Genomic DNA, 41,081 nt, shown 5'->3' on the forward strand with positions numbered 1-41,081 from the left:
CCTCCAAATGGGCCATGTGCGTTCGATATCCGCACAGGAGTAGGTTGGGACATCTGCTTGCTGCCCCCCAGCAGTAGTCACCCCGGTGGGGTCAATGTGCTCTTCGGTGACGGGTCGGTTCGGTTTATTTCGCAAACGATCGACACCGGCAACCTGGGCGTCGTCCAAGTTAATACGTATTACGGCCCAAGCAATTACGGCGTGTGGGGTGCACTGGGCTCCAAGGCCGGTAATGAATCGGTGACCGCGCCGTGATTCCCAACTGGCCGATCCCCGTGAGCGTTTCCGATGGTCCCCCGTCACAGGCGCGCTTCCGCTCACCATTGATGGCCGCACGGGGTGGGCTTGGAGATCCAAAAAAGGAGGGTCTCATGTCACGTTTCATATCTGCCCTTCGATCGATCACAGTGACCGGCTTCTTGGTGGTATCTATCGTGTTATTGGGTTGCGGGAAGAAAGGTGGTCCCAAGCTATACCCGGTGGAAGGGAAGATCACGTACAAGGGAAACCCCTTGGCGGGAGCCAACGTTCTATTTGTTGCTACTGACGGAAAAGCCAGCGGCGCCGGTCGGACAGATGCGACTGGCTCCTATCGGATCCAATCGCAATGGGGAGCAGGCCTTCCGGTCGGGGAGTATTTCGTGGCGGTGACCAAGTTTGAGGACACCGGCCCAATAGAAGAAGAGGGGCCTTACAACCCCGAGGCAGCCAACGTGGAAGCTCCTCCCCCGAAGCCTCTGGTGCCGCAGAAGTACGCGGTTCCGGAAAAATCCGGACTTAAGGCATCAGTGCGGCCAGACACCAACCGTTTTGATTTCGACCTGACGGATTGAGTCTGTTCGCCCCGCTCTAAACTGGGGGTCTTAACCAGTCATGGTCTTAAGGAAACGGCGTGAAACTGAGAACCCAATGGACCGCCACGGCTCGGTGATTTTGGGGAGGGTTTCGACGACTGGGGCCGATAATCAGCGCACGGAGACTCTGGCAGTGCTCGTGTGAAAGGTTACTTCACTGCCCACACATCCCAACCGCCATTGTCCACAAAGACACGATTCGCACTGAGCCCCGCCGGTAGGTGATGCGGTGGGGGAGGAAATGTGGGTGGACGGAGGAGAAAACGCACACCGCTTTCCTTGAGAAGTCGGCAGGCTTCTTCTTCGTACGGTTCTTTTCGCCACACTTCGGCCAGTCGAAACCAACGGTGCGGAAACGCGCCGGAATAACCGTTGACGAGGGAACATCGGTGGATGGGCTGCCAGAGCATCACCCGCACGATGCTTTCATATTCCACGAGTTGACCCGGTCCGGGAAAATCGAGGACGAGGATGACCGACCCCGGCGGGCTATTGTGCGCGAGATAAACGGCCCACTGCGGCGGACGCGAATAGTCCGGCGGAATGACAAGGAATGGAGCACACGGCAGTACCTCAAGCAGGGATATCAGGCCAAGTCCCCCACATAAACCGGCCGAAATCGCTCCTCTCCGTATTCCCACGATTCTCCACCGCCAGAAGTGGCGTACACTTATGAGACCGAGGGCACTTAACAAGAGAATTGCAAGCTGACCGAGATATGCAAATCGGTAAGGACTCCGGACACTAGCAAAAGGTGGAATGACGTTGGCAACCACATCCCACGGGGAGACTTGCCCAAGGCGAGGGCGCGGTCCGACCGAGCCCAACACGGCTACCACGGCAATACCTCCCAAGAATAAAACCATCCGGCGAAGTGATGGCGGCTGACTTCCTCTCAACGCTGCGGTGGCCGTCGCACCCACGGCAAGAAGGCAGATCAGCCATCCCGGGTTAAGACGCCGACCGCCCAGCTCCCGGAACGTTCCCAGGCAAGAATCCAGTCCATGCGGTGGTGGTGCCAGCCACTGGCGAACTGTGGCTGAGAGCGCGGCGACCACCTCGGCCGGACGAACGACCCGATGCTGGGAGAGTATCCTGCTCATTGGCAGTCCGAGGGGCAAGATCAGCAGCATCCCCAGCCCCACTCCGCTGAGCCAAACGCATAGCCCCTTGCTCCCTTTGCCGATAAAAAACCAGGGTACGACAAGCCCGAGCACGACGGCACTGAACAGCCCTAATTGGACGCTCGACGCAAAAGTCAGTGCCCAGGCCAGGGCAAATTCGAGACTGTGTCTCCACATTGGGCGATCGAGGGTGCGCAGGATCACATCCCACTGCCACAATATTGGCCAGAGAGAAGCGTACTGAATCAGCTCGGGCTGCTGGAGAACCAAAGGCAACCACACCACGAGGGCCCCCGCGTATCCCGATCCCCAGGGATCTCCTGACCATCTGCGAACCAGCACTCGGGCAAAAACCCCGTTGAGGACGAGGGCTCCCACCAAATAAACGTGGAAAGCGGCCACCGGACCGCACGTCCAAACCACAGGCGCTACGATGGCCGTCAGAGGCTGAGGTTCAGAGAAGGCGAACGTGCCCTTTTCGGGCCAAAAGATCGGCGCGTCCCAGTAGTTTTTAAGACCGTGGGAGAGACGATCGGCATTCCACCATATGGTCCAGACATTGAAAAGCGTCACCACGCCGTTAGCCGGTCGGCTGGCCGGGAGAGCGCCGGTGATGAGGGAATGCCGATATCCCCAGAGGGCGAGACAGAGATATACCAAAGCCCAAACTAACGAAGACCACCGGGACCATCCCGGAGTCGACAAGGGGCCTTCTCTTCGCTGAACCCGCGGGGAGACAGTGTCACCGTCGCAGAATTTCATAAAGTACGTCTTCCCAGCAGTTGGCCCGCCCGCTTGCGAGACCTATTTTACCAGGACAGGTTTCCCGGACAAAGCGCTCATCACTGGGAAGCCAGTTTTATCTCCAGATTTTGCAGCCCCTCGGATGGCACCGTGACTTCGATCCCCGAAGTCTTGGGATTAGCATACTTTTCGGGGAGCACGTTCCGTGTGGCGGTGACTTCCGTTGAGGGCCCGGAACCCCCGGAGGCCAGAGCCGCGTGTTCCACATCCTCGGCCACGACGAACTGCTTTTTTGTCGAATCTGTTACAAGTTTTGTGACCTGGACGAGGTATTTCCCGGGCACAGCCCCACTGACCGTTTCCGATGATTTAAGTGTGAAATGTCCTTTGGCGTCCGTCACCGCATACGCCCCGTAAGCGGGTGTTCCTGTGGGTACGAAGACCACTGTAGCTCCGTCGACCGGTTGCCCGTCGAGAGTCACCGTTCCGGAGACGGGGGCCGTCTGTGGGATGTTACCCCGGTTGCGGGAACCGCAGCCCTCTGAAACCGTCAAGCCAAACAGGGAACACAGGAAGGCTACCAAGATGAAACGCCGATCCATAGATCACCTCACACAGGGGACTGTCCGTGTCGTCGAAGCAATCAGATATGCCCCGCAGCACCCGATTGGAAAGTGCAGGGTACCGAGAAAGCTCTTCAGAATCCAGTGACTGTTTCGCCGCCAGCTTTGGTTCCCAACGCTCCCCACACGCCAAACGGACTGGGACCAGAGGTAGTGGGCAAAGGCGCAACCGCCCCCAGATTACCGGTGTCGATCGTGTCGCTAATAAACCGCACGCTCCCATCGGCAAAAGCCACATTGACACCACCGGGGTGTTCACTCGTGGCAGTGTAAATCCCCGGTGCGAAATGCCCTGATATGCCACTCCAGCCACCGCCGGCGATCGCACAGACGGCCGTATTGGGTGGCAAAATCGTGGTTACACCGGCGAAGAACGCCGCACCGTCTCCCCAGCGATACCCTGGAGAGGTGTCGCTCGTGAAGATCGGAGCGCCCGCGATATAGGCATTCCCCGCCCAATAAGCTCGACAGGTGAGCGGGATGTAGGCCGCTGGGTCTCCACTGGTATCATAAATGACGGACCCGCGATCGTTGTCCCGGCGTGGGCGTGATCGCTCGGCCAGTGCAATCGTGTTGCTCGTTCCGTCAGTAATGGCGGCAAGCGAATTATAGTCCTGTCGGCCGAAGCAGCCCCGATTACGGATCGGCGTGTTCATAAGGGCAGCCGCTTGATTGGCGTCCGATCGTTCCGTGGGATTATGCACCGAGGCTTCGTAATTGTCGCCCGCGCAAAAGGCATAACTCGTCGAACCGCGCTTGGCACCCCTCGGGGGAATATCTCCTGCGTCGCTCGGACAATTAAGTGTGGGGATAACCGTAAGCTGCCAGTGTGAAACGGCGTTATCAGACCAGGGGTTGTCATTGGCCTGCATGGCTGCATCGTACACCGATTTCTGCTCGTAAAACGGTGCCAACTGGACCCACCCGCTGATCCGCAACCGTTGATAACCGGTGGCGATATTGCCGGTGCCAGACTGCCGGGCCGGCAGTCGCTGATACGTATCCACGTACGTATGGACCGCCAACATGAGCTGCTTAAGATTATTGCTGCACTGACTCCGCCGAGCCGCCTCCCGAGCCGCCTGAACAGCAGGCAACAAAAGCGCGATGAGGATTCCAATAATGGCGATGACGACCAGCAGTTCAACCAGAGTGAAGGCTCTTCTGAGGCCACGCATAACAATGCCTCCTCTCATAGAGAACATCGAACAACTACAACTACCCACGGGCTTCATTTGCGGTTTTTTTCGCCCGGCATCCGATCGGTGCCCTTCATCGTGATGTCAATGGGAAATCGATGACTTGATGGCCTCGTTTGACTTCCACTTCTAAAGTGGTGTTCGTATTGTATTTGGCGGGAACCCTCTCTGGGACAAATCCCACGAGCTGTCCGGAGTCATCCTTTTCTCCTGCTTCAAAGGTGGAAATTGTCACTTTATGTTTGCCCACCACGGCCCCTTTACTGCCGGCGGCGAATTCCAGCTCATAATGGCCACTTCCATCCGTGACGGCCATCGACGAGCGGCCACCATCGACCGGGCTGAAGATCACACGGGCTCCCGGGAGGGGAACGCCATCCAACGTGACCGTGCCTTCCACCTGCCCGAGTGCAGGACCGCCCCGCCCACACCCGCTGAAACTCGCAAGTGCAGCGAATAAAAGAAACACAAACCCGCTCTGCTTCACTCTTGACCTCCCCTCATGAACAGTGAACGTTACTACGGCACCTGCACAGGTTGGCCATCGTCGATGGCGATGAGGCGTTCGTATGTGCTATCCACAGCGGATGTGGCATTGTTGTGGTCAATTGTGTTTGAAATGAAGCGGACCGAGCCGTCCACCATCGCAAAGTTGGCCCCGCCGGGATGCATTGAGCTGAACCCCCTGTCGCATTCGGGGACAGATGTACAATTGAGAGGCCACCGTCCGCAAGCCATGGCATAGACCTGTCCTTGTCGGGAATGGTTTCCCGTATCTCCGTTAGCCATGATCGGCACCGCGGCCCGCAGGAAAACTCCCTGCATTTGCCACGCCCGTTCTCCCAGTGCAAAGGTGTTGCTCGTGCCGTCGGTCACGTCGCCAATGGGAGTACAGCGTGGGGGGCCACCTGCCGCCGTCTGACCGTAGCCCAGGAAGCCGTTAAACTGATTCGTGCCTGTGTACTCCCGATTGAGATCGTAACTATTGTTAGACCCTACGTAATTCGACGTAAAAACATCCACGCAGCCAGTTGTACAATCCACGTTTCCATAGAAGCCGATTCGCGGCACCTTTCGTTCCGTATTTGTTTCCGGTCCAGTGTCAGAGGGGCATCGGAAAAGCGGCAAGCGCTGGCGTACAAGGGCGTAGACCTGATCTGGCTGAATCGCCGCATCGGAGGGAATTCTTGTGGGTTGGAGCGTATCAAACAGAGCCGACTGTTCGCAATACGGGAGAATAAACGCTCCCCAAGACCAGGTTCCGCACTGGCCCTCAGGGCAGTTGTTGATGACGAACCAGTTGCCCATCTTCACCAAGCCCGGGGGGAAACCGATTCCACTTGTCGTGATAGTTGTGGAAAGCAAGCATGAGCTGTTTGAGATTGTTGTTGCACTGGCTCCGTCGAGCAGCCTCACGTGCTGCCTGGACCGCTGGGAGCAAGAGCGCGATAAGGATTCCGATAATGGCGATGACCACCAGTAGCTCCACAAGCGTGAACCCACACCGTCGAGTGGGAGTGTGGCAGCGCATGCGTTTCACCCTTTTTTAACAGAGTGGACGATAACAACCAGGTGACACATTTACAGTTTTTAATTCTTTCCGCGCCCCTATTAGCCTTGGCAAGTATTTCTGTCAAGAATTGTGCGCGAACGGTTCGTCGAACGCCCAAAGGCTTTATGTCTCGACGATCGCAGTGCGGTCGGTTAAGATAAGAAATTCGCCACGGTAGTCCAGCAGACTGAGGAAAGCTTGAGGGCGAACCCATGGATCGCTCGGAGCGACGAGTTGTCATTACGGGAATCGGCGTTATCTCCCCTATAGGTAGGAGCCCCCAAGAAATCTGGGAGGCCGTTCAGGTCGGGCGATCGGGCCTTGCGCGCCCCAGCGCGATTCCACGAGAGGTGATTCCCCTGCGGGCAGCCGGGGAAGTCAAGGAATTCACAGGTAACGTCAAAGATTTTGGCGAAATGGATAGGGAGGCGCAAAAAAATCTCCGCAAAGCGCTCAAAGTTATGTGCCGTGAGTGTCAGATGGGTGTGGCCGCTGGCCAACTTGCCCTCAACGATGCGGGGATTCGAATGGGGACATTTGCGCCTGAACGAATCGGCACTAGCTTCGGCAGCGACTACATGGTGAGCGAGCCCCATGAATTTTTTGAAGGCATTAAGGCGTGTTTGAATGGGGACGGCGTGTTCCATTTTGACCGATGGGCCGGAGAAGGAATGCCACGACTTTTCCCTTTATGGCTCCTTAAATACCTTCCCAATATGCCGGCGAGCCACCTGGCCATTTATAATGACCTGCGAGGCCCGAGTAATTCGCTCACGGTGCGGGAGGCAAGTCCCGGCGTGTGCCTGGCGGACGGACTAAACATCATCCGTGCGGGACGTGCGGATTGCATGGTGGTGGGGGTGACCGGAACGCGGCTCAGTTTAATGAAGGCCCTCCATACCGTCCAACAGGAAGAGGTTGCCTTGGGGGATGACGAGCCCACAACGGCCTGCCGACCTTTCGATCGAAATCGCCCCGGCATGGTGCCGGGTGAGGGTGCGGCGGCCGTCATTTTGGAAGAAAGCCAGTCAGCGATCAGACGTGGTGTCAAAATTTACGGCGAGCTCCTAGCAGCAGCCTCTGCCGCTGTGGCGGGACGTTATTGTGTGGCTGACCGAAAAGCAGCGCTCATTTTGGCTCTACGGGCGGTCTTAGATCAGGCCGAACTGCGGCCCGCCGATATTGGTTTTGTCATGGCTCACGGACTAGGAACTCAAAGTTGCGATCAGGAGGAGGCGGAAGCCCTTGCCGAAGTCTTTGGCCCAAAAAAGGTACCAGTCATCGCTGCGAAGAGTTATTTCGGAAATCTGGGCGCCGGCGCAGGCTTGGTGGAACTGGCCCTGGGTATACTGGCTCTCAATCACAAACAATTATTCGCCACGCTTAACTGTGATGATCCGGATCCCGCGTGTCCCGTAGACGTGGTCCGCGAGGCCCGGGAGATCCCACGCCCGGTCTTTGTGAACGTCAATGTGACGCCGCAGGGACAAGCCTCGGCGGCCATCGTGGTTGCATGGAGCGAATAGCACCTCCGTTAGCAGGACCGGTCGCGAAGAGGCCCGGCGCGGCGGCGGGACGCGGAGTTATCAGCTACCCTCTAGACAGTCATGTCTTCCCAAGGACGCAGCATCATCATTCGCGGTGCCCGCACCCACAATCTCAAGTCCATTGATGTTGAAATACCAAAAGGAAAACTAACTATCCTCTGCGGTCCCAGTGGAAGTGGCAAAACCAGCCTCGCCTTCGATACGCTCTACGTTGAAGGGCAGCGGCGCTACATCGAAAGTCTTTCCACGCGGATTCGCCAGCATTTTGGGGATCTGCCACGCCCGGATGTCGACTATATCGGCAATCTTTCGCCCACGGTAGCCGTGGGTGACCAGGTGCGGACTCGGGGAATAAGGGGAGACGTCTCCCAACTGACGGAAGTTTTCGATTTTCTCCGTTTGCTTTACACGCACCTGGGAGAGATTTTTTGCACGGATTGCGGCTGGCCTGTACGGGCTTGGGATTCACAGACGATTACAGAAATTTTGCAAGCGGACTGGTTGACAGGCCGTCGCGCGATGGTGGCCTTTTGCGTTCCGGAAGCCTTTTTGACGGCCCGAGAACCTCTCCATTACCTGCAGGAACTTTCCATTAGACTGGCGGCAGATGGGTGGACCCGCGTCCTCGTGGGTAACCGAATCCTCTCCATCCACGATTTTCAAAGGATAGTTCCCGAGGTTGAAGGTCAGGCTCGCAAGAGCTTGGTGGAGCGGGAAAGCGGCGATCAAAACCGGTGGGACGAGCCGTTAGCTGTTGTGGTGGACCGGGTCCAACTGGGAAGTTGTCCCGAGCCTCGACTTCGTGAGTCGGTTGAGGTGGCCCTTGCGCAGGGGAGCGGAAAGTGCCTCATTTTTGTGGAAAAGAGAGACGTTGCATCGGAGACGGCGAAATCGCAGAAATCGTTTTCCGAGCGGGGGACTTTGGTTGGCGATGTGGTCTGGAGGTTGTGCAGTATCGACGAACGTGAATGGCTCCGCGCCGATTTCACCTGCCAACCTGTTTGTCCTACATGCGGACGGGTATTTACCCCACCGGAGCCAAATCTTTTCAACATTCACACAGCTATCGGTGCGTGTCCTCGCTGCCACGGTACAGGAAAAGCCACTACACTGAATCCTGCTCTGGTGTTTCCTGATTTCCACCTCAGCTTGGATAAAGGGGCAATCGCTCCGCTGCGCAGGCCTGGGCTGAAGCGACTCCAGGAAGAATTTCTCCGTCAGGCGAATGTGGTAGGTATTCCGGTTGATCAACCGGTCTGCGATTTGACTCCGGAGCAACTTGGACTGCTCCTTTATGGAAGCGAGGAAAAAGGTTTTGCCGGGCTTGAAGGGGTTTTTCGAAAATTGGAAAGGCAGCGGCAGAGATTTGCCTGGCGGGCTTGGACGCAACAATGGCAGGTGGAGGTCGCGTGTCCCGAGTGCCGGGGGGCGCGCCTTTCACGTCAGGCCTTGAGCATTTTCTTGAAAAGTCGTTGGCGAAAGGCCGTGTCGCGCGAAGCTAGGGAATTGGAAGCACTCGAGGCACGTTATCAGGACGGGGAATCGCGTGTACATCGGCTGAACATCCGCGAGTTCTGCGCCCTCACCGTAGATGAGGCGATTGAGTTTCTCGACCAACTTGTTCTGGACCGTCCGGAAACCCGCCAGGCGGCCTACTGTCGCGAAGAAATTCTCCAACGGCTTCGCTCGCTCCGGGAGCTTGGCCTCGGTCACATTCATCTCCACCGACCAGGCAACTCCCTCAGTACCGGAGAGTTACGGAGAACGCTTCTTGCCGCAGCGCTGGGGTCCGGCCTCAAGCATGTAGTCTATATCCTCGACGAGCCGTCGACAGGACTTCATCCGCGAGATCGATCAGCACTTCACCGAATGATCCTTCACCTCCGTGATCGTGGCAACACGGTTGTCACAATTGAACACGACGAAACCCTGATCCGGGAGGCAGATCTCCTCATCGAACTGGGACCCGGGGCCGGAGAACGCGGCGGCGAGATTGTCTTTATGGGATCACCGCAAGATTTGGCCAACGCCACTACTTTGACCGCCGAATATGTCAACCATCGGCGCCAGATCGTGTTGACGCGTCCTCGCCGTCAGGCGCAGGGCTGGATTCGGCTGGCGAAAGCCTCAGGGCACAATCTCAAGGATCTCACGGTGGAATTCCCGCTTGGAGTTCTCTGTGCGGTCACAGGGGTCAGCGGGGCGGGCAAAAGCACGCTCGTGGAAAAAACACTCTATCCCGCGCTTGTTCAGAGACTGCATGGCACTGGTCCGGAGCCGCTCCCATTTTCTGATCTGCTGGGAGAAAAACAGATTGCTGACATTGTCCTTGTGGATCAGACTATCCCCGGCAAAACGTGGCGTTCAAACCCAACCACTTTCATAAAGGCGTTCGACGAAGTCAGAAAAGTTTTCGCCCAGACCAGCGACGCGAAGGTCCGCGGTTACGGCGTGAGCCACTTTAGCTTCAATTCTCCGGAAGGCCAGTGTCCGCGATGCCACGGGGAAGGCTTTCTCGAAATTGACATGGTCTTTCTTCCCAATATGGAAATTCCCTGTCCGGATTGTGAAGGCAAACGCTATCGCCAGGAGATCCTGTCTGTATCTTACCGTGGCAAGAACATCGCGGAAGTGCTTCACATGACTGTGCGAGAGGCGTACTTCTTTTTCCGCGGGGAGCCGCAACTACAGGCTAAGTTACGGCGATTGATGGATGTTGGGCTGGATTATCTTCGCCTGGGCCAACCGATGGCAAGCCTTTCCAGTGGGGAGGCACAACGACTCAAACTGGCCTCGTATTTCTCCCGGTCCCGAAAAAAACCGACTCTCTTTATTCTCAGTGAACCCACAAGAGGACTCCATCCCCACGATATTCACCAGCTCCTGGAATGCTTTGACACGCTATTATCGCTGGGGCACTCGCTGCTGGTGATCGAGCATAATCTTGCTCTCGTTGCCTCTGCAGATTACGTCATCGACCTGGGGCCTGGCGCGGGGAGCGAAGGCGGCCGAGTTGTTGCCCAGGGAACGCCCGAGGAAATCGCGGCCTCCTCGGAGTCGGTGACAGGCCGGTTTCTTCTTAAAATACTGGAGGAGCGGGGCAATGCCAAACATTCATCGCGGACACAAAATGTGGAATGACACCCGCAGAAGTCTGTTTGTACGCTGAGTATGCTGTCCTCTCGATCTGATTTGGAAACGTCTCTCCGATACCTCCGCCAGATTCAATTTGCTGATTTGGGAGCGGAAGGTCAAAAACGGCTTGCAGAGGCCCGAGCACTGGTCTGCGGCTGCGGCGCTTTGGGAACGATGGTGGCCAATCACCTGGTACGGGCAGGGGTGGGCTTTGTGCGCATAGTGGATCGCGACCTGGTCGATCTGAGCAACCTGCACCGGCAGTGCCTGTTTGACGAAGAAGATGCGCGTCGGCAGCTCCCCAAAGCCGTGGCGGCTGCAGATAAACTTCAGCGTATCAACTCCGAAGTCCGAGTGGAGCCGATTGTGGCCGACATCCGTTCCGACAACATCGGCGAGTTAGCGCAGGACGTCGATCTTCTCGTCGATGGAACAGATAACTTTGAAACCCGATTTCTCCTGAACGATTACGCAATTCGCCAGAACGTGCCCTGGATCTTTGCTGCATGTCTTGGAGCCCAGGGACAGGTGATGGTCGTCCTGCCGGGAGAAACGCCGTGTCTGCGCTGTTTGATTCCGACCCTCCCGCCAGCAGGGACCCTGCCCACCTGCGAGACGGCTGGAATTCTGGGGCCCGTCGTGGGTGTCGTGGCCTCACTGGAGGCGATGGAAGCCCTCAAAATCCTGGCCGGTCGACGGGACGCTGTCACACATGATCTTATTGTTGTCAACCTGTGGCCGGTGAGACTTCGCCAGATCTCGCTGACCAGTATGCGTGATCCTTCGTGTCCCACCTGCGTAGAGCAGCGGTTCGAGTTCCTCGAACATCGACGGGAATCAACCAGCGTCGCGCTCTGCGGGCGTAAAACCGTGCAAGTGACTCCTCCAGAAGGTCGATGCGATCTGGACGAGATTCACAAGCGATGGAATGCCCTGGGGGAAGTGGAGAGGTGCCCCTATTTCTTGCGTCTGCGAACGCCAGACTGGACACTGACGCTTTTTCCCGATGGACGAGCCCTCATCACCGGGATCGATGACCCTGTCCTGGGACGAACCATTTATGCCCGGTTTGTTGGGATGTAGGCGACACACCGTTGTCGGCGGAATCCGCCGAAGCACATCCTTCGGATGCAACCAAATCCGCGTTGGAGGTAGAACGGTTGAAGGAATTGGCTATCGCCCTGTGGCCACCTGTCCTTCCCAGTCCTGTAGCGGGCGGAGTGAAATTGGCGGCCGTTTTGCCAAAGGATTACACCAGAAGACAACAGCCAGTGTAAATGGTTCATCGGAAAGCTTCGTACGGATTGCCAGCTTGGTCACGCCCGGATTCTGACGTTGGGGTGGCGGCGGATTGGCAGATTGACTTTCGAAAATGAGGTCACGCGGCGCAAGAATCTCCGCTATGACCTGCCGGTCGTTCTGGGTGAGCGTGGCTCTGTTGCCTTGAATGCTCACCCTCGCCTCGGTATGAATTTGCCACTGAAGTTCTTTGCCTGAGTGGCCGACGATTTCATCCTGGACAAGCACCGCATTGCGACCGAACACGGCAATCCCGCGGAGAACTCTCGAGGAAGCGATGCCTGTCTGACGTTCGTTTTCCATATAGGCCGCCGAGAGATCGATCACAGCATGGGATATCGTCGGGCTACTCCAAAAGGCAATGACAGGCGCTTTTGCCTGGGGGTTTTGGTTTTGCCCGTCTAGAACAAGGGTGTTCTGTCCCTGCGTACCCAGGCGGTAGTACGTCCAACGCTGCTTTCCGAAATAGCCGGGCAGATTGTAATTGTCGGAACCCAGGTCCAGGACCCATCGCAAGCCCTGGGCATCGAGGACGAAACTGCCCAGCTCGAGGTGGCTGTGGTTGACGGCATTATCTCCGCCCTTGAAGCCCACGAAGACGGCTTGATCTTCCCAGTCACTCCGCAACGTCACAATGTCGGCACCGCGGAACCACTTGGCTGGGGGTTCTCGAGTAATGTCAGCGGACTGGTCGTTGTACCACCAAAGATGGAGCGGTGTGCGACCCTTGACCACCTCTCGCTCATGCCAGGCATACAGTGGTTTACCGAAGCGGGTCGCCAACCAGAACATTGGCGCGGCCGCTCCCACCCGGGCAGAACCGTCCGCGAAATTGAAAGCCAACCCGCTGGGGCCGACGACGTGAATCCTAAAATCTCCTGCCTTGTCGAACCCCGGCGAATCGGACAGCCCGAAGTCCGTGCCAAGAGCACTTTGCAGTCCGGCCAACATGTAAACGGTGTAATGGGTGGCGTAGCTCCAATAACCCGGGCCTTCTGCCCAGGCTCCATCTGGTGCATAATTGGCCAGCGCTATTGGAATCGATTTGATCGCCTGGGCCAGAATGTATTCGGCGAGTTGGGGTTCCTCGTCGGCAACCGCCAGAGCTCCCAGGGTCATTCCTCCGTTACATACCTGATTCCAGTTCCAGGAAGTCTTTGTCCACCACGTTCCTTTGCGGTAGATCTTTTCTCCTTCACGGAGGCCCTTTTCCACAATTGCCTGCCGAATGGTCTGACGCTGTTGCGAATCGAGCACCTCGTAAAGCCAGTCGTACCCGATCGCAAGAGCATGCGTCATTTCCGCCGTGTCCAAGAAATGGGACGGATTCCAATCCTGAAAACCGGCCGCCGTGATCATTTCTTTGATAGCCCGATCGGCATAGCGACGCTCGCCCGTCACCCGGTAAACCGTGGCCAAAAGGTAGACTCTCGAGAGGCACAGCCGGCTTTGGTCAAGCAACCGGGGGCCTATGAGACGGTGCTGAACCGGGGATTGACGGAACACCTCATCGGCTTCTTTCCGCAGAAATTCAAAAATCGCTCGGAGTTGGGCATTCTGCCCCAGGAGCTGCTTGACCCGCCTCTCGTCTTCCCGCGTGACAATAAGTCGAGGGTGTTCCTTTCGCAGTGTCGCCAGTGGCGAAGCTTCATCCGACGCCATGAGGGGGCGGCCAATCGTCAGGATTGTGGTCAAACCAGAAAAAACAGTAAAAATTACCACTTGTTTCGCGATCTGGGAATAATGGGCAAAAATCATCGACTGACGACCTCCTGGTTTTGCAAGTTTCTGTTCATGCCGTCAACACTCAACATACTGTCATCGCGGTCGACCCGGAACCGCGCGCAAGAGCACGAGCGAGGCTTTTTCCTCCTCCCACCACCAACGTCGTACTCATCCGGAATCTTGGGGATTTACCCAGCCCGAGTTTATGATTGTTGGCCGGAACCACAGCGCATCTGTGAGGCCCGGTCCAGGATTCTACAAAGCATCCCAGCCATCGAGCCCCAAGCTCGAATGTTTGGGGCTGCCACGAGTCACGTCCGGGTGGTAAGCCGGGCAAGCAATGTCTGAACACATACACTTTGCCCAAACTGATTATCGCCATACAAACGACAAATTTGATGCTAAAGACAAACTTTGCCCCGCCTACGCCCTTGACAACTCTTCTCCAGTTGGTATCTTTAACAACCTAGGGATGGGGATGCCCCACGGGAGGTGTGGTCGCAGGTAATAAACAGGGTGGCGACCACAGGTCGCGAGTGAGCGGTGGTCGTGGGGCGGCATCCGTCGAAGAGGAGCTTGTTGCTCCTGGTGTGTTGTCGGTGTGTCCGTTGCGGTCTGGGTTTTTCAGCCTTGAAAGGAGGACCCAAACATGAATCGCTTGAGCATCCTGTGTGTCGCTGCTGTGTGTGTTGGATTGTTGACAGCGTGGGCGGCAAATGCCCACGAGACCAAGGCATGCTGCCAACCCGCCCCGGCCTGCCAGCCGGCGTGCGAGCAACCTGCGCCTCCGGCCTGTGAGCCGGCCTGTCAGCCTGTCCAGCGCGTCGGTTTGCTGGCTCGGCTGCGGGCCCGCTGCGAGGCTCGCAAGGCGGCTGAGGCGTGCTGCGAACCGGCTCCCTGCGAAGAGCCCAAGCCCTGCGAACCTGTGAAGGTGGAACCGGCCTGCCAGCCCGAGTGCCCGCCTCCAGCCCACCATCACTGCCGGTTGTTCGGCAGGCACCGCCGGGTGGTGGTCGTGGATGAGGCTTGCTGCCAGCCGGCCGCTGAGGCACAGCCGGCCCAACCCGCGGAAGCCCCCAAGCCGGCTCCCCAGCCTGAAGAGAAGAAGTGACTGAGTGCTGATGTGGTTCGGATGCCCGCCCCGACCTAGCTCAGGTTGGATTTTCCCCTCCCGTCAACTCCTTTGTGCATTTGGCCAGTGGATGCCAACCCTGTAATGTGTCATCTTCGGGCTACGTAACCCTGTGCGTAGTTCCGTCTCGCGAAGGTAACTTGGCACCGACCCTCTTTGCGGAGGGTCGGTGTTTTTTTGCCACACACACCTCTTCTGTGCATCTCACGACCAATCCGAAAAACGGTATACTGACGGAGATAGGGAGTTCTTTCACCTACAAACGCCTGAGAGGTCTTTGCCCATGAAGTGCCCGTATTGTCATCAAGACGACGATCGAGTCACGGACAGTCGGGTAGCGGAAAACGGGGCTGCCATTCGCCGGCGACGCCAATGCAATCGGTGCGGCCGACGCTTCACTACATACGAGCGCGTCGAAAAGCGACGTCTCAAGGTCATCAAAAAAGATGGATCGCGGGTCCCCTACGACCGGAACAAGCTTAAAGCGGGCCTCGAGAAGGCCTGCTGGAAACGTCCGATCAGCGACGAGCAGCTCGAGGCTGTCGTATCAGCCATTGAAGAGGATATTGAACGCAATTTCGACACCGAAGTGGAAAGCCGGTACATCGGCGAACTTGCGATGCAGTATCTTCGTCAGCTCGACCAAGTCGCTTATGTCCGCTTTGCCAGCGTTTACCGGCAATTTGAAGATGCGAAGGACTTCGTGGAAGAAGTCCGGCCGATGCTTACCGAGTCCGGCTCATCTTCCTTTCTGACAACCCAGCCCAAGTCAGATATTCCCCGTCTTTCCCCAAACCAGTAGTGTTGGCCAATTGTAGGAAAAGTCGGTGACGCCACGCCGCTTCTTTCCTCAGCGGCGAGACTCTACGGGAATCTCCGCCTGAAGATGCGGTGCAAGATGGACTTCTCGCGTCCCGGGGCTTGCTTTGGGGGTTTTCATCCCGGGCCACCTGGGCAAATAGCGATCCAAAAGCACAATGATGCACGGGACCAGAATGGTGCGGATAACGAATGTATCAAGCAGTACTCCCAACGCTAATGCGAACCCCAGCTGATGCATCGTCCGCAACGAACCACTGATCATGGCGATGAATGTTCCTGCCATGATGATGCCGCAACTGGTGATGATCCCCCCAGTTTTTCGCAGAGCTGATTTCAGACCTTCAGCAAACCCATACTTGGCCTGCTCTTCTAGCACACGGGTGACAAGGTAGATGTTGTAATCCTCGCCCACAGCCACAAGGATGACAAACAGAAACGTGGGCAATTTCCAGTCCAGACCGTGGTAGGTAGCCCCGCGAACCCACGAAAACACCAGTTCAGTGATACCCAGAGTTACATAATAGCCCCATATCACCGACAGCACGAGTAAAACCGAAAGCACTGGCCGCCGCAAAATCAAAATCAGGACAAACAGCACAGCGAGCGGAACTAACCGCTGAATAAGCTGCTGATCGCTAAGGGTCACCGCTCGAAGGTCTCGAATACCCGGTGTTGTTCCGATGAAATAGAAATGTGCGCCATTCCACTGGGGATGAGAACTCGCCCATTCATTGAGATACTTTTCCAGTGTATCCAGCAAATAGATGCTCTCCACCGAGAATGGATCATAGGGAAAAATCACATCCAGGCGAGTAACCCTACCTCGGTATGGTTCCTGCTGGGCGACATACATGGCCTTGGCCCGAGCCCGCACCACGCCGCTCACGAACGTACTGCCGGTGGTACCTTCTCCCAGTGGATCAACCAGACTCCGCACACTCTGAATGGGCTTGAATCGCGTGCCATCAGAAGCCGTATATTCCATCGAATAAATCGCTTGGGTGAGTTCTCGCAGCAAGCGGAAGCGGTCCGACCCCTCCAAGAAATCAGCCGTCGGGTGAAAAGCCAGGATCGTGACGGGTCCTGTCTCACCTGCTGGAAAGTACTCGCGGAGGAGCGCTGTCCCCTGAACACACCGCCGATCGGGCCCTAACTCACTGAGCAAATCGTAAGTTAGGTCAATAGAGCGGGCATTCCAAACGAAAGGCGCCATCACGAGTAAAGATGCCGCCAGAATTAAGACCGGACGGTGCAACACGCGCTCCCCGAGAAAATTCCACAAACCTTGAAATCGGGCCCCCACGATAGAGCGCCGCCCTAGCCGAATGTCGTCCGATTCCTCTCCCGAATCCAGATCGACTCGGAAAGGCCAAAACACTTTTTTGCCCAGCACACAGAGAATGGCCGGCGCCAAACTCAGGCACGCCACCAGAGCCACCACAAGGGCCACAGCAATCGCTGGCCCGCCATTTCGGAATTTTCCAAAGTCGGAAAAAATCATCATCCCGAGCCCCAAGATCGTCGTCCAAGCACTTGCGAGAAGAGCCGCACTCACAGCGTCGAGGGCCCTGGCTGCTGCATCGATAATACCCGCCCCTTTGGAAAGCTCCTCCTTGTACCGGGCAATCAGGAATAGGCAGTAATCTGTACCGCTGCCAAAAAGGACCACCACCACAAAAATTTTTGTCGTCTTGAACACCGCGAACTCAAACCAGCCTGTTTTCAGGCTGATCCCGGCCAAGATCGCAAGAGCGTCAAAGGCTGTAAATACCGCCACCGCCAGCGCGATGAGTGGCACTGCCGCTAGAAGAGGCGCCCGGTACACGACAAGCAAGATGATGATGATCAACCCAATGGTGGCCCATTCGGTATTGCGAATACTTTCTTCGGCCGCGATGAGCATCTCTGTCCCCACGGCTCCGGAACCTGTCACACCGATTTTCAGACCTGCCGGCTTGTCGGGTGACTGGGCCAGCTCGTCGAGTTTTCTGTAAATCTCCGCGAGGGGCTTCATATTCTCAACGGCCATGATTTCCCCACGCATTTGCAGAATGACGAGCGCGGCCTGGCCGTGGTCTGTGACGGGACTCTTTAATTTTTTGCCCACAACCTGGGCAGTCGGCCCAACCACATTGACAATGGGAGTCTGCTCTCCCTCTCTTGGCTGGAACGTTTCTACAATGCGTTCCGAGAAGGCGAGATCCTCGGCAGTAAGAGGGCCGTTCCGGCGTGCTAAAACGACGACGACCTCACTTTGAGATTCCGATTTTCCGAATGCTGCTGCGCGAAGCTTCTCACCCTGGACGCTCGCCGCCCGATCGGGAAGGTACGCGAAATCCCCATCACGAGCCACGTCATCCCACACCGGAGCAGAAAAGTGAAGGATGAGAAATACCGCTCCCCAGCCGATGAAGACCAGCGGCCAATACCGGGTGACAAACTGGCTGACATAGCGAAACACGGATCCATCTCCCCTCGAGCAGGACCGCGCTGAAGCTCCTCTCCCGTCTAGAACCTTTTTTTATCGTACCAAATCCACAGCTAACTCCAATAGTTTTCCATCGGCGCAAACTGCCCGAAAAGTGATTTCCCACCTGAAAACAGGTAAGATTTAAACCCCTGGTAATGTGTAACAAGGCGGAAGGATCAGTTGGTCGACGGTAGCGCTGAGCGCTTAGGCTTTTGGGGAGATTTGCCGTGAAAAGAAAACAAGGCAGGCGAGCCCGATTCGCTGCCTACCACGTTGGGAGGATTATGGATAAATGGTGCGCGAAACCTTAGCGTTGAATCGCTCTTCCAGGCGGTGCCATCACGTGGCTACCGGCTCATTGACCACCACCGCCAGTTTGGTGTCGATTTGCTTAATATGTTGAACCACCCAATCCCCCAGTTCCTTTTGGACTTCGAGAATCAGGCTGGGCGTGGACCCTTCCGTTTCGAAGCGTTTTTTGAAACTCTGGAACTTCCGCAGAAATTGCTGGTGGGCTAACTTGTTGGTTACGGCAAAGGGGCATTTTCGGCGCTCCATCTCTGCCTCCTCGTCAGAGAAATGTTTGGTCACGTATTCCCCAAGAAACCCGATGAGGTTGACCAGTTCCTCCTGACCTTTGCGTACTTTCATCGCTGCCAGCAACCCGTTCAACTTTTGAATGAGTTCCTGATGCTGAGCATCGATTCGTGGAACGCCGGTAGTCATCGACTTGTCCCAAACGTAAGCCATGTGTCGTGCCTCCTGAAAAAACTTTGTGACGGTGGTCCATTCAATCTTTCGAAACAATTATAGCTTATTACAAGCTCGCAGACTTCCTAGATTGCCCAAAACTGCTCTATTTACGCGCGCCGCTAACAAAGTGGGACCTGCCGTAGGATCGTGCTCGCAATGAACCTAAAACCAGTTGGCCGCCCGAAGCGCAATCAAAGCAAATTGCACACATTCAGCAGAATACGCATGTTTTCTATAACACGGATCTTTCCGGGTATGTCCCCAAATGGTGGGCGCTTCGCCAATAAGATCCAGAACTCCTTGTCCCTTTGCGCGGACAATCAATCGTGTCTTGAGTGAGAACCCCCGTGTTTGCTAAGATTTCACCGCAAAATCGGAGTTACTGCGCGTGGCATCAAGGATGAACCGCTTGCAACGCCTCTGCTTTCTCGTGACGCTCCTGAGTTGCGCTGGGCTGGGCGGCTGCGCATCCCTCCCGTTTCAGCCCGGTCTAGCGCCACGTTCCAAATATTTGCAAAGCAATCCTAGTTTCTCTGCTTCGCGTGGCGCGGAACAGGATTCCCGACGAAGCCAGCCCACTGGGGCCACGCACGGGTCCACTGAGGAGACCAACGGACCGTCAGAAAAAGATAACGCCGCATCGTCGCAGCCTACCGCCACGAAAAACAGTACGGAGTCGGCACAAAATGCCCAACAGGGCGCGGCGGCCATCCCCGCAGTGGAGGGAGCTCGGCCGAGCGCCGTCTCAATTAACCTGCTTGTGGAAGAGCTCGAGGCCGAGGGGCTGCTGACTCCCGAGAACAAAGCCCAGCTTGTCGAGGATCTTTGTCGGACGCCGCCGGATCTCTGGCCGGCCGTGGTCGACTTCTTCCGTGCCAGTGTGGAGCTCCGCCGCAAGCGAGGCCTGACCACTGTCAAACAAGTTGAAATTCCCTCTGGAAATTCACCCCTTACGCCAGTTGCCGATAGCACCTTGCCTTCGGTGGCGACACAAGCTCTGGGGTCGGAATTGCGTCCGACCGTTTCCAGCGTCCAGAGCGTCGCTTTGACATTGAGCGACCGCCCTGGCCCCCCCGAGGAAGGCCGCGCCTTTCCAACCAGTCCCACCACCCTTCCGCCGCAGCCCCGACAGCCCGAAGCCATTCTTACCACGGCGGCATTTGCAAACTCGCTCGATCGGGCCACGCAGAGTAACCCGACGCCCAAGCAACCGGTCGGTGAAGCCACCGTAAGTGATGTTTCCGCTCGGGGAGCGGACTCCATCACGGCCCCCTTCAGGGCATCTGACGAGACTTGGGAGTCATACCTTCGACAAGCGGTGAACAGTCTTGAGCACAGCACGCACCGGGATGAGTCTGCCGAAATCCGGCTACGGCTTCTGGAACTGGCCCTTGGAAACCGAGAAAACGCCTTGCAGCCGATTCCCGAAACGAGTCCCGCGCTTCAGGAGTTCTGGTCCGAAACGCTTTTCGCTCTGGGGCTCCTCCAGGATTCGCACCTCAATCCTGACCCCAAGCTGCGGCTGGCCGAAGCGCGGCGACATTTGCAAAACGGTATACGGCGCTTGGGAGAAGAGTGTCCGTTGGAAGTAACGGGGCTGGCCTTCGTGACCTCTGTGCAAAGCTGGGGAGTGTACGAAGCTTTTGACAAGTACGAATTCACTTGCGGTCAAAAAGTTTTACTTTACGCCGAGGTGGAAAACCTTAGTGCGGAATCCACTCCTAAGGGTTATCGCACGTCGTGGCGAAGCAGCTACCAAATTCTCGACAGCACTGGCAAAGAAGTTGCTCGTTACGAATATGCTCCGAACGAAGAGTATTGCCGTCGTCCACGACGGGACTTCTTTATTGGCTGCGAGCTTTCGTTCCCCAAAGATGTAGCGGCGGGCCGCTATGTCCTGCGACTGACCGTGGTCGACCTGATATCCAATCGGGTTGGTCAGGGAACGATCGAGTTCACACTTCGCGCTCAACCAGTCAAGTGACAAACTGACTTTCGCCAGCAGGGACCAAGATCTTCCTGGATTCTCGGTACGTGTGGCGTGGCCGGTTTTCGGGTTCGCCCGATGGCCATCGCTCGTTCAGACGGCAACCGCTGCCTCGCCGACGCAGTTCGAGACGGTTTCTAAAAGCTGTTCGGGCAGGAATGGCTTGGCAATGAAATCTTGGGCCCCTTTTCGAATGGCCTCTGAAATCAGTTTCGTCTGGTTGAGGGCACTCACCACGACGATTTTGGCCTGAGGATCGGCCGCAAGAATTCCCTCCAAAGCGTAAATGCCATCGGTTCCCGGCATCACGATGTCCAGAGTGACCACATCCGGCCGGCACTCAATGTACTTGGCTACCGCCTCGGCGCCATTGCCGGCTTCGGCAACAACCTCCCATCCCGCTTGGGAAAGGATCTCGGCGATCATTCGTCGGATGAGGACTGAATCATCTGCAATAAGGACCCGCTTGGCCATCTTTGTTCTCCTTCTCTGTTCGCCATTTACCTACGTCCAGGATCCGAGATCCAATGGCTTTCGTTTATGGTTACGGTCGACCGATTCCAGTGTGTTCAGAAGCCTTCCGTGTTTATCAAGCGGCAAACTGTCAGGCTTCGTAAAATGCTCTTCTCGAGCTGCTGCATGACATTTGCCGCAAAGTTTCTGAGTGCTGTCGAGCACAAATCGTTCTTTCCTTTTGAAGTGTAGCTCATAGCTTCGCCCGCAACCCTAGAGCGCGTGCCGCCGCTCGGGGAAATTCGCCCCGTTGACGCAAGCCCCTCGCTTATTCGGATTTTGCGCCAGAAGCGTATTGCCCCAGCTTTCCCGTACGTTCAATTTGTCCGCCACGAAGCTTACGTGCCGAGCGATTCAAATATCCGTCAGAATCGACTCCGACTGGCATCCGTCGGGGAGGATAATCGCCACCTGCATTCTCGCCGATGATGTATCAGGGCACTCCATGTTGGGTGTTGCACTTGTGGCTGTTTAGCCCAGATTCACCAAACGTGCGTTGCGACGGTTTTGGAGCGAGACCTTGGTGACTGTCCGCGAGAAGAGAAGTCTGGCGAGGGTCGGCAGGCCATGGAATTGAACCGGTACCATTATTATATGCTGGGATTGTTCCTGCTCTTTTTTGGGCTGGAATTGCGGATGATCGACTCCGTGGTGCTCACGCCAGAGGCGACGAAATTCCTGGCTGAACGAACGGGCCATCCTGTGGCCACTGCCAGCGATGCTGTTGCCGCCGTCACAGGTTTGCAAACCAACCTTCCTCCCAAAACCGTGCGACCGCCCGAGTGGCTTGGCTATGCGATGCTTTCTGCCGGTTCAGTTCTTGTGCTTTACAGCCTCGCGCTGCCCAAGCCCGGTGGCTGAATATGAGGTGGCGATCAGCGGTCATGTCACTTGCTCGCTTCGGACGTGGTGCCGTATTGACTAACCGCCCGCCGGCAAATCGGGAAAAAAGACCGCCATCTGCGTCCGACCGAACGCCTTTATCTGCAACAGTCATCCGCACAATCGATCGACGGTCCTTTTGGCGAATTTTGGGACAGTGGTTGGCTGCCCTTGGAATCCTCACGGCTACATCCAAAGGCCGGGGAGAGAGTTCACCTACCAAAAGTGCGGACAAGGGCAACTGGTCGGGAGATTCCTTCAATTCACCAATCCCGTCGACTGATTTCGAGTCGAAGTCCGATTCGAGTGCAGCAGGCGCAAACGTTTCCCAGCCAAGACTTCGCGAGGGCACAGCACTTGAGGCGATCACGGGCACGCTCCGGCCCGCGGGTGAGCGTTACGTGTTCTTCTCCGAGGACGGCAAGCATCGACTCGTCGTACTGGAGAATCTCGCCCTCGAACGGCTTCTACGGGTTCAGAGCGCTTATGCCGGGAATGTGTTTTGGAAAGTTTGGGGAACAGTCACTGAGTTCCGCGGCCAAAATTTTCTTTTCTTGAAACGCTCGCTCTTCGATCGTGTGGAAGTTGAATCTCAAACTCACCCCCGTTAATGCCCGGTTGTGACGATGTTTTGCTGCCCGTTCATGCGCCGGTTAGGGCGCGTTGTCAATGGCCGATCCAACAAACGTACCTGGGATCGATCAGACTCGCTCATTGCTGCTCAGAGAGCCCCATGGCATGCTTCTTCTGGTAGTCCGCCCAACTTCCATACCACGGCAATGGTGTGAAGGGGCGGGCAAAAATATGTCGCAATGGCCCTAGTCCCCACACCTTGCGCTGAAGTTCTTCCTGAGCTGCAAAGAAATGTTCGGCTGCCGCGATACGTTCCGCGCTCCACTCATTTTCCCTCATCACCTCTTGATGATCCTTCATGAGTTTGCACTTGTATCGCCACTGAACGACTCGCCAATTTCCTGGCCTGTCCACCGGTAGCATTTTTTCCAGATCTTTTTCGGCTGCCGCAGCGTCCACTTCGAACGGACGCCCCCAAAGTTTTAGCCAGGCGACCCATTCTGCGGTATTCGCGTCCGTGGCGCAAAGACAACGGACAGCATACGCCCGTAACACTTCGTCTGTGGAGGAGTACCGACCACTTGCCAAACCAGCAAGAATCGCCTTGTTGACGTCGTCAAAGACACCCTCCGAGTAAGCCATCACGCCGTGGCAGCCGTGCCGAGCCAGGTCGTGAACTGTTTTTTCTAATCGGGTTGGGGCAATCACAGGACCGAGGTGGCCGTAGACATCCCGGGGAGCTGCCTGGTCGGCGTAACCAATATGAACGAATGCTGAGCGTGCACAGCCTTGAGGCAGAGGGAGGGAAGCCACATCGGTCTGCCCATATGGAATATGAAGGTACATTTGGCTCACCCAGCCGGGATAATGCTCATCGCACCACGTGGCGAATAACTGATGTTCTTCCGGCTGCCACCACCAGCCGATTATCTCCATCGCGAGCTTTGGATGATACTTTCGGCCAATCTCATAGATCTCGCGGCATAATTTCGCAAATGTCAGAATCCACGGTCGGCACCTATCACAGGCACATCCACCGAAATCGTAGGGAGCCGCAACGAGTGCAGAAACACGCACACCGCTTGCCGCCAGGTCGGCAAAAAGGTTTTCATAGTTCCGGAGAATAGCTGCCCTTGCCTCTGGAATGGAAGGACACAGGAGTTGTCCGAAAATTTTATCGTTCGTCGTGGCCAACCAATCTGCACGGCATTGGTCCACATAGACGTGATTCGGTGTGATGACCAGGTCGCATGCCAATCCCAACCTTTGCGCGCTCAAGAAGTGAGCCTTTTTCCGGGCCCACAAGACATGGCCCAGTTGATACACTCTTTTTCCGGAAAACGGGTCGGCACAATCCTCCATGTCAAACCAGTCGGCATAGCGATTGAACCCCCAAAAAAGTGCCTCCTGAAGTATTTCCTGCATCTCGTTTTCACCCATTACCTCATAACTGTTGCCGAAATGCCCGGGAGCATAGAGCGTGCGCACAGCGAACACAGGTGGCGCTTTCTCCACGTCACCTGCTCGTGCCGCATCATCCACTCGGATGACCGCCACGAAGACGGTTAAAAACGCCACAAGAGCTGCCACAGTGCGGACGTTCAACCCTGTGCGAATCATATGTTTGTACCCGTGAATTTCACTGCAACACACATTGGGCCGTACGGTAGGACCGCGAAAAGTGTGCGCTAAATCAAGACAGTCCCAACCCGCGTCAGCAACCACTGGAAGTTCCTCTTGCATTTTCCGGTTATACTCGCCAAAAGTTATCTTGTCGCCGCTTTTTTGGCTGTATAGATGCGGGAGGTTCACTTTGGTTCTCAGCAGGCAAACGCTGGCATTTGCAACGACACTCACAAAAACTTTGTCAATTGGCCGGTTTCGGAACGGCATTCCCTCGCTGGCGAACAGTACGGTCCCGAGAAGCTCGCGGACTTTCAAAAATCGGTGGCACATTGTGGTTGTTCCATTCGATATACCGCTGCTGCAGTTCTTCACAAATCTCGGGGTATTGCGCTTTAACATCCGTCGTTTCTGAGATATCCTGCCGCAGGTTAAATAGTTGGAGTTCCTGATTTTGCCCGGCCTTCACCAGTTTCCAATCATCCCGGCGAACGGCCCAACTGGTTCCGCCGCCCTGGCGCCAGAAAAGTGCTTCATGCGGTGCCCCTTTGTGCTGATCCAAAAAGTACGGTAATAGATTCACCCCATCAATCTCGCGATCAGACGGCAAGGTAGCCCCAGCCGCTTCTGCCAGCGTCACTGGAATGTCCAGCGAAATCACCGGTTCGTTGTACGTGTATCCGGCTGGCAGGACGCCAGTCCACCGCACGACGAACGGTACTCGTATTCCCCCTTCATATACCGAGCCTTTACCACCTCTCAGCGGCGCGTTGCTGGCATGTGTGACATCCACTGGCTCGCCATTGTCGCTCAAAAAGAAGATGAGCGTTCTTTTGTCGAGCCCCAACTCTGCGAGGGCGTCGCACAGACGGCCCACACCATCGTCGAGAGCAGCGATCATCGCGCCATACACACGCCGTCGAGCATCCTGAATATGTTTGACCCGTTCTAGATAGCGATCGGGTGCCTGAAGCGGTGCGTGAGGAGCATTGTAGGCCAGATATAAGAAGAAAGGTTTATCTCGATGGCGTCGGACAAACGCCACAGCCTCGTCGGATAAAACATCCGTCAAATAACCATCGAACTTTTCCGGTGTCGTGTTTCGCTGGAGGGGTATACGGTATTCCCGTGATTCGCCGGGTTCTCCCACATCAAAATAGTCGTGTCCGCCACCGATTAAACCGAAATACTCCTGAAAACCACGCTTGAGAGGATGGAAGTGCGGTGCCGCCCCCAAATGCCATTTTCCCACCGCTCCTGTCACATAACCCGCTTCCGACAAAATATTCGCCACGGTGATCTCGCGTGTCGGAAGCCCGGCAAAGGTATCTTTTGGATCGTACCGGGGGTTATTCTCGTGTCCATACTTCTGCTGGTAACGTCCGGTCATCAGTCCCGCACGGGTGGGACTGCAGAACGAATGGGAGACATATCCCTGAGTACAGCAAATTCCCTGATGAGCAAGCTTATCCAGATTCGGCGTAGGAATATCCTGACAGCCCTGAAATCCCACATCAGCATAGCCTAGATCGTCCGCCAAAATCACGATGAAATTCGGTTTCGACAACTGGTCAGTTTCTGCTGCCCGAACGTTTAAAACTGTCGCAAACAAGACGTGCGCCCCGCCAATCATGATCACGGCACATCGGAGGAGAGTCACGGCCATTGCATAACCTCCCCTGAATTGAGACGAAAGCTAGGCAGCTGATTGAATCAATCCACATTCGTATGTCTTCACAGCCTGTTATGAAAGGAACAGGCTTAACTGTCAATCGGACGGTCTAAAAGTTTTTTATGGCAATTTTATCGAGCCTCGGGTTCCCGTAAGCCAACAGTTAGCCCTGGGCTCCGGACAATCCACATCAATGCATGCCCTACGACACAAGATTTGGCCCGCTGGCCTCGCAACGGTGTCTGGGTGTTCAAAGCCGGCTGCTTCTCTTAGAGCTGATGCGCTAGGCCGCATTCCGTTCGATTGATTTACCGATCGCCAGTTACTCGATTGCATTTCAACCCCAATTGTGCAACTCGTGGGTTCACAACCACCTTAATCGCGGAACGGATGGCCACGGAGAGCTGCTCCCAATGTTAACATCACAGGACCTAAAGCGTAGAAAATACCGAACGATCATCTAGCGCATTTTGAGAAAGATGATGCGACCGCGGACTTACGCGTGTGAGAATTGTTTTTGTCGTTTTTATCCTGTTGCGACGGGAAGAGTTATCTGGTCAGCGTTCGAACACAAACTGTGCAACGTATCGCTTATGCGATCTCGGTTATTGATGCAATTTGGGGCAGTAATGTATTGGTAGAGGTGGCATCCTGACGTCCTGCCGGCATAGATGTTCCAATCTCTCTGTCGGGTCCCGCGGGACAGGTTATTGGAGCCATTTTTCCACAGGCGTCACGGTACAGTTCGCCTAATTAACCCATTCAGCCCGGCCTTGTTGTTTGAACGTTAGGCCCTGTTTAATTAATAGGTTATTGAGTGCAACTGTGCTTAAGACACCAGGAAATCGACGGGCTTTCCAGCTACCGAGAATACTTCCTAGAAAGGGGACATGCCAATGAGGACCCACGCTCTTCGGGAGAGAACATCGGCACTTCTGAAGTTTTTGTGGGACTACTCCGGACTCCGACGACGGAGCGGCACCACATATACGAAGGATGATCGTATCCTGTGGTGGGCAGATTTGGATGCGGAACTCAAACGCGGTGCCGAGGGAATTGATTCCCCTTTGCTTCGTGAAAACAACGGGAGCGAAACGGATGCTGAGCTCTGGCTGGAAATGCAAAAGCTGAGGGAACCGGCAATGCCGGAACCCCCAGCCGCACTGAAGCGCTGGATCGCGGACTATCCGAATTCGCTACGTTATCCGCCCGGAACCGAGCCCACGCTTCTTTCAGAAATCCCTTCCACAGGGACTGCCCTGGCCCCCTCGTTTACTCATGATGGGGAACGGGGCCCAGACGACTCGATAGCGTACGAGCGACTCGAGGACCACCCGGAGGTTCAAAAGGCGTTCACCAATTATCTGGAGAAATGGCGTTCCTGGCGTGCCGCCTACTCTTTGTGGTATGGAAGCCAGCGACTGTATTCCCAACTCGATTTGATGCGACGTCTCTCCGGTACGAGCGACGAGACATCCGAACTGGTCATGGCGTTCGGATTGCTGGAAGGAGTCATCGACGGCCAATTTTACTGCCGCCACCTGTTTGTGGCGCCTGCGGATATCGTTCTCGAACCCATCAGAGGAAAACTCGTGGTGAGGCCTTCCTGGGACTTTACCCAATTCAAGCTCGATCTCACGTTTCTGCCCTCCCATCTTCGGCCGGACTTTACCCAGACTCCTTTGCAAGACAAACTGCAGGAGCTCGATTGTGATCTCACCCGATTGACGCTCATCGAAGAGTTGCTGAATCTGGTGGGCAACCACCTCTCTCCTGAAATCGTGATCGATCCAGCAGCGATTTCGCCTCGCGGTGAAAAACGGGCCTCCTTAAGTCTTCGTTTTGCCCCAGCCCTTGCCCTTCGGCGTCGTGTTTTCACAGGGTACGAAGAGACGGTCCATCAGCTGATTAAGGGATTCGAGGAAGGGCGATTCTGCGAAACTCGTCCGTGGCAAATGCTGCTGTTAGAAGGGAGAGCCGCGCCCTGGGAGGAAGCCGACTTGATCTCTGAATCTGAAAGCAATCGCAAAACCTCCAAGACATCGTCTGGCTCCATCATTCCAGAAGAGGAGCTTTATTTCCCGTTACCGTCTAACGACCAGCAACGTCGGATTGCTCAACGGCTTTCGGAACAGCCGTGCGTCTTGGTGAAAGGTCCTCCCGGAACAGGTAAGAGCCAAACGATCGCGAATCTCATTTGTCATCTCCTCGCCCAGGGCCATCGCCTGTTGATCACGGCCCAGTCGGCGAAGGCACTGACAGTGCTTCGTGAGATGCTACCAGAGGACATCAGGGACCTCTGCGTCATTGCGCTGGGAAACTCGCGGAGTGAGCTGAAACTCATGGAGGACTCCGTCCAGCGGATTGTCCGCCGCGCCGAACAGTGGGATGAGCTTTTTCAAACCGCGGAAATCGAAAGACTTTCTCGGGAGCTTCGGAAGTGCCGTAATGAAATAGCACGGCTGGAAAAGGAACTTTGTGACGTTCGAGAGGCCGAAACTCGAGTGGACCGTGCATTGCCCGGAGGATATACCGGGACGGCGGCGCAAATCGCGCAAAAGGTCAGAAGACGTGCCGCCAAGTATCGATGGCTGCCGAAAGAGGGCCCCAGGGCTCATTTTCCGCTATCTGACGATGACCTGGAGTTCTTTGCGGATTGGCATGCGCAGTTAACCCCTGATCGAAAGCAAAGCCTGGCCTGGACCAAAACCGGGTTTGAGCTTCCCGGCACCGAAGAGATTGCAACCTTGTTTCACGAATATTCCGCGTTTCAAGCCCAAATTCAGGAACCCGGCGCGGTCCTCGATGCGAGCATTTTCAGCCGCCTCAAACATCTCCCTGATGATACCATTGAACAACTTTGGGCCAGCCTGACCCAACTGTGTCGAACAATTCGAGAAGCTTCGAGCACACTTGGGGAAGCTCTTCAGTTAGTGATCCAGGAATTTGCTGGGGGGAAACACCCCAGCTGGCTGCCGCTTATTCGGTATTGGTCGGATGCCCTCAAACGGCTGTCAGAACACAGCGCATTTTTGCAGACGACCAGAGTTACCTATCCAGACGATATGGAATTAAGGGAAATTCTCGCGGCCGCCAAGCGAAGAGCCGAACACTTTCGGCGGGGCGGTAAACGCCGCTGGTTGCTGTTCTTCACACCGCGCGTCGTCAAAGAGACGAACTTTGTCGAACAGCTTTGTCGTGTCAATGGTGTCGCACCGGAAAGTTTGAGCGAGCTTGACGACCTGATCAAGTATCTGGAATTCAAAGAGTTGGTGCTCTCCGCCTTCGCGATGTGGCCGGGCAAAATTGACTTTCCGGCCGGCGATGTGTTGGCGGCCACGGTGCAGCTTCGGCAATGGCAGGTCCAACTGGTGGCCCTCTTTCGGGCTTTCGAAACTGCACGTTCTACCTTATCGATGCTCCCCGTTCAGGACTGGCAAACACTTTTCCTGGATGACTCCCTACAGAGGTGGGAGCAAGCCATTACAAGGGAACGGGCACACCGAGGTCTAGCCCGCACCCAACGTCGGATTGAGGAACTCGCTTCGCGATTGCGGTCCCAACATCAGGAGTCCGGAGATCCGGCCGTGGGTAAGTGTTGTCGAGCACTCGAGAACATGGACCTTGAGCTCTGGCAGTCGGGTCGCGACGAGTACTCCAGACGAAAGGCGCTAATTGCATCTCACGAACGGTACCTTGCTCTGCGCGAGCGTATCGAAAATGCATACCCAGCACTGAAGAACTGGCTAATTGAAACAGAAGGCCAAGCTTCAGCCCGCAAAGTGATCAAGCGTCTTGCGAATGCGTGGACCTGGTCGGAGGCCCGAGCGTGGCTTCGCAAGGTCACCCAGCCCGGTCGGTATCAGGAGCTGAAACTCTTTTTAGAAGAGCTCCGAAAACAGGAACGCGAGATCATCAAGCAACTTGCGAGCCTCAAGGCATGGCAAGCATTCATGCTGCGGCTCGACGACCGCACACGTCAGAACCTTCAGGCCTGGGTCAAGACGATTCAGCGAATCGGGAAGGGAACCGGCAAACGCGCACCGAGATTGCGGCGCGAAGCGCGTCGCTACCTGTTTGAGTGTCTTCCGAAAATCCCCGTATGGATCATGCCGGTCCACAGAGTGTGGGAAACTGCCAGTGTTGAACCGGGGATCTTTGACACGATTATCGTGGACGAGGCATCCCAAGCCGGTCTCGATTCACTCCTCCTTCTCCTGCTGGGCAAACGACTCGTTGTGGTGGGCGATGACCAGCAGAATAGCCCGGGAAAGCAATTTATCGAACAGGAACGCATCAATGGGCTTATCGATCGATATCTGAAGGGCGTACTCGATTTTGCAGAAAACTATCAGCCCGACTTCAGTCTTTACGATCATGCCCTTCGAGCCTTCGGCCTCCCCATCACTTTGCGCGAGCATTTTCGATGTGTTCCCCAAATCATACGTTTCAGCAATGATCTCTGCTACACTGAGGAGCCCCTCATTCCCCTTCGACAGGCCCCGCCGCAGTCGCTTCCACCACTGCAGGCCTTTTTTGTGCCCAGTGGCCAAACAGAGGGTGAAAGTCCGAACATCATCAACCGCGCCGAAGCCGAGGCTATCGTCGAAAAAATTCAGCAGTGTCTGCGGGATCCCGCGTACAAGGGTAAGACAATCGGCGTGATCACGCTCCAGGGACAGGCTCAGATGGAGCTGATCCAACGGCTTCTCAGCGAGCGCATCGAACCGCAGGAACTGGAAGACCGGAAACTCACGTGCGGGACGTCCCCCACCTTTCAGGGAGACCAACGGGACGTCATTTTCCTTTCCCTCGTAGTGGCACCAAACCAGCATTTTCGCGCCCTGACGACAGATGACGAAAAACGCCGATTTAACGTGGCGATGAGCCGTGCACGCGATCAGGTCTGGTTGTTCCATAGCGTTCGACTGGAAGATTTGTCACCGGAAGACATTCGCTACAAGCTCTGCAAATTCTTTTACTCGCCAGAGCAGGCACTGTCCGACGGGGTGCTCGCACAGCGCGAGTCTCTAGAAACGGTTTTCAAGCATGGCCGCAACCGGAAAACCATTCGGCCGCCAGCGCCGTTTGAAAGTTGGTTCGAAGCGGAAGTGGCCCTCGCGCTTCTCCGTCTGGGATACCGAATCCGCCCGCAATGGGCTGTGGCGGGATACCGGATCGACCTCGTTGTGGAAGGTGAACAGAAACGTCTGGGAATTGAGTGTGATGGTGACTCGTGGCACGGTCGTGAACAGTTTCTCCGAGACCTGCACCGCCAGTTGCAGTTAGAACGTGTAGGCTGGACGATCGTGAGGGTTCGGCAATCAGAGTTCTACGCCAACCGCAAACGTTGCCTGGAATATATTTTGGACAAATGCCGCGAACTCAATATTCGACCGTGGACTGAGAGTGAGGCGGAAACGCCACACGAAAACAAACGGGGTCATGACGACTCTGAGCTGTGCGACGGTGATGCAGATTCTGAATCCGAAACTCGCAACGGTCCCTACGAACAACCTGGCGTACGAAAATCATTGCCACGAAACGGTGCAACACAAAACTGGGGAGTGAGTAACGGTGGCCAGTCAGTGGACCGAGTTGAGCCAGCTCTAGAAGAATCAATTCCATTGCCAAGCCCATCCAGCCGGGTGACGTTGCACCCGGCCGAGGCAAGTAAGTCTTCCGTAGAGCAGGCGACTATGCTGCAGGAGGTTCCACACGCAGATATCGACGGAGACGACCCACCTACGATTCGCTACCACTCGGACTTGCATCACGCCAACGAAAGTTCTAATTCATCTTCTGTAAACGAAATTATTAGTAACCTGATGGCTTCTTCAAACGCGGCATTGGCTGATTTGCTCCATAGGTACTTTCCCGATGACGACAAAATATGGAAGAAGCTCGCTGCCTGGGCGAAGGAGAAAGGATTATTTACTCCCGTGGCACGCAAGTTTCTCTACAAAGTTGGAGAATCCTGTTCGCCCACGGGAGGTTGGGAACTAACCCCAAAGCAGAAGACATGGGCGTGCCATCTTTTTGCAGACGCTATTAAACAGGGGTATCTCAAAGAAGTGGGGGTTGAGTGGCTGATCGCCAAAATAGGCAGACTGAACGGTTTGCAGTAGGATATACGATACGCCAAAAAAACCGATAGCCCGTTCCTTTCATCTCATTTGCATTTCCTGAACGAGGGTCAGTTGGCTATAATCGCCAGACTCGGTTTTATTGGTGACGTGCTGGAGAACACCTACGCGGGTATCGTGAAACAGTATTCAGCAAGGTGTCTTCTACGGTGGGTAAATTAGCTTTGTAGACTTGGATGAGCCTCATATCAGCCTTAAGGGGTACTGTGTAAGACGTTGTCCGACTCGCGTGAGAAATTCGCAATCCTTCAATGGAAACCACAGCTCCCTGGGAACACGGAAGTGAATTTGCTTGGGTTCCACCGCTGGGTAATTCCTATCCCAAGGCGGCACTTCCCGCGAATGCAGTGCTGTATGGAAACGGCCGCCAGGCCCTCGCGGCCACCCTCCTGGAAGGCAAAAAACGCAGAGGTTGGCGCCGCTGTTACGTGCCCAGCTATATTTGCCAAAGCGTGGTGGATGCGGTTCATGCCGCCGATTTGGAGTGTGTCCCCTACCCTGACCTACCAGTAGCTCAGCCAGACTTGGATTGCAACGGCCTTCGACCTTCTGACTGCGTGCTGATTGTTAATCATTTCGGTTGGCGTTCCTCGCAATTTTCTCAGCTTATTCGAACTACACCTGCAGGGATAATCGAAGACCACACGCATGACCCATGGAGCGCATGGGCAAGCAACTCGGTGGCTGACTTTTGCATTGTTTCGCTCCGCAAAATATTGCCGCTGCCAGACGGGGGCGCAGTCTGGTCCCCAGCGGGATACTCCATCGACCCACCTTCGGTTGAAGAACCTGATCACCAGCGGGCGGCCCTTCAGAAACTGGTGGGGATGCTTATAAAAGATCAATATCTTCAGGGGATAAACACGGAGAAAAATTTGTTTCGTTGTTTTCAAACTGAGGGAGAAAGCCTTTTCACACCGCTGCCCCTTTCCTCGCCATTAAAAATCACCCCTTATCTTTTGGAGCGCTTCCCCTGGGATCAATGGCGGAACAAAAGGGCAGCAAATGTTGAATATCTGGCCACGCGATTGCGGGAAATAAAACACATTGATATTCTCAATCCGTCACCCACGACTGAAACTTGCTCATTCGGCGTGGTCATTCGATGTCCTACCGAGTCAGTGCGTGACCGGTTGCGTCAATACCTTATTGAGCGAAATATTTATCCAGCGGTCCTCTGGCCGAAGCACCCCCACATGATGAGCGATCCACGAGCGACGGAATTTTCAAAACGTATTCTTTTCTTTCACGCAGACTTCCGGTATTCAGAAGCTGATTTAGATCGGGTGGTGCAAGCAGTACATGAGTTCTTTAGGTGTTGACGGTCCCAAAAAATGGACGTGACGGCCCGTCGTCTCTCACTCGTTCCAGTTCCTTATCTTTGTGGAAAATATTTAGAGTACCTGTGAACAACGTACTGTTTTGAAGACTGCTGGCATTGTGGGTTGTGGAATGCGTTTTTGAGCCACAACAGTAGAAATGTATTGTCATCTGTATAGTCTATCGTTCTGTTGACCCGTTAGCGCGCACCATGAGCGCCTTAGTCACTGCCTGGTGGCTGCGCCCGCTGGAACAACACATGACGATGAAGATAAATGGTGACAGTCGTGGGCACCGCCAACGTCCGCTGCTAATCACCCTTTCGCCGGGCCATCGTTCCGGCCCGTCTGATTGACTATCTCGCTCCGCTTCTACTCTTTATCAAAGACGGCAACCGCCAGAGTATAATGGCACTGCATAGAGATTGTGCAGACGTTCCATTAATTCTTCACTTGCAATCGGCGTTAAAGCGATGTCCAAATGAGAGCCACACTGCACCATGAAAGCTCGCCGAATGGGAAATCTCGCACTCGTTGTCACCAGACTGGGATTACACTTATGGCCGCTCGACTTCGGCGTTCTTCGATAATTGCCGCCGTTCTCCTAGCATTGATAGCCGGGAGTTCTTTTTTCCCTGTGTGGGCAGGCGAACAGAACACACTGCGACTGGCGGTCGTCCAAATGGCCATCGCACCGGAGTTGCAGACCAATTGCGAACGGATGTGGCAGTGGGTGGGGAAGGCCGCGGCTCAGCAAGCTCGCGTGGTCGTTTTCCCAGAAGGTGCTCTCTGGGCAGAACCAAAAGACTCGGACAAGCTAGCGCACGCCCTTCAAACGCTTCGAATAATTGCTGCTGAAAAGAATGTCTATTTGGTCTTTGGCGAATCCCGGCCCGGTTCGAAATCAGGTGAGTTTATCCAATCCGCCAGGGTCGTGGATCCAGAGGGGAACGACATCTTCCATTACGTGAAACATCATGATGTGCCCTCCTTACCTCTTCCCGGAACCTTCTTGATCGACGGTGTGCCGGTCGGGGCGATCATTTGTGCCGATCGATGGCTCCGAACGGTGGAAGAACTACCCATCCAGATGGGTGCACAAATCAGTATCGAACTATCGGCGAATTTTGCGGCGGAATGGGTGCCTCAATTGCAATGGTATTGGTACGTGTCCAGGGCATTGCGAAACAACGTCTGGGTCATTTTCGCCAATAGCGCGAAGAATGCTCACTGCGACGGCCACGGGCACAGCGCAGTTATCGCCCCTGATGGCAGAGTGGTTGCTTCCATCCCAGATAACCAGGAAACGATGCTCGTCTGTGACATTGATCCCAGTTTGGCGTCCAGGGGCGAGGCCCTCGCGCGGAGTACCCATCCGGCACTCCACGAGTTTTGGACGGTGGGGCTCCGGATGTATGATGGCCAAGTACCCCACTCCTCGCCGCAGTTTTATCCTGTTGCCACAAAGGAAATCACCTTGGCCGCAACGACTGTGGCCGACAATTTGGATGACATCGAGGAGGTTGTGCAGAAGGCCAGCCGAGAAAGAGCCGATTTGTTGGTCTTTCCTGCCAGAAGCTGCGCCCCAAACGAATTACGCGACATTCAAAGTCTCGCAAAGCGCTATCACATTGCGCTTGCAGTGGGGATAAAACCACAAGCCGAACATATGCCAAATCGCGCGGTCGTGATCGGATCAGACGGGACACTGGTGACAGAGTACGGTCAGTTGTCTGCCCAGCCCCCGTTGGAACCTGGCCGCAGTACACAAGGGATGTTGTTTTCGGTCAAGGGAGTCCCGGCATTACTTCTGGTGGAACAAGACATCCTCTGGACAGAGCTCATTGAACTGGCAGCCGTTCGTGGTGTTCGAATACTTATTCATCTCGGGCGAAGCGAGGGGACAACCCCGGAGACCCGCCAGCAACAGCTCCAGATTTGGGCAACCGCGGCATCATTTGGTATGTTTTCCGCAATGGCGGATGTCAATCAGGCCGCCTTATGGGAAGATCTTAATCCCCGTGCAGAAAGACGGGCTGTTATCGAAGATCGCGCGCCACCCATCTCATTTCCTGTCGAAATATATTCACCCTTTAGTGCGAATTTGATAAAATTCACAAGCCATAAGGATGTGATTGTGGCCAAACGAAAACTACCCAGTGGTTACAATCATTTTTCAGGATCGCGTGGGCCGGTATCCAATGTTAAAAGCTTGGTTACAGTGGGGTTCGCAACAGGTGTTTCCAATACTCGGGCCGTGAAGGGAGTATTGGTCTTTTCCCAGCGCGGCGCCTGCGACGACTTCTCAACGGACGATGACAGGCAAAATAGTATCAAAAAACTTTGATGCAAGAGCGCTCTCGACGTCCAAGTCAAAGTTCGTTTTGCAGACTGGGGTCACACCATGAGTCGATCACTAACTTTGCGAGAGCGTGCTGGTGAATGCGCTTTGGAAATCGACCATCGGGAAGACAATCGCGGTTGGTCCACATCGGTTAGTCTATCGCTGTGTCTTGTGCTGGGATTTTTCGCCAGACTCGCCCATGGGATTGGGCCTTTCGACGGGAGAGACTTCCATGGGACGATCGCTTATAGCTGTGACGGCAATTTCAACGACCCTGATGACTGGGCGGCTTCACCTGTAGCCCTTGCCATTGTGGCTTCGGCAGGATTGCAAGACAAACTGGTTCATTTCCACTATAATTCCATCCTTTCAGCCAATCTTAGCGAATGGGAGCAAGAACACGAAAAGAGTGTCTTAGGGGCCGCCAAGCTCTTCCGATTTGATCGAACACGCTTTTTCAACTGTCAGAAACAACGCCAGGAGGCAGTTGAACATTTAACCCAGGTCATCAATGCGGCCAGCCCTGAGTCGCCACTTTACCTAATTGTCGCAGGCCCAGTCGATGTGCCACTGGCGGCACTTCGGGCTGCGCAGCCGGAAAAGCGGTCTTTTGTGTATTGCATTTCGCACAGTCGCTGGAATGACGGTTTTGCGCGAGATTTTCAGTTCACTGCCACCAAACGAGATGTTATTGAGCTTGGTGTTCGATGGGTGCAGATCCCAGATCAAAATGCACGCCTCAGCACGACTCCCTATCGCCGCGTGGCTGTGTCTTCAAACAAACTAGCGTCGCCTTGGGCAGGCGCCTCCGCCGATGAATTCAAGGCTTATTTTTGGACGCAAGAGGCGGGGAATCAGGCTCTGTGTTTTCTCTGGGAACGAATGCTTGCTTCGACGCGCCCCGATCCTTCTGATGCTGGCATGATGTATTTCCTTTTGACGGGTGATACCGAAGCCACGCCAGAGAAACTTCGGCGTCTCCTCGCACTTGGGCAGCGACCCAAGCCAATTTTGGAACGGGACGTTGTACGCTTGGAAGCGGAGAATTTTTATGAGGTGTCAGGCTATCACCTGGAGCCATCTTCCGACCGCAAGACATCTCACCGACTTTTTGCCGCTCCAAATAAGGCTGCGCGTCAAGGAAGTCTGGCAACCATTTTTGATGAACCCTATACGGCAGAGAGGGCCATTTACGATGTCGCGGTAGCCTATTCGTCTCAAAGCGATACTGCCAGCGTGTTGCGGCTTAAAGTGGGGGCCGACCAGAGCATGACACGAGAAATTTCAGGGAAAAGCGCCGAGTGGCAGACCCATGTTTTTCCGGCCGTCACGGTGGGCCGAGGCGATAAGATCACCCTTTCATTGGATTCACCGGAAGGCCGTCTGCCGCGAATTGACTATCTTGAGCTTCGCCGTCGAGCTTCAGGAGATCCGTCATACGCTGAAGCCGCGCGGCTCGTGGCCACACGCAACACCTCCGTTGAATCCGCCGAAAGCTCTCAGCAATCACAACGATTCGTCCCTGTGCCGGGAGCGCCGCTGGATAATCCCGCAGCCTTGCCGGGTCAGGTTATTGTCGCGGGCGGACGTCCCGGGTACCTGAAAGTCAACGGCGGTCGTCCTCTTTTCCTTTGTGGCCCGGATAATCCCGAAGATTTCCTCTTCCTAGGAAAACTGCTTCCTGACGGAACGCGCGATGGGCCACAAATGGAGATCATCGATTTTCTCGGAAAGTCTGGCATTAGCGCCGTTCATTTCATGATGTTTCGGATGCGCCGTTGCAACATCAAAGATGAAGGAGACGACACCCATTGCCCGTTTGTAAACCACGATCCTTCCCAACCGCTCAACGAAAAGGTTCTCGACCAATGGGAATTTTGGATTAAGGAGCTCGAAAAGCGGGGTATCGTCGTTCACTTGGAGTTTTATAACGATGCGACAGATGTTGAGCGAATGGGCTGGACACTCGATAGTCAGGGAAACCTACATCCCGACGAAAAACGCTTCATCGAAGGCATCGTGAAGCGATTCAAGCACTTGAAAAACATCATCTGGGGGTTGGAAGAAAGCTCTAACAAGCTTCCCCGAAGCCGCGTTATTCACTTCCGTAAAATGGCTGAGCTGATCCGCCAGGTGGACGAGTACCAGCACCCCATCGTGCAGAGCTTTGTGACTCCGGAAACTGCCGAAAAAGACATGCATCCCGATGGGGTCACGAGTGCCGACTATCGCGACAATCCGGTCATTGATATCGTCACGTGGCTCCATATTCCCCCCTTCGGCAAAGACTTTGACGCCCAACACCGGGCCTATCTCAACTATGCTTGGCGTGATCGAGGTGTTTTCATTGCCATGAGAAACGAGACGGAGTATCACAACATCGACCGCCGCACCGCGCGGATTCACAATTGGGCATGTGCTTTGGCGGGAATGCATGCTTTGGAGGCCCAGCTCAACGCCGCACGCATGGACCGTCGCGACCGAATCCTGGACGCTGGCAAGCTCGTGCTGTTCATGGAGCAGACTGATTGGTTCCGGATGAAACCTGCGGACGACCTGGCAGCGCAACAGACAAAATGGGTTCTAGCCAATCCTGGGTCATCGTACATTCTCTATTCGTACGACTGCACAAAGGCGCTGGCATTGAAAGAATTGCCACAGGGTCAGTACCGCGTTCTCTGGTTCGACACGATCGATGGCAAATTCCGAAACGATCGTTTTGAGCAGGACCAGAATGGCCCGGCAGCATGGAATAAACCAGCAGATTTCAGCAGCGAGGTCGCCATCTATTTACAAAGGGTTTGCGATGCCAGGTGATGGCATCGTCATCGGCTCATTGAGTAGATGTCATCCTAGAACAGACAAGTCAGCACGAGGTCACGGATCCCAGACGAGTCGATTTTGGTGAATGACCCTGGTCGAGGCGATGAGCATCTTCAGGCCACCCGAGATAGTCGCGGTCGATACTTGATGGTTTACTCTCCAATGGGAAAACCCATCACGGTTCGGACATCATGTTCGAAAGGTGAGGTGTTTCGGGGATGGTGGTTCGATCCCCGCATGGGCGAGGCAAGGCCGCTCGGAGATGGTTTTCGGGACGACCTCCTGACGTTCCAGCCCCCTAGTCAAGGAGAGGATTGCGACTGGGTTCTGGTGCTCGATTCGGCAGCAGAAAAATTTCCAGCGCCGGGCACGGAACGATATGAAGAAGGCCGAAATTAACCTTGCGGAGTTTATTACGGATTCATCAAGTTCGTACGCTTGTCAACCCGCTGGGCGTCATCGGTCCCGGCTAAACTTTTGACCAACCGAGCAAGGGCATCTGGGCCGCCTACGTTGCCCGGGAAGATCATGTACTTAAGGCCGGGATAAAGAGAGTTCTCGTCCAACTCCCAAACGGGAACGCCAGGCAGGGCCTGTCCCCGAACGATGGCCCGTTTCACTCCAAGACCTCTCGGGGCGACTTCACTCGACGTAATCCCGCCCTTGACCGCAAGAAACCGGGGACGTATTCCCAATTCACGAACAATCTGGGCCAAGGCCCATGCGATGCTCCTTCCCAGGGCAAGACCTTGCTGCGTACCGGCCTCGCCCACATACTGACGACTTGTGAAAAGGACAACATTACGTCCATTAATCAGTCGGTTTCGCACCTGGTTAGTCAGTTTTGTGACATATTTGTCAGGTGAATCACCATTCACGAATTGCGTGACAGAAAACTCTGCAGGCTCAACTTCGCCCTGCGAAAAGAGATGTTCTAATTGACGCGTACTCCCCGGCACGTAGGAACCACAAACGATCAGACCTCCGGTGGGTGAATTCAGATCGCAGAGGTGCCTCGGTGACAACAGGGACTTTGCTTCGAGGCCGAGTCGAACAGCAACGAAGGCGGCCGCCGAACGAAACAAAAATCGCTTTCCCTCAGCCTCGGCGTCAAGCACCGCCAGTGTGAAGACTTCCAAATCCCGGTAGTGAGCGGCGTTAACAATACAGAAAGGGCCTTTGGGCAAGTTGCGGATCATCTCCAGAACATGAGCAGATCCACCACAACGGATGTCTTCCAGCGAAATGCTCCGGATACTGTCTCCGAGGATGGTGTCCTGACTCTTCTCAACGATCCATTCTCTCTGATTCGATGCCGTGTACCCGAAAAAAGGGTCCCGTGCGAACGGAGTCGCTGCCACAGGCACAAGGTCGTCTCCTTGCACCAGATAGTGGATTTTGTCAATCGTAAGACGCCCCCCTCCCCAAAGAATGGGACAAGGAACACAACATCGGGCGTGCCCAGAATCTTGGCCAGAGTATTGATTTCGACTGGAAAATGACCCCGTAGCGTGGAATTACTGCGGCTGATCACACACAGCTCCGGTGTTCTGTTGCGACCGGCCTGGACTTTGACGGCCGCCAGAAGATTCGTGGCCAACTTGCGGTGCAATTCTTGGGTTTCTGCCGGGCTTAAGCTTCGAGAATTGGTAAGAATATAAAAGCCCGGCCCGGGATTGTGAATCTCCTGCCGCAGAGTATCCGCCGACCACTCTGTGATCACGGGGGTATCATAGACCGTTTGAGTCCCTGTTGGGTCGTCATCCAAAACAACAGCCACGTTTCTCCGGTGAGACAACCTTTCTCGAATCTGGCCCATCAGGGATTCTCTGCCAGGCATCGTAATGGTAATGGCTGAAGTAACCCGCCCCGATACAAACACCTTTGAGCCGTCGGTGCTCCACAGTCATCAGCGAGATTCTCCTTGAGCATTGCGTGGCTGATCTGGTGTCTTTACTCCACCATTCTCTGAGCCATTAGAAATGCTTTTTGTCTGATTCCTTGCACCTTGCTTCTGGCTGGAGACGTAAGTTTGAAATCCGATCAAGCCTATGGCCAGCGAAAGTAGAATCGCCATCACAGTTACGAGTCGTCCCCATAGCCTATCTGTTGAAACTGTGGAAACCAGATGCAGTGTCGGATTCATAAACATCCAGCATAAGATGGCGACCGCATTGAGACCTGCCCGCCATGAAAAAGAAAAGACCGGCCTGCCCGGTT

General features: G+C 55.2%; 29 protein-coding genes and 1 pseudogene. 15 read left to right on the plus strand and 15 right to left on the minus strand.

Translation table 11 applies throughout. The annotated features are described in order from the left end of the window. Together ABJK56_RS08920 and ABJK56_RS08925 are read left to right on the plus strand one after the other, a co-directional pair. On the plus strand, nt 1–255 hold a 255-nt coding region (locus ABJK56_RS08920), incomplete at its 5' end, for an H-X9-DG-CTERM domain-containing protein (protein WP_347244318.1). Between the two features lie 116 nt (nt 256–371). Further along, entirely contained in the window at nt 372–833 is a 462-nt protein-coding gene (locus tag ABJK56_RS08925; RefSeq protein ID WP_347244319.1) for a carboxypeptidase-like regulatory domain-containing protein, read from the plus strand. A gap of 170 nt (nt 834–1,003) precedes the next feature. Here the strand turns inward: ABJK56_RS08925 and ABJK56_RS08930 are convergent, their stop codons facing one another. From ABJK56_RS08930 to ABJK56_RS08955, 6 genes are all read right to left on the minus strand, one after another. Next, a complete protein-coding gene (locus ABJK56_RS08930) occupies nt 1,004–2,740 on the minus strand; it encodes a hypothetical protein (protein WP_347244320.1) in 1,737 nt (578 codons plus the stop codon). Between the two features lie 80 nt (nt 2,741–2,820). Further along, nucleotides 2,821–3,324 carry a carboxypeptidase-like regulatory domain-containing protein gene (locus ABJK56_RS08935; RefSeq protein WP_347244321.1) on the minus strand — a complete coding sequence of 168 codons (504 nt, stop codon included), beginning with the start codon at nt 3,322–3,324 and terminating at the stop codon, nt 2,821–2,823. Between the two features lie 95 nt (nt 3,325–3,419). Beyond that, nucleotides 3,420–4,523: a DUF1559 domain-containing protein gene (locus ABJK56_RS08940; RefSeq protein ID WP_347244322.1), complete on the minus strand. Its 1,104-nt coding sequence runs from the start codon at nt 4,521–4,523 to the stop codon at nt 3,420–3,422. A 94-nt stretch (nt 4,524–4,617) separates the two neighbouring features. Further along, complete coding sequence (locus tag ABJK56_RS08945) at nt 4,618–5,031, minus strand: carboxypeptidase-like regulatory domain-containing protein (RefSeq protein ID WP_347244323.1); 414 nt, start codon at nt 5,029–5,031, stop codon at nt 4,618–4,620. Between the two features lie 32 nt (nt 5,032–5,063). After that, nucleotides 5,064–5,852 carry a DUF1559 domain-containing protein gene (locus ABJK56_RS08950; RefSeq protein WP_347244324.1) on the minus strand — a complete coding sequence of 263 codons (789 nt, stop codon included), beginning with the start codon at nt 5,850–5,852 and terminating at the stop codon, nt 5,064–5,066. Continuing rightward, nucleotides 5,818–6,075, minus strand: coding sequence for a DUF1559 domain-containing protein (locus tag ABJK56_RS08955; protein WP_347244325.1), 258 nt, complete (start codon nt 6,073–6,075; stop codon nt 5,818–5,820). The genes ABJK56_RS08950 and ABJK56_RS08955 overlap by 35 nt, the downstream gene beginning before the upstream one ends. Nucleotides 6,076–6,308: 233 nt before the next feature. On the opposite strand from ABJK56_RS08955, the gene ABJK56_RS08960 reads away from it, so the two are divergent. From ABJK56_RS08960 to ABJK56_RS08970, 3 genes are all read left to right on the plus strand, one after another. Further along, nucleotides 6,309–7,622 carry a beta-ketoacyl-[acyl-carrier-protein] synthase family protein gene (locus tag ABJK56_RS08960; protein ID WP_347244326.1) on the plus strand — a complete coding sequence of 438 codons (1,314 nt, stop codon included), beginning with the start codon at nt 6,309–6,311 and terminating at the stop codon, nt 7,620–7,622. A gap of 81 nt (nt 7,623–7,703) precedes the next feature. After that, the gene (gene uvrA / locus ABJK56_RS08965) at nt 7,704–10,784 is read left to right on the plus strand and encodes an excinuclease ABC subunit UvrA (protein WP_347244327.1); all 3,081 of its coding nucleotides are present in this window, start codon (nt 7,704–7,706) and stop codon (nt 10,782–10,784) included. Between the two features lie 30 nt (nt 10,785–10,814). Further along, a complete protein-coding gene (locus ABJK56_RS08970; RefSeq protein WP_347244328.1) occupies nt 10,815–11,861 on the plus strand; it encodes a ThiF family adenylyltransferase in 1,047 nt (348 codons plus the stop codon). Nucleotides 11,862–11,951: 90 nt separating this feature from the next. On the opposite strand, the gene ABJK56_RS08975 is transcribed toward ABJK56_RS08970, so the two are convergent. Continuing rightward, nucleotides 11,952–13,835, minus strand: coding sequence for a heparinase II/III family protein (locus tag ABJK56_RS08975; RefSeq protein WP_347244329.1), 1,884 nt, complete (start codon nt 13,833–13,835; stop codon nt 11,952–11,954). 616 nt (nt 13,836–14,451) lie between these two features. On the opposite strand from ABJK56_RS08975, the gene ABJK56_RS08980 reads away from it, so the two are divergent. Together ABJK56_RS08980 and nrdR are read left to right on the plus strand one after the other, a co-directional pair. Then, on the plus strand, nt 14,452–14,913 hold the full coding sequence (locus ABJK56_RS08980; RefSeq protein WP_347244330.1) for a hypothetical protein: 462 nt from the start codon (nt 14,452–14,454) through the stop codon (nt 14,911–14,913). Between the two features lie 304 nt (nt 14,914–15,217). Next, complete coding sequence (gene nrdR / locus ABJK56_RS08985; RefSeq protein WP_347244331.1) at nt 15,218–15,736, plus strand: transcriptional regulator NrdR; 519 nt, start codon at nt 15,218–15,220, stop codon at nt 15,734–15,736. Between the two features lie 48 nt (nt 15,737–15,784). Here nrdR and ABJK56_RS08990 read toward each other — a convergent pair whose 3' ends face one another. Both ABJK56_RS08990 and ABJK56_RS08995 read right to left on the minus strand, forming a co-directional pair. Beyond that, nucleotides 15,785–18,217: an MMPL family transporter gene (locus ABJK56_RS08990; protein ID WP_347244332.1), complete on the minus strand. Its 2,433-nt coding sequence runs from the start codon at nt 18,215–18,217 to the stop codon at nt 15,785–15,787. Between the two features lie 348 nt (nt 18,218–18,565). Next, the gene (locus ABJK56_RS08995) at nt 18,566–18,976 is read right to left on the minus strand and encodes a hemerythrin family protein (RefSeq protein WP_347244333.1); all 411 of its coding nucleotides are present in this window, start codon (nt 18,974–18,976) and stop codon (nt 18,566–18,568) included. Between the two features lie 403 nt (nt 18,977–19,379). On the opposite strand from ABJK56_RS08995, the gene ABJK56_RS09000 reads away from it, so the two are divergent. After that, on the plus strand, nt 19,380–20,963 hold the full coding sequence (locus ABJK56_RS09000) for a hypothetical protein (protein WP_347244334.1): 1,584 nt from the start codon (nt 19,380–19,382) through the stop codon (nt 20,961–20,963). A gap of 96 nt (nt 20,964–21,059) precedes the next feature. Here the strand turns inward: ABJK56_RS09000 and ABJK56_RS09005 are convergent, their stop codons facing one another. Further along, entirely contained in the window at nt 21,060–21,440 is a 381-nt protein-coding gene (locus tag ABJK56_RS09005; RefSeq protein ID WP_347244335.1) for a response regulator, read from the minus strand. Nucleotides 21,441–22,046: 606 nt separating this feature from the next. Between ABJK56_RS09005 and ABJK56_RS09010 the strand changes: the two genes are divergently transcribed. Together ABJK56_RS09010 and ABJK56_RS09015 are read left to right on the plus strand one after the other, a co-directional pair. Further along, on the plus strand, nt 22,047–22,340 hold the full coding sequence (locus tag ABJK56_RS09010; protein WP_347244336.1) for a hypothetical protein: 294 nt from the start codon (nt 22,047–22,049) through the stop codon (nt 22,338–22,340). Between the two features lie 2 nt (nt 22,341–22,342). Next, entirely contained in the window at nt 22,343–22,972 is a 630-nt protein-coding gene (locus ABJK56_RS09015; RefSeq protein ID WP_347244337.1) for a hypothetical protein, read from the plus strand. Between the two features lie 100 nt (nt 22,973–23,072). Here the strand turns inward: ABJK56_RS09015 and ABJK56_RS09020 are convergent, their stop codons facing one another. Continuing rightward, entirely contained in the window at nt 23,073–24,677 is a 1,605-nt protein-coding gene (locus ABJK56_RS09020; RefSeq protein ID WP_347244338.1) for a hypothetical protein, read from the minus strand. A 124-nt stretch (nt 24,678–24,801) separates the two neighbouring features. Next, nucleotides 24,802–26,223: a sulfatase gene (locus ABJK56_RS09025; protein ID WP_347244339.1), complete on the minus strand. Its 1,422-nt coding sequence runs from the start codon at nt 26,221–26,223 to the stop codon at nt 24,802–24,804. Between the two features lie 902 nt (nt 26,224–27,125). Here ABJK56_RS09025 and ABJK56_RS09030 point away from each other — a divergent pair. The 5 genes from ABJK56_RS09030 (at nt 27,126) to ABJK56_RS09050 (ending at nt 39,260) form a co-directional block, all read left to right on the plus strand. Then, on the plus strand, nt 27,126–32,357 hold the full coding sequence (locus ABJK56_RS09030; protein ID WP_347244340.1) for an AAA domain-containing protein: 5,232 nt from the start codon (nt 27,126–27,128) through the stop codon (nt 32,355–32,357). 269 nt (nt 32,358–32,626) lie between these two features. Continuing rightward, nucleotides 32,627–33,697, plus strand: a complete 1,071-nt coding sequence (locus ABJK56_RS09035; RefSeq protein WP_347244341.1) for a hypothetical protein — start codon at nt 32,627–32,629, stop codon at nt 33,695–33,697. Nucleotides 33,698–34,253: 556 nt separating this feature from the next. Beyond that, complete coding sequence (locus tag ABJK56_RS09040) at nt 34,254–36,041, plus strand: carbon-nitrogen hydrolase family protein (RefSeq protein WP_347244342.1); 1,788 nt, start codon at nt 34,254–34,256, stop codon at nt 36,039–36,041. A gap of 57 nt (nt 36,042–36,098) precedes the next feature. After that, nucleotides 36,099–38,855, plus strand: coding sequence for a DUF4038 domain-containing protein (locus ABJK56_RS09045; RefSeq protein WP_347244343.1), 2,757 nt, complete (start codon nt 36,099–36,101; stop codon nt 38,853–38,855). A 66-nt stretch (nt 38,856–38,921) separates the two neighbouring features. Beyond that, nucleotides 38,922–39,260 carry a putative collagen-binding domain-containing protein gene (locus ABJK56_RS09050; RefSeq protein ID WP_347244345.1) on the plus strand — a complete coding sequence of 113 codons (339 nt, stop codon included), beginning with the start codon at nt 38,922–38,924 and terminating at the stop codon, nt 39,258–39,260. 14 nt (nt 39,261–39,274) lie between these two features. Here ABJK56_RS09050 and ABJK56_RS09055 read toward each other — a convergent pair whose 3' ends face one another. The 3 genes and pseudogenes from ABJK56_RS09055 to ABJK56_RS09065 form a co-directional block, all read right to left on the minus strand. After that, entirely contained in the window at nt 39,275–40,294 is a 1,020-nt protein-coding gene (locus tag ABJK56_RS09055) for a nucleotide-binding domain containing protein (protein ID WP_347244346.1), read from the minus strand. Then, nucleotides 40,288–40,701 (minus strand): annotated as a pseudogene (locus tag ABJK56_RS09060) (four-carbon acid sugar kinase family protein); the annotation flags it as partial. The gene ABJK56_RS09055 and the pseudogene ABJK56_RS09060, both read right to left, overlap by 7 nt. A 69-nt stretch (nt 40,702–40,770) precedes the next feature. Then, nucleotides 40,771–41,081 (minus strand): hypothetical protein (locus ABJK56_RS09065; RefSeq protein ID WP_347244344.1); only part of this gene is annotated, 311 nt, incomplete at its 5' end.

The sequence above is a fragment of the Thermogutta sp. genome (assembly GCF_039793925.1).
In the GTDB taxonomy this organism is placed as follows: domain Bacteria; phylum Planctomycetota; class Planctomycetia; order Pirellulales; family Thermoguttaceae; genus Thermogutta.

Coding starts and splice junctions, on each gene's coding strand:
- ABJK56_RS09020 (WP_347244338.1), bottom strand. CDS start 24,677: ATGCAAGAGGAACTTCCAGTGGTTGCTGACGCGGGTTGGGACTGTCTT.
- ABJK56_RS08975 (WP_347244329.1), bottom strand. CDS start 13,835: ATGATTTTTGCCCATTATTCCCAGATCGCGAAACAAGTGGTAATTTTT.
- ABJK56_RS09000 (WP_347244334.1), top strand. CDS start 19,380: ATGAACCGCTTGCAACGCCTCTGCTTTCTCGTGACGCTCCTGAGTTGC.
- ABJK56_RS08955 (WP_347244325.1), bottom strand. CDS start 6,075: ATGCGCTGCCACACTCCCACTCGACGGTGTGGGTTCACGCTTGTGGAG.
- ABJK56_RS09005 (WP_347244335.1), bottom strand. CDS start 21,440: ATGGCCAAGCGGGTCCTTATTGCAGATGATTCAGTCCTCATCCGACGA.
- ABJK56_RS08925 (WP_347244319.1), top strand. CDS start 372: ATGTCACGTTTCATATCTGCCCTTCGATCGATCACAGTGACCGGCTTC.
- ABJK56_RS09040 (WP_347244342.1), top strand. CDS start 34,254: ATGGCCGCTCGACTTCGGCGTTCTTCGATAATTGCCGCCGTTCTCCTA.
- ABJK56_RS08950 (WP_347244324.1), bottom strand. CDS start 5,852: ATGGGCAACTGGTTCGTCATCAACAACTGCCCTGAGGGCCAGTGCGGA.
- uvrA (WP_347244327.1), top strand. CDS start 7,704: ATGTCTTCCCAAGGACGCAGCATCATCATTCGCGGTGCCCGCACCCAC.
- ABJK56_RS09045 (WP_347244343.1), top strand. CDS start 36,099: ATGAGTCGATCACTAACTTTGCGAGAGCGTGCTGGTGAATGCGCTTTG.
- ABJK56_RS08970 (WP_347244328.1), top strand. CDS start 10,815: ATGCTGTCCTCTCGATCTGATTTGGAAACGTCTCTCCGATACCTCCGC.
- ABJK56_RS08980 (WP_347244330.1), top strand. CDS start 14,452: ATGAATCGCTTGAGCATCCTGTGTGTCGCTGCTGTGTGTGTTGGATTG.
- ABJK56_RS08960 (WP_347244326.1), top strand. CDS start 6,309: ATGGATCGCTCGGAGCGACGAGTTGTCATTACGGGAATCGGCGTTATC.
- ABJK56_RS09035 (WP_347244341.1), top strand. CDS start 32,627: ATGGAAACCACAGCTCCCTGGGAACACGGAAGTGAATTTGCTTGGGTT.
- ABJK56_RS09015 (WP_347244337.1), top strand. CDS start 22,343: ATGAGGTGGCGATCAGCGGTCATGTCACTTGCTCGCTTCGGACGTGGT.
- ABJK56_RS09030 (WP_347244340.1), top strand. CDS start 27,126: ATGAGGACCCACGCTCTTCGGGAGAGAACATCGGCACTTCTGAAGTTT.
- nrdR (WP_347244331.1), top strand. CDS start 15,218: ATGAAGTGCCCGTATTGTCATCAAGACGACGATCGAGTCACGGACAGT.
- ABJK56_RS08995 (WP_347244333.1), bottom strand. CDS start 18,976: ATGGCTTACGTTTGGGACAAGTCGATGACTACCGGCGTTCCACGAATC.
- ABJK56_RS08940 (WP_347244322.1), bottom strand. CDS start 4,523: ATGCGTGGCCTCAGAAGAGCCTTCACTCTGGTTGAACTGCTGGTCGTC.
- ABJK56_RS09025 (WP_347244339.1), bottom strand. CDS start 26,223: ATGGCCGTGACTCTCCTCCGATGTGCCGTGATCATGATTGGCGGGGCG.
- ABJK56_RS09010 (WP_347244336.1), top strand. CDS start 22,047: ATGGAATTGAACCGGTACCATTATTATATGCTGGGATTGTTCCTGCTC.
- ABJK56_RS08930 (WP_347244320.1), bottom strand. CDS start 2,740: ATGAAATTCTGCGACGGTGACACTGTCTCCCCGCGGGTTCAGCGAAGA.
- ABJK56_RS08935 (WP_347244321.1), bottom strand. CDS start 3,324: ATGGATCGGCGTTTCATCTTGGTAGCCTTCCTGTGTTCCCTGTTTGGC.